At 65.4% G+C, this 57,671-nt stretch carries 46 protein-coding genes (2 of these 46 running past the window's edge); 25 read left to right on the top strand and 21 right to left on the bottom strand.

Features of this window, described 5'->3' with window-relative positions:
* The 5 genes from RPPS3_RS19270 to hpaH all read right to left on the bottom strand — a co-directional run.
* Positions 1-84, bottom strand: the start of a protein-coding gene (locus RPPS3_RS19270; protein WP_107346683.1) for a fumarylacetoacetate hydrolase family protein. 789 nt of this gene lie to the left of the window's left edge; only the first 84 of its 873 coding nucleotides appear in the window; the start codon lies at positions 82-84; the stop codon falls past the left edge of the window.
* 154 nt (positions 85-238) lie between these two features.
* Positions 239-1,216, bottom strand: a complete 978-nt coding sequence (gene hpaD / locus RPPS3_RS19265; protein WP_107345502.1) for a 3,4-dihydroxyphenylacetate 2,3-dioxygenase — start codon at positions 1,214-1,216, stop codon at positions 239-241.
* A 169-nt stretch (positions 1,217-1,385) separates the two neighbouring features.
* Positions 1,386-2,927, bottom strand: a complete 1,542-nt coding sequence (hpaE, locus tag RPPS3_RS19260; protein WP_107345501.1) for a 5-carboxymethyl-2-hydroxymuconate semialdehyde dehydrogenase — start codon at positions 2,925-2,927, stop codon at positions 1,386-1,388.
* Positions 2,920-3,318 (bottom strand): 5-carboxymethyl-2-hydroxymuconate Delta-isomerase, encoded by a 399-nt coding sequence (locus tag RPPS3_RS19255; protein ID WP_107345500.1) that lies wholly within the window; start codon positions 3,316-3,318, stop codon positions 2,920-2,922. Before RPPS3_RS19255 ends, hpaE begins: the two co-directional genes overlap by 8 nt.
* Before the next feature lie 21 nt (positions 3,319-3,339).
* Entirely contained in the window at positions 3,340-4,146 is an 807-nt protein-coding gene (gene hpaH, locus RPPS3_RS19250; protein WP_107345499.1) for a 2-oxo-hept-4-ene-1,7-dioate hydratase, read from the bottom strand.
* Between hpaH and hpaR the strand changes: the two genes are divergently transcribed.
* The 12 genes from hpaR to RPPS3_RS19190 all read left to right on the top strand — a co-directional run bounded on the left by hpaR (position 4,124) and on the right by RPPS3_RS19190 (position 22,978).
* Positions 4,124-4,933: a homoprotocatechuate degradation operon regulator HpaR gene (hpaR, locus tag RPPS3_RS19245; RefSeq protein WP_434006762.1), complete on the top strand. Its 810-nt coding sequence runs from the start codon at positions 4,124-4,126 to the stop codon at positions 4,931-4,933. The genes hpaH and hpaR overlap by 23 nt on opposite strands.
* Positions 4,934-4,973: 40 nt before the next feature.
* Positions 4,974-6,059 (top strand): malate/lactate/ureidoglycolate dehydrogenase, encoded by a 1,086-nt coding sequence (locus RPPS3_RS19240; RefSeq protein WP_107345497.1) that lies wholly within the window; start codon positions 4,974-4,976, stop codon positions 6,057-6,059.
* Positions 6,060-6,196: 137 nt separating this feature from the next.
* A complete protein-coding gene (locus RPPS3_RS19235) occupies positions 6,197-6,973 on the top strand; it encodes an HpcH/HpaI aldolase family protein (protein ID WP_107345496.1) in 777 nt (258 codons plus the stop codon).
* 241 nt (positions 6,974-7,214) lie between these two features.
* Complete coding sequence (locus RPPS3_RS19230; protein ID WP_107346681.1) at positions 7,215-10,556, top strand: DUF2126 domain-containing protein; 3,342 nt, start codon at positions 7,215-7,217, stop codon at positions 10,554-10,556.
* A 25-nt stretch (positions 10,557-10,581) separates the two neighbouring features.
* The gene (locus RPPS3_RS19225; protein WP_107345495.1) at positions 10,582-13,083 is read left to right on the top strand and encodes a circularly permuted type 2 ATP-grasp protein; all 2,502 of its coding nucleotides are present in this window, start codon (positions 10,582-10,584) and stop codon (positions 13,081-13,083) included.
* Positions 13,080-13,958 (top strand): transglutaminase family protein, encoded by an 879-nt coding sequence (locus RPPS3_RS19220; RefSeq protein WP_107345494.1) that lies wholly within the window; start codon positions 13,080-13,082, stop codon positions 13,956-13,958. The genes RPPS3_RS19225 and RPPS3_RS19220 overlap by 4 nt, the downstream gene beginning before the upstream one ends.
* A 197-nt stretch (positions 13,959-14,155) precedes the next feature.
* Positions 14,156-14,614 (top strand): cache domain-containing protein, encoded by a 459-nt coding sequence (locus tag RPPS3_RS19215; RefSeq protein WP_107345493.1) that lies wholly within the window; start codon positions 14,156-14,158, stop codon positions 14,612-14,614.
* A 53-nt stretch (positions 14,615-14,667) separates the two neighbouring features.
* On the top strand, positions 14,668-16,371 hold the full coding sequence (locus RPPS3_RS19210; RefSeq protein ID WP_107345492.1) for a methyl-accepting chemotaxis protein: 1,704 nt from the start codon (positions 14,668-14,670) through the stop codon (positions 16,369-16,371).
* Between the two features lie 61 nt (positions 16,372-16,432).
* On the top strand, positions 16,433-17,815 hold the full coding sequence (locus RPPS3_RS19205) for an ethanolamine ammonia-lyase subunit EutB (protein WP_107345491.1): 1,383 nt from the start codon (positions 16,433-16,435) through the stop codon (positions 17,813-17,815).
* A 227-nt stretch (positions 17,816-18,042) separates the two neighbouring features.
* Entirely contained in the window at positions 18,043-19,626 is a 1,584-nt protein-coding gene (gene hpnP / locus RPPS3_RS19200; RefSeq protein WP_107345490.1) for a hopanoid C-2 methylase, read from the top strand.
* 8 nt (positions 19,627-19,634) lie between these two features.
* Positions 19,635-20,402, top strand: a complete 768-nt coding sequence (gene eutC / locus RPPS3_RS19195; RefSeq protein WP_107345489.1) for an ethanolamine ammonia-lyase subunit EutC — start codon at positions 19,635-19,637, stop codon at positions 20,400-20,402.
* A 206-nt stretch (positions 20,403-20,608) separates the two neighbouring features.
* A complete protein-coding gene (locus tag RPPS3_RS19190; RefSeq protein ID WP_107345488.1) occupies positions 20,609-22,978 on the top strand; it encodes an efflux RND transporter permease subunit in 2,370 nt (789 codons plus the stop codon).
* Between the two features lie 94 nt (positions 22,979-23,072).
* Here RPPS3_RS19190 and RPPS3_RS19185 read toward each other — a convergent pair whose 3' ends face one another.
* The gene (locus RPPS3_RS19185; protein WP_107345487.1) at positions 23,073-23,576 is read right to left on the bottom strand and encodes a hypothetical protein; all 504 of its coding nucleotides are present in this window, start codon (positions 23,574-23,576) and stop codon (positions 23,073-23,075) included.
* A gap of 390 nt (positions 23,577-23,966) precedes the next feature.
* On the opposite strand from RPPS3_RS19185, the gene RPPS3_RS19180 reads away from it, so the two are divergent.
* The 6 genes from RPPS3_RS19180 (at position 23,967) to RPPS3_RS19155 (ending at position 30,124) form a co-directional block, all read left to right on the top strand.
* A complete protein-coding gene (locus tag RPPS3_RS19180) occupies positions 23,967-24,206 on the top strand; it encodes a hypothetical protein (RefSeq protein WP_011159282.1) in 240 nt (79 codons plus the stop codon).
* 212 nt (positions 24,207-24,418) lie between these two features.
* Complete coding sequence (gene hpnC, locus RPPS3_RS19175; protein ID WP_107345486.1) at positions 24,419-25,297, top strand: squalene synthase HpnC; 879 nt, start codon at positions 24,419-24,421, stop codon at positions 25,295-25,297.
* Positions 25,294-26,133 carry a presqualene diphosphate synthase HpnD gene (gene hpnD, locus RPPS3_RS19170; RefSeq protein ID WP_107345485.1) on the top strand — a complete coding sequence of 280 codons (840 nt, stop codon included), beginning with the start codon at positions 25,294-25,296 and terminating at the stop codon, positions 26,131-26,133. The genes hpnC and hpnD overlap by 4 nt, the downstream gene beginning before the upstream one ends.
* Positions 26,133-27,389 carry a hydroxysqualene dehydroxylase HpnE gene (gene hpnE / locus RPPS3_RS19165; RefSeq protein WP_107345484.1) on the top strand — a complete coding sequence of 419 codons (1,257 nt, stop codon included), beginning with the start codon at positions 26,133-26,135 and terminating at the stop codon, positions 27,387-27,389. Before hpnD ends, hpnE begins: the two co-directional genes overlap by 1 nt.
* A gap of 33 nt (positions 27,390-27,422) precedes the next feature.
* The gene (shc, locus tag RPPS3_RS19160) at positions 27,423-29,384 is read left to right on the top strand and encodes a squalene--hopene cyclase (protein WP_107345483.1); all 1,962 of its coding nucleotides are present in this window, start codon (positions 27,423-27,425) and stop codon (positions 29,382-29,384) included.
* Positions 29,381-30,124, top strand: coding sequence for a phosphorylase (locus RPPS3_RS19155; protein WP_107345482.1), 744 nt, complete (start codon positions 29,381-29,383; stop codon positions 30,122-30,124). Before shc ends, RPPS3_RS19155 begins: the two co-directional genes overlap by 4 nt.
* 90 nt (positions 30,125-30,214) lie before the next feature.
* Here RPPS3_RS19155 and RPPS3_RS19150 read toward each other — a convergent pair whose 3' ends face one another.
* A complete protein-coding gene (locus tag RPPS3_RS19150; RefSeq protein WP_234819989.1) occupies positions 30,215-31,231 on the bottom strand; it encodes a LysR substrate-binding domain-containing protein in 1,017 nt (338 codons plus the stop codon).
* Positions 31,232-31,263: 32 nt separating this feature from the next.
* Here RPPS3_RS19150 and phnA point away from each other — a divergent pair, with 32 nt between their 5' ends.
* Both phnA and pstS read left to right on the top strand, forming a co-directional pair.
* Positions 31,264-32,508, top strand: a complete 1,245-nt coding sequence (gene phnA / locus RPPS3_RS19145; protein WP_107345480.1) for a phosphonoacetate hydrolase — start codon at positions 31,264-31,266, stop codon at positions 32,506-32,508.
* Between the two features lie 33 nt (positions 32,509-32,541).
* Positions 32,542-33,546, top strand: coding sequence for a phosphate ABC transporter substrate-binding protein PstS (gene pstS / locus RPPS3_RS19140; RefSeq protein ID WP_107345479.1), 1,005 nt, complete (start codon positions 32,542-32,544; stop codon positions 33,544-33,546).
* Positions 33,547-33,621: 75 nt separating this feature from the next.
* Here pstS and hpnH read toward each other — a convergent pair whose 3' ends face one another.
* Both hpnH and ispH read right to left on the bottom strand, forming a co-directional pair.
* Complete coding sequence (gene hpnH, locus RPPS3_RS19135; protein WP_107345478.1) at positions 33,622-34,773, bottom strand: adenosyl-hopene transferase HpnH; 1,152 nt, start codon at positions 34,771-34,773, stop codon at positions 33,622-33,624.
* 40 nt (positions 34,774-34,813) lie between these two features.
* The gene (gene ispH / locus RPPS3_RS19130) at positions 34,814-35,758 is read right to left on the bottom strand and encodes a 4-hydroxy-3-methylbut-2-enyl diphosphate reductase (RefSeq protein ID WP_107345477.1); all 945 of its coding nucleotides are present in this window, start codon (positions 35,756-35,758) and stop codon (positions 34,814-34,816) included.
* Between the two features lie 312 nt (positions 35,759-36,070).
* On the opposite strand from ispH, the gene RPPS3_RS19125 reads away from it, so the two are divergent.
* Together RPPS3_RS19125 and hpnO are read left to right on the top strand one after the other, a co-directional pair.
* A complete protein-coding gene (locus tag RPPS3_RS19125; RefSeq protein ID WP_107346680.1) occupies positions 36,071-38,677 on the top strand; it encodes an MMPL family transporter in 2,607 nt (868 codons plus the stop codon).
* A gap of 333 nt (positions 38,678-39,010) precedes the next feature.
* Entirely contained in the window at positions 39,011-40,402 is a 1,392-nt protein-coding gene (hpnO, locus tag RPPS3_RS19120) for an aminobacteriohopanetriol synthase HpnO (RefSeq protein ID WP_107345476.1), read from the top strand.
* 24 nt (positions 40,403-40,426) lie between these two features.
* On the opposite strand, the gene RPPS3_RS19115 is transcribed toward hpnO, so the two are convergent.
* Positions 40,427-41,332, bottom strand: coding sequence for an alpha/beta fold hydrolase (locus tag RPPS3_RS19115; protein WP_107345475.1), 906 nt, complete (start codon positions 41,330-41,332; stop codon positions 40,427-40,429).
* Entirely contained in the window at positions 41,332-42,951 is a 1,620-nt protein-coding gene (locus RPPS3_RS19110; protein ID WP_107345474.1) for a GMC family oxidoreductase, read from the bottom strand. Before RPPS3_RS19110 ends, RPPS3_RS19115 begins: the two co-directional genes overlap by 1 nt.
* A gap of 124 nt (positions 42,952-43,075) precedes the next feature.
* On the opposite strand from RPPS3_RS19110, the gene RPPS3_RS19105 reads away from it, so the two are divergent.
* The gene (locus RPPS3_RS19105) at positions 43,076-44,248 is read left to right on the top strand and encodes a M20 aminoacylase family protein (protein WP_107345473.1); all 1,173 of its coding nucleotides are present in this window, start codon (positions 43,076-43,078) and stop codon (positions 44,246-44,248) included.
* 216 nt (positions 44,249-44,464) lie between these two features.
* Here the strand turns inward: RPPS3_RS19105 and RPPS3_RS19100 are convergent, their stop codons facing one another.
* Together RPPS3_RS19100 and RPPS3_RS19095 are read right to left on the bottom strand one after the other, a co-directional pair.
* Positions 44,465-46,477 (bottom strand): carbohydrate porin, encoded by a 2,013-nt coding sequence (locus RPPS3_RS19100; protein WP_107345472.1) that lies wholly within the window; start codon positions 46,475-46,477, stop codon positions 44,465-44,467.
* A gap of 188 nt (positions 46,478-46,665) precedes the next feature.
* Positions 46,666-47,712, bottom strand: a complete 1,047-nt coding sequence (locus RPPS3_RS19095) for a transporter (protein ID WP_107345471.1) — start codon at positions 47,710-47,712, stop codon at positions 46,666-46,668.
* 277 nt (positions 47,713-47,989) lie between these two features.
* Here RPPS3_RS19095 and RPPS3_RS19090 point away from each other — a divergent pair, with 277 nt between their 5' ends.
* Positions 47,990-48,490 carry a ferritin-like domain-containing protein gene (locus RPPS3_RS19090; RefSeq protein ID WP_107345470.1) on the top strand — a complete coding sequence of 167 codons (501 nt, stop codon included), beginning with the start codon at positions 47,990-47,992 and terminating at the stop codon, positions 48,488-48,490.
* 93 nt (positions 48,491-48,583) lie between these two features.
* Here the strand turns inward: RPPS3_RS19090 and RPPS3_RS19085 are convergent, their stop codons facing one another.
* The 8 genes from RPPS3_RS19085 to RPPS3_RS19050 all read right to left on the bottom strand — a co-directional run bounded on the left by RPPS3_RS19085 (position 48,584) and on the right by RPPS3_RS19050 (position 57,329).
* Positions 48,584-49,813 (bottom strand): ABC transporter substrate-binding protein, encoded by a 1,230-nt coding sequence (locus tag RPPS3_RS19085; RefSeq protein ID WP_107345469.1) that lies wholly within the window; start codon positions 49,811-49,813, stop codon positions 48,584-48,586.
* A 345-nt stretch (positions 49,814-50,158) separates the two neighbouring features.
* Positions 50,159-51,394, bottom strand: a complete 1,236-nt coding sequence (locus tag RPPS3_RS19080) for an ABC transporter substrate-binding protein (RefSeq protein ID WP_107345468.1) — start codon at positions 51,392-51,394, stop codon at positions 50,159-50,161.
* A gap of 180 nt (positions 51,395-51,574) precedes the next feature.
* Complete coding sequence (locus tag RPPS3_RS19075) at positions 51,575-52,807, bottom strand: ABC transporter substrate-binding protein (RefSeq protein ID WP_107345467.1); 1,233 nt, start codon at positions 52,805-52,807, stop codon at positions 51,575-51,577.
* 203 nt (positions 52,808-53,010) lie between these two features.
* Positions 53,011-54,030: a branched-chain amino acid ABC transporter permease gene (locus RPPS3_RS19070; RefSeq protein ID WP_107345466.1), complete on the bottom strand. Its 1,020-nt coding sequence runs from the start codon at positions 54,028-54,030 to the stop codon at positions 53,011-53,013.
* A gap of 2 nt (positions 54,031-54,032) precedes the next feature.
* Complete coding sequence (locus RPPS3_RS19065) at positions 54,033-54,911, bottom strand: branched-chain amino acid ABC transporter permease (RefSeq protein ID WP_107345465.1); 879 nt, start codon at positions 54,909-54,911, stop codon at positions 54,033-54,035.
* Between the two features lie 10 nt (positions 54,912-54,921).
* Positions 54,922-55,635 carry an ABC transporter ATP-binding protein gene (locus RPPS3_RS19060; RefSeq protein ID WP_012497117.1) on the bottom strand — a complete coding sequence of 238 codons (714 nt, stop codon included), beginning with the start codon at positions 55,633-55,635 and terminating at the stop codon, positions 54,922-54,924.
* On the bottom strand, positions 55,632-56,432 hold the full coding sequence (locus tag RPPS3_RS19055) for an ABC transporter ATP-binding protein (protein WP_011159257.1): 801 nt from the start codon (positions 56,430-56,432) through the stop codon (positions 55,632-55,634). Before RPPS3_RS19055 ends, RPPS3_RS19060 begins: the two co-directional genes overlap by 4 nt.
* 30 nt (positions 56,433-56,462) lie before the next feature.
* Positions 56,463-57,329, bottom strand: coding sequence for an IclR family transcriptional regulator (locus RPPS3_RS19050; protein ID WP_011159256.1), 867 nt, complete (start codon positions 57,327-57,329; stop codon positions 56,463-56,465).
* Positions 57,330-57,461: 132 nt separating this feature from the next.
* On the opposite strand from RPPS3_RS19050, the gene RPPS3_RS19045 reads away from it, so the two are divergent.
* Positions 57,462-57,671, top strand: partial view of a 3-hydroxyacyl-CoA dehydrogenase NAD-binding domain-containing protein gene (locus tag RPPS3_RS19045; protein ID WP_107345464.1) — the start only. The gene runs 1,890 nt beyond the window's last position; 210 of the gene's 2,100 nt are visible here — the first part of the coding sequence; it begins with the start codon at positions 57,462-57,464; the stop codon falls past the right edge of the window.

Below are 57,671 nucleotides of genomic sequence, written 5' to 3'. Positions count from 1 at the left end.
CAGATCGACCACCCCATGATCACACACCGCGCCGTAGCGGGTGAGGCCGTTGACGGTGAAGGTGGCAAGGCGAGGGGTGGGCATGGTGATCAACCTTTGATGCCGTCATTCCGGGGCGCGCCGTCAGGCGCGAACCCGGAATCCCGAGGTGCTCTGAACTTCTGGATTCCGGGTTCGCTCGCTTTCGCGAGCGCCCCGGAATGACGAGTTTCATGGTTCGAGTGTGCGCATCCGAGGTTCAATCCGCAATCACCACATCGGCTACGAAGGCCGGCTCGCGGACCTCCTGGCCGAGGAACGGCGAGCCCTGTTCGAACCAGGAGCGCGGCGCAGGCGCTCCCCACAGCGTCTGGCGGCGCGGGTCGCGGAGCGACCAGCGGAGCGGCTCGTGGTCCTGGTCCATGGTCTGGTAGTCGCTGCAATACAGCTCGATGCGGTGGCCGTCCGGATCGCGGACGTAGAGGAAGAACGCATTCGAGATGCCGTGGCGGCCGGGGCCGCGTTCGAGAGCAAACCCGCTCGACGCCATCACGTCGCAGAGGTGGATGATGTTGAGCGGCCCGGGCACCCAATAGGCGAAATGGTGCAGCCGCGGGCCGCGGCCGTTGGTCAGCGCGAAATCATGGACGTTGCCCTTGCGGTGCATCCATGCTGCGGCAATGCGGTCGCCGTCGCCGTCTTCTTCGGCGTATTCGGTAAGGCGAAAGCCGAGCCTTGCGTAGAATTCAATGGTGTCCTGAGTCTCGGCGGCAAACACATTGAAATGGTCGAGTCGCTGCGGATGGCAGCCCTTATAGCGCTCGTAGCGCCGCAGCAGATGCGGCCGCTTGTCCATCGTCGCATAGAGTTCGAGCCGATAACCGAACGGATCGGTCACATGCAGGGTGCGGCCCTGGAATGGCCGGTCGACGAAGCTGTAGATCAGCCCGTTCTCGGCGAAGAAGCTGCCCGCCTTGTCGAGATCGTCTTCGTTGCCGACCTTGAAGCCGAGCCGTGCCGCAGCGGGCGCGTCCGCCTTGCGCAGCACCAGCGAATGATGCTGATGCTCCTCACAGCCGCGCAGATAAGCGGTGGCGTCGTCGCGGTCTTCGACATGCAGACCGATGATCTTGTCGTAAAACTCGACGCTCTTGTTCAGATCGACGACGTCGAGCACCACATGGCTGGCGCGGACGATGTTGAACGGCGGATCAAACACGTGTTGCGGCACCGGCATTGGCGAGGTCCCCAGTACTGGATGTTAGTTTTGCAACGTCATTCCGGGGCGCGCCGTCAGGCGCGAACCCGGAATCCCGAGATCGTGGAAATGAACTGTGCTCGCGGCGAGATTCCGGGTTCGCTCGCTGGTGCGAGCGCCCCGGAATGACTCGGGGAGAGGCTTCGCACTACACCGCCCCCAGCTTCTGAATCTTGTGTGTGCCGCGGGCCAGCGAGACGTGCTTGGTCTCCATGTAGAACTCGAACGAGTAGTCGCCGCCGTCGCGGCCGATGCCGGACTGCTTCATGCCGCCGAACGGGGTCGGCAGATGGCGGACGTTTTCCGAGTTCAGCCAGATCATGCCGGCTTCGAGCGCATCGGCGACGCGCAAGGCGCGGCCCATGTCGCTGGTCCAGACATAGCCGGTGAGTCCGTAGCGGACGTCGTTGGCGATTTGGATCGCCTCCGGTTCATCCTTGAAAGGGATCACGGTCAGGAACGGGCCGAACACCTCGTCCTGTGCCACCTGCATGTCGCTGCGCGCATTCGTCACCAGCGTCGGCTGCACGTAGTGGCCGCCGCCCGGGCCGTCGTGCGGCGCACCGCCGACCGCGATGGTGGCGCCGTCTTTCCGGGCGACGTCGACATAGGAGCAGACCTTGTCGAGATGGCGCTGATGGATCAGCGGGCCGACCTCGGTGGCCGGATCGAGCGGGTGGCCGACCTTGAGCGCGCGAACCCGGGCGGCCAGCTTGTCGATAAATTTGTCAGCCATCGAAGCCTGTACCAGCAGCCGGCTCGACGACGTGCAGCGCTCGCCGTTGAGCGAGTAGATCATGAATACCACGGCATCGAGCGCACGATCGAGATCGGCGTCGTCGAACACGATCACCGGATTCTTGCCGCCGAGTTCGAAGTGCACGCGCTTCAGCGTCGGTGCGCCCTGCGCCATGATCGCCGCGCCGGTCGCGGTTTCGCCGACGAAGGCGATTGCCTTGATCGCCGGATGTTCTGTCAGCGCCTTGCCGGCTTCTTCGCCGAAGCCGTGCACGGTGTTGAGCACGCCGTCGGGCAGGCCCGCGTCCTTGCAGATCCGCGCCAGCATGTCGGCCGTCACCGGCGACCATTCGGCGGGCTTATGCACCACGGTGCAGCCGGCCGCGAGCGCAGGGGCGATCTTCCAGGTCGACAGCATGAACGGCGTATTCCACGGCGTGATTACGCCCACCGGTCCGATCGGCACCCGGGTCGAGACGTTCCAATGCTCCTCGCTCGGCGTGTTGAGCCCGTCGCGCGCCTCTGTGCATTTATCGGCGAAGAACCGGAAGTTCTCGGCGGCGCGGATCGCGGCCTTGGCCATGAAGCGATGCGCCTGACCGGTGTCGATGCATTCCAGCACGGCAATATCGTCGGCGCGCGCCTCGATCGCATCGGCGATCGCGTGCAACAGTTTGCGCCGCTTGACCGGCGCCATGTCGCGCCACGCCGGAAACGCCGCCTTGGCGGCTTTGGCGGCGCGGTCGATGTCCGCCGCCGTGCCGCGCGCCACTTGCGCCAGCACCGTATTGTCGATCGGGGAGGCCGTCTCGAACACTTCGCCGGATGAAGCCGCGACGATCTCGCCGCCGATCAGATGGCCGATGCCATCGGCCTTGAGCTGCTTCAGCAGCGGCGCCGCGCGGTCGAGATTGGCCTGAAATCCGGAAGAGTTCGTGGCGGCATCAGCCATGGCGGGCCTCGGCGATCAAGAGGTCGTGGATCGAGTTGCGCTTCCAGCTCGTCTCCTTGTCGTTGACCACCATGTCGAACGACAGTGCGAAGCCCTCGTCGCCGAACAGCGGATCGAGATAGTGCGAGAGCTGGGCGAAGATGTGGTCGCCGGCGCGTTTGCGCGCCGCAAGGTCGCGGCCTTCGCCGAGCCGCAGCAGCATCGCCATGAAGCCAAAGCCGGGCCGGCCGTCGGCAATCGCGTAGTGCTCGCATCGGATCGCGCGGACCCGCACCCCGCCGACAGGGAAGATCCCGGTCTCGATCGCGGTGCTGCGAACCAGTTCGACGACTTCGGCGATGTCGAGCTTGTCGTCGAGATTGGCGGAATATTCGATGGTGAAATGTGGCATGGATCCCTCGCTTCGGTCGCTTCAGCCGAAGTAACAACTCACGGTGCCGTAAGGACCGTAGTCGGCCTGGATCGTATCACCCTTCGCGGTCTCGATGGCACGGATGAACGAGCCGGCCAGCACGATCTGGCCCGGCTCCAGTGCCAGGCCCTGCGGTGCGATCTTGTTGGCGAGCCACGCCACCGCCGTCGCCGGATGGTTGAGCACGCCGGCGGCGAGCCCGGTCTCTTCGAGCTGGCCGTTCTTATAGGTCAGCGCGCCGATCCAGCGCAGGTCGGTGTCCAGCGGACGGATCGGCCGGCCGCCGAGCACGATGCCGGCATTCGCCGCATTGTCGGCGATGGTGTCGTAGATCTTGCGCGTCGCCTTGGTCTCGGGATCGACGCGTTGCACCCGGGTATCGAGGATCTCCAGCGCCGGCACCACGAAATCGGTGGCGTTCAGCACGTCGAAGATCGTGCAATGCGGCCCGGCGAGGCGGTGCTTGATGACGAAGGCCAGCTCGGACTCGACCCGCGTTGCGATGAAGCGGTCGGTGGGGACAATGCCGCCATCGTCGAAAAACATGTCGTCGAGCAGGATGCCGCTGTCAGGCTCGCCGATGCCGAGCTGGCTCTGCATCGCCTTCGAGGTCAGCCCGATCTTGTGGCCGCGCACGCGGCGGCCCGCAGCTTGCTTGATCTCGATCCAAGCAGCCTGGATTGCGTAGGCGTCGGGAATCGTGATCGCCGGATGATCCAGCGATAGCTGGCGGATCTGCACCTTGGTTTTCTCGGCCTGGTCCAGCCGCTCGACTGCGGCGCGGATGTCGTCGTTCGAAAGCGCCATCGTCGCTCCAGCGAAAATCGTTTCATCCCCGCGCGGTCCATTCAACAAAACCGTCGCGCGGCAGATGATTAACATGTTAAACGATCGCACTCAAACCGAAACCGCTTCTGTTGCGATGCAAAAATCTCCGCCACCGTCATTGCGAGCGAAGCGAAGCAATCCAGCCGCGCGCCCCAAAGCTGGATTGCTTCGGCGCGAAGCGCCTCGCAATGACGGGGATGGGAAAGCTCAGACCAAAGAGCCGCCGATGCGCGAATTCTCGCGCTCGCTGCCGATGCTGCTGCTGCGCAGCCGCGAGGCGGTGATGCGGCACTTCCGGCCGCTGCTGCGCGCTCACGGGCTCAGCGAGCAGCAATGGCGTATCCTGCGTGCGCTCACGGCGGTCGATGCGATCGAAGTCACCGAGCTGGCGCACAACGCCTTCCTGCTTGGTCCGAGCCTGTCACGGATGCTGCGTGATCTCGAAACGCGCAAGCTGGTGGCGCGCAAGCTCGCGAAGGATGATCAGCGCCGCAACATGGTGTCGATCACCGCCAAGGGGCTGAAGCTGATCGAGACGGTGGCGCCGTTTTCGGAAGCCATCTACGCCGAGATCACGCGGCGGACCGGCGGCACCAGGCTCGCCGAGCTGCAGGAATTGCTGCGCGAGCTGGAGGCGAGCCTGATGGCGATGCCGGTGCGCCATGCCGGGAGCGCGGTGGACAGCGATCCGGAATTTCGCTCAACTCGCGGCGGCAAAGTTCGACCGCAGGCGAAGGCCGCGGCGCCGGGAGGAGACGAGGAATGACGCAGCAGCCCATGACCGCTGGCCGCAGGAGTGCGCCGACATGGTGACGGTGCAGGTCGATCGCTTGATCGATTTCGTCGCCCAGGTGTTCGAACGCGCCGGCTCGTCGAAGGAAGAGGCGCGGCGGATCGGCTGTTATCTCACCACCGCCAATCTCACCGGCCACGACAGTCATGGCGTCATCCGCGTGCCGGTGTATATCCGCTGGCGCAACGCCGGTGCGGTGCATCCTGACCAGACCGTCGACGTCCCGGTCGATCTGCCGTCGCTGGCGGTGGTCGACGGCAAGTTCGGCTATGGCCAGACGGTCGGCCCGCAGGCGGTGCGGATCGGCATCGACAAGTGCAAGACGCAAGGGCTGTCGGCGGTCGCGCTGAAGAACGCCGGCCATATCGGCCGGATCGGCGATTGGGCAGAGATGGCGGCGGCCGAAGGCTTGGTGTCGATCCACTTCGTCACGGCGGCGGGCTCGATCCTGGTTGCGCCGTTCGGCGGCGTCGAACGCCGGTTGTCCACGGCGCCGTATTGCGTCGGCATCCCGCGCCCCGACGCGCCGCCGGTGGTGCTCGATCTCGCTACCTCGATCGTTGCCGAGGGCAAGGTGCTGGTCGCGGCGCGCGGCGGCAAGAAGCTGCCGCAAGGTGCGCTGATCAATGCCGACGGTTCTTTGAGTGAAGATCCGGCGACGTTGTATGGCCCGCACGAGAAGGACGGCCCGATCAACCACGCCAATGGCTCAGGGGCGATCCGCGCCTTCGGCGAGCACAAGGGCTCGGGGCTGGCGCTGATCTGCGAGCTGCTGGGCGGCGCGCTCACCGGCAACGGTGCGACCGGTCCGAACCGGCCATTCGCCAACGGCATGTTCTCGATCTACGTCGATCCCAAGCGGATCGATCCGGCGCATGTCTTCGATGCCGAAGTCACCCGCTACATCGACTTCTTCAAGAGTTCAAAAACCGTTGCCGGCGTCGATCAGGTGCTGATCCCCGGAGATCCCGAAACCGCCACCCGCGCCGAGCGCACCAAGAACGGTGTCCCGCTTCCGGATGATACCTGGGCCGCGATCGTCGCGACCGCTCGCGAAGTCGGCGTCGACGAAACCGCGATCCAGGCGGCGACGGCGTGAGATTTCCGTCATTGCGAGCGAAGCGAAGCAATCCAGAGGCCATGAACGCAGCGCTGGATTGCTTCGTCGCTTCGCTCCTCGCAATGACGGGGCGACGATTTCAGTAAGTAACAACCGCTGGGGCAGGAAAGAACGACATGGCAAACAAAGTCAAACAACTCTGGGCCGACGGCAAAGTCGTGGTCAATGGCTGGCTGGCGATTCCGTCGGGGTTCTCGGCCGAGGTGATGGCGCAGTGCGGGTTCGACAGCGTCACGGTCGATATCCAGCACGGCGTGCAAGATTATCAGTCGATGGTCACCTGCTTCCAGGGCATGCAGGCGCACCCGGTGACGCCGATGGTGCGGGTGCCGTGGAACGAGCCGGGCATCATCGGCAAGGTGCTGGACGGCGGCGCCTACGGGGTGATCTGCCCGATGGTCAACACCAAGGAAGAAGCCGAAAACTTCGTCCAGTATTGCAAGTACCCGCCGCGCGGCACCCGCAGCAACGGTCCGATCCGCGCCGGACTGTACGGCTCGTCGGGCAACTATCAGGCGACTGCGAACGACGAGACGCTGTGCATCCCGATGATCGAGACCCGCACCGCTGTCGAAAACATGGAAGCGATCCTCGATGTCGAGGGCATTGCCGGCGTCTATATCGGCCCGTCCGATCTTGGCTTCTCTTATGGTCTGGTGCCGAAGCTCGACCGTGACGAGCCGGAGATCCTGAAGATCTACGACAAGCTGCTGAAGGAATGCGACAAGCGTGGCATCTATCCAGGCATCCACTGCTCCGGCCCCGAAGGTGCCGCGCGCAACATCGCGCTCGGCTTCAAGCTGGTGACGCTGCTCAACGACAGCGGCATCATGGCGATCGGCGCGCGGAGCTGGGTCGCCGAGACGCGGAAGAATTCGGGCGGGAAGGCGTAAGGGCCGCCGCCTTCAATCCCCACTCACCGTCATCCTCCGCGAAAGCGGAGGATCCCGTATTCCAGCGCATTGGTGTTCGGTCGCAAACGCTCTGGGATACTGGGTCGCCCGCCTTCGCGGGCGATGACAGCAGTGTGTGAGGGGCCAGACGCCTTCCGCTTGTGCACCCCTTGCCCTTTGTTAGCGCTTGATCGCCCCGAGTTCCGGTGTTCTGCTCAAATTCAATGCCGGAGCTGCCCTCGTGTCGATCTATGTCGCCCTTCATCACGTCACGCATTACAAATACGACCGACCGGTCGACATCGGCCCCCAGACCATCCGGCTGCGTCCGGCGCCGCATACGCGGACGCCGATTCTGTCGTATTCGCTGAAGGTCACGCCGGCGAACCACTTCATCAACTGGCAGCAGGACCCGCAGGGCAATTGGCTGGCGCGGTTCGTGTTTCCGGAGAAGGCCGACGAACTCAAGATCGAGGTCGATTTCACCGCGGCGATGACGGTGATCAACCCGTTCGACTTCTTCGTCGAAAGTTATGCCGAGAGCTTCCCGTTCTCATATACCGCCGACTTGCAGCACGAGCTGGCGCCGTATCTGGCGACGATCGAGCCGGGGCCGTTGTTCAAAGCCTATCTCGATTCGATTCCGCGCGAGGCCGAAAGCACGGTCAACTTCCTGGTCGATCTCAACGCCAAACTGCGCGAGCGCATCAACTACATCATCCGGATGGAGCCGGGGGTGCAGACCCCGGAAGAGACGCTCGCCAAGGGCGCCGGCTCGTGCCGCGATTCGGCGTGGCTGCTGATCCAGACGCTGCGGCATCTCGGACTCGCGGCGCGGTTCGTGTCCGGTTACTTGATCCAGCTTCGCCCCGATATCGAGTCGCTCGACGGGCCGAAGGGCGCTGCGCACGACTTCACCGATCTGCACGCCTGGGCCGAAGTGTATCTGCCCGGCGCCGGCTGGGTCGGCTTCGACGTCACGTCGGGATTGCTTGCCGGCGAGGGTCATATCCCGGTCGCCGCCACGCCGCATTATCGCACGGCCGCGCCGATCTCTGGCGTGGTCGGCTTCGCCAATGTCGATTTCAAGTTCGACATGCGGGTCGAGCGCATCCGCGAAGCGCCGCGCATCACCAAGCCGTTCTCCGACGAATCCTGGGCGCGGCTCGATGCGCTCGGCGAAAAGGTCGATGCTGATCTGACCGCGCACGACGTGCGGCTGACGATGGGCGGCGAGCCGACCTTTGTGTCGATCGACGATATGGAATCGCCGGAGTGGAACGTCGCTGCGGTCGGCGGTGCCAAGCGGATGCTGGCCGACGATCTGATCCGGCGCCTGCGCAGCCGGTTTGCGCCGGGCGGCCTTCTCCATTTCGGCCAGGGCAAATGGTACCCGGGCGAAAGCCTGCCGCGCTGGGCGTTCGGTCTATATTGGCGCAAGGACGGCGTGCCGATCTGGAAGAATGCCGATCTGATCGCGCCGGTGGTCGGCCAGCGGCCGGCCAAGGTCGAGGAGGCCGAGCAGTTCGCGATCGGCACGGCCAAACGTCTCGGCATCGACACCGACTACGTGTTGCCAGCCTATGAGGATCCGACCCATTGGCTGCAGAAGGAAGCGACGCTGCCGCCGAACGTCGATCCGCACGACAACAAGCTCGCCGATCCGGAAGAGCGTGCCCGCATGGCGCGGGTGTTCGACACCGGGCTGAACACGCCGCGCGGCTTCGTGCTGCCGATCCAGGCGTGGAATGCGGACGCCGCGTCGGCACAGAAGAAGCGCTGGCGCAGCGAGCGCTGGAAGCTGCGGCGCGGCAATCTGTTTCTTTTGCCGGGCGACTCACCGCTCGGCTTCCGGCTGCCGATCTCGTCGCTGCCGCATATCCCGGAAGACGACTATCCGTACATCGTGCCACGCGATCCGCTCGAGCCGCGTGGTGCACTGCCGCTATTCGCGCCGCCGCCGGCGAACGAAGCCGAGCCCGAGCGCGAGCAGATGGCGGTGTTTGAACAGTCGGCCGGCGAAGCGACCACAAGCCAGCCTGTCGAGGAGCAGAAGCTGCGCAAAGGCGGCGTCCGCACTGCGATGTCGATCGAGTTGCGCGAGGGCGTGCTGTGCGCCTTCATGCCGCCGACCGAGACCATCGAAGATTATCTCGAACTGATCGCCGCGGTCGAAGCCACCGCCGAAGAGATGCAGATCCGCGTCCACATCGAGGGCTATCCGCCGCCTTACGATCCGCGCATCGACGTCATCAAGGTGACGCCAGATCCGGGCGTGATCGAAGTCAACATCCAGCCGGCGCAGAACTGGCGCGAGGCGGTGCGCACCACCTTCGGCCTGTATGATGACGCCGCGCAAGTGCGGCTCGGCGCCAACCGCTTCCTGATCGACGGCCGCCACACCGGCACCGGCGGCGGCAATCATGTCGTGGTCGGTGGCGCCAGCCCTGCGGATTCGCCGTTCCTGCGCCGGCCGGATTTGCTGAAGAGCCTGGTGCTGTTTTGGCAGCGACATCCGTCGCTGTCGTATCTGTTCTCGGGTATGTTCATCGGCCCGACCAGCCAGGCGCCGCGGATCGACGAGGCGCGGCACGATTCGCTGTACGAACTCGAGATCGCGCTGGCTCAGGTGCCGCAGCCGGGGGTGAAGGGCCCGTTGTGGCTCGCCGACCGGCTGTTCCGCAACATCCTGGTCGATATCACCGGCAACACCCATCGCGCCGAGATTTGCATCGACAAGATGTACTCGCCGGATAGTCCGACCGGCCGGCTGGGCCTGGTCGAATTCCGCGCGTTGGAGATGCCGCCCGATCCGCGGATGAGCCTCGCGCAGCAGCTTCTGATCCGGGCACTGATTGCGATGCTGTGGCGCGAGCCGCTGGACGGCAAGTTCGTGCGTTGGGGCACGGCGCTGCACGACCGCTTCATGCTGCCGCACTATTTGTGGGAGGATTTCCGCGACGTGCTCGGCGAGCTGGCGCGCGCCGGTTATGCGTTCGAGCCGGAGTGGTTCACCGCCCAGCTCGAATTTCGCTTTCCGGTGTTCGGCAGCGTGTATCACGGCGGTGTCACATTGGAGCTGCGGCAGGCGCTGGAGCCGTGGCACGTGCTCGGCGAGGAGGGCACCGCCGGCGGCACGGTGCGGTTCGTGGACTCGTCGGTGGAGCGATTGCAGGTCAAGGCAGAAGGCTTCGTCGAAGGCCGCCACGTCATCACCTGCAACGGCCGCCGGCTGCCGATGACGCCGACCGCGCGGGCCGGCGAGGCGGTGGCGGCGGTGCGGTTCAAGGCGTGGCAGCCGGCCTCCGGGCTGCATCCGACCATTCCGGTGCACGCGCCGCTGGTGTTCGACATCGTCGACACCTGGAATGGCCGCTCGCTCGGCGGCTGCGTCTATCACGTCGCCCATCCGGGCGGACGGGCCTATGAGACCAAGCCGGTGAACTCGTACGAAGCCGAGGCGCGGCGGCTGGCGCGGTTCCAGGATCACGGCCACACCCCGGGGCGGATCGATCCGCCGCAGGAAGAACGCACACTTGAATTCCCGCTGACCCTCGACTTGCGCACGCCGCTGCTGCATTGAATCATTCCGTATGGGGGATGAGACAATGGCGCAGCAAGGCGGCCCGGCCCGGAAGGCTCGACCGCGCGACCGCAAGGTTGCGCAGTGGAGCCGCGACTACGTGCGCCTGCCCGGCATCCCCGACGAATTCATCGGTGCGGACGGCCAGCCGCGCGCGGTGTGGAGTCGTTATTTCGACGCGTTCGCAGCTCTCTCCGCCGACGAGATCGAGCGCCGCTTCGCCGCCGCCGACCGGCACTTGCGCGATGCCGGTGTCACTTATCGGGCGCCGGGCGACGCCGCCGATCGGGCCTGGCCGCTCAGCCATGTGCCGCTGCTGATCGGTGAAAGCGAGTGGCAGCAGATCGCCGCCGGCATCGCCCAGCGCGCGACGCTGCTCGAAGGCGTGCTGCAGGACATCTACGGCCAAGGCTCGCTGATCGCCGATGGCGCGCTGCCGGCCGCCGCGATTGCCGGCAGCGCCGATTACTTGCGGCCGATGGTCGGCGTCAAACCGCCGGGTGGCCGCTATCTGCATTTCTACGCCGCCGACATCGGCCGCGGCCCGGATGGGCAATGGTGGGTGCTGGGCGATCGCACCCAGGCGCCGTCGGGCGCCGGCTATGCGCTGGAAAACCGGCTGGTGCTGTCGCGCGCCTTCAACGATCTCTACAAATCGATGAATGTCGAGCGCGTCGCCTCGTTCTTCGAGGCGTTCCGCGACAGCCTGCGCGCCACCGCCGATCGCGACGAGCCGCGCATCGGGCTGCTGACGCCGGGCCGGTTCAGCGAGACTTACTTCGAGCACGCCACGCTGGCGCGCTATCTCGGCTTCCTGCTGGTTGAAGGCGATGACCTCGCGGTCGCCGACGATCGTCTGCACATCCGCACCGTCGCCGGCCTGAAGCGGATCGACGTGCTGCTGCGCCGTGTGGATGCCAATTCGCTCGATCCGCTGGAGCTCGACGCTTCATCGCAGCTCGGCGTTGCCGGCCTGATTGATGTTATCCGCAAGAGCGGCGTCGTGGTCGCCAACATGCCGGGCTCCGGCGTGCTCGAAGCGCGCTCGCTGCTCGGCTTCCTGCCGCCGCTGGCGCGCCGGCTGCTCGGCGAAGACCTCAAGATGCCGCACATCGCCACCTGGTGGTGCGGCCAGACGGCCGCGCGCGAAGAAGTGCTCGACCGGCTCGACGAGTTCGTGATCGAAGGCGCGTACGGTCAGAGCGTGCCGGGCTTCTCGCATCATGGCCCGGTGCTGCCCGGCGAATTGCCGCCGGTGGTGCGCGATCATCTGCGCGACGCGATTGCGGCGCGCGGCCTCGACTACGTGGCGCAGGAGCAGGTCCGGCTGTCGACCACGCCAGTGTGGGACGACGGCAAGCTGGCGCCGCGGCCGTTCGTGCTGCGCGTGTTCGCCGCCGCCACTGAAAACGGCTGGGCGGTGATGCCCGGCGGGTTCTGCCGGATCGCCGACCGGCTCGACTCGCGCGCCGTGTCGATGGGCGAGGGCGCCCGCGCCGCCGACGTCTGGGTGGTGGCCGATCATGCGGTGGCGCCGTCGTCGCTGCTCCCCGCCGTCGACAGCGTCCGCATCCGCCGCATCACCGGCGTGCTGCCGAGCCGCGCTGCCGACAATCTGTTCTGGCTCGGCCGCTATCTCGAACGCGCCGAGGCGACGCTGCGGCTGCTGCGCGCGCTCAGCGCGCCGCAGCGCGATCCCGGCAAGGGTCCGCTGCACCATGCGATCGAGAAGATCCAGCGATTACTGATCGCCTGGGGGGCGACCTCGCTCGGCCCGCGGGCGCAGACCGCCAAGATCGCCGCGGACGCGCTGCAGAGCCCGGATGACTTCGGCTCGGCGCTGTCGCTGATCCGCGCCGCCCAGCGCAACGCTTCGTCGCTGCGCGAGCGGCTGTCGCCGGATGCCTGGCACGTCATCACCCAGATGGAAGCGCGCCTCGCCGTGCCGGTCGAGGGCGAAGAGGCGGTGGTCCAGGCGGCGGAGGTCGCGCTGCAGGAGCTGGCGAGTTTCTCCGGCCTGTCGAACGAAAACATGAACCGCGCCGCTGGCTGGCGCTTCCTGCGGATCGGCCGCCGCGTCGAGCGCGCCGTCAACACCGCGCGGTTCGCCCGGCAGTTCTCCTGCGACGGTGCCACCGCCGAAGATCTCGATGTGCTGCTGACGCTGGTGGATTCGCAGATCACCTATCGGTCGCGCTACCTGCTGGCGCCGCTGCTCGCCCCGGTGCGCGATCTTGCCGTGCTCGACCCGTACAATCCGCGCTCGGTGGCGTTCCAGGTCGAAGAGCTCAACGACCACATCGCCAGCCTGCCGGCGCTGCATGAAGGCGGACTGATCGAGCGACCGCAGCGGCTGGCGGTCTCCACTTTGGCCAAGCTGACCGCGGCCGAAGCCGAGACCATCGACGCGTCGTGGCTGTTCGCGCTGGAGCAGGATCTGCTCAGCCTCGCCGAGGCGGTCGGGGCGCACTACTTCCCGCACGGCGCCAGCGCGATGCGGCCGGAAAAGCTGACGGGGCTGGCGTGATCTACGACATTCGCCACGTCACGACTTATTCCTACGGCAGCCAGGTGAGTTTCGCCCGCTGCTCGCTGCGGCTGAAGCCGATCTCCGAGCCCGGCCAGTCGCTGCTGTCGCATGCGATCGAGATCAAGCCGCGGCCGGCGGCCCGCACTGCCCGTACCGACTTCTTCGGCACGGTGACCGAGAGCATCGTGATCGAGGCGCCGCATAAGGTTCTGCGGATCGACAGCCGGTCGCGGGTCGAGGTGACGCGGCAGCCGCCGCCGCGCGACTCCGGCAGCCAGCCCTGGGAGCCGGTCCGCGATGCCGCGCTCACCAGCCCGAGCCTGGGTGCGTCCTCGCCGGTCGGCTACGTGTTTGCCAGCCCGCTGGTGCCGATCCTGCCGGCGGTGACCCGCTACGCGGCGCAGAGCTTTCCGCACGGCCGCGGTGTGCTCGCCGGCACCGCCGAGCTGATGCGGCGGATCCGCACCGAATTCCGCTACGACCCCAAGGCGACGGTGATTTCGACTCCTCTGGCGGAAGTGTTCGAGAAGCGCCATGGCGTCTGCCAGGATTTCGCCCATGTGATGATCGCCGGCTTGCGCGGCCTCGGCCTGCCGGCCGCCTATGTCAGCGGTTATTTGCGGACCTATCCGCCCGAGGGGCAGGAGCGGCTGCAGGGCGCCGACGCGACCCATGCCTGGGTGTCGGTGTGGTGCGGCAACGAACTCGGCTGGATCGGCTTCGACCCGACCAACGACCTGTTGGTTGCAACGGATCACATCGTCCTGGCGGTCGGCCGGGACTTCTCGGATGTATCCCCGGTCGACGGCGTCATCGTCGGTTCCCGCCGGCAGAAACTCTCGGTGGCGGTCGACGTTATTCCGGTCGAGTAGCGCACCGGACAGCCGCAGAGCGCCCGCTAGCTGCTCGCGGACCTGCGCAAGCCGAGAATTAGTTCCCGCCAGTTAGTTATCAGTTCACCAGTCCGATGCCTGGTAGCAACCCCAGGGTGGTGCTTAACTCAACGTTCGCGTTTGCTCGTCAACGTGGCCGCGCCTGAGCTTTCGCATTTTCCCAGGAGGAGTTTTCCATGAGCCATAAGATGATCGCCGTGGCGGCGGCCGCCGCCGCGCTGGCGTTCGCTGCTGCTCCGGCGCTGGCCGGCGCCAGCAAGGACGATGCCGTTGCGATGGTCAAAAAGGCCGTCGAGGCGATCAAGGCCGACGGCGCCGAGAAGGCCTATGTGGTGATCAGCGACAAGGCCGGCCCGTTCGTGAAGGACGACCTCTACGTCGTGGTCTATCAGCTCGACGGCAAGGTCCTGGCGCACGGCGCCAACGCAAAGTTTATCGGCAAGGATATGATCGACGCGCAGGACGTCGACGGCAAGCTCTACGTCAAGGAGCGCGTCGAGATGGCCGCCAAGCAGCCGTCGTTCTGGCAGGACTACAAATTCGTCAATCCGGTCAGCAAGAAAGTCGAGCCCAAGGAAATGTACTGCGAACGGCTTGACAACACCGCGGTCTGCGCCGGCGTCTACAAACTGTGACGGCTGCGCGTATCGCCCCCGCTCGCTGCTGAACTGAAATCAGGACGTTGCTGATGGGAAGCTGGATCAAACACCTCGGACTGTCGTGGAAGGTCCAGCTCGCTCCCGCATTCCTCGTTCTGGTGATGATCTGCGTCGGCGCGTTCGCGCTGGTGTCGCTACGCGATAATCAGCAAAACGTCGACAAGCTGGTGTCGGGTCCGGTGCGGCTCTCCGAGCTTGCCTCCGACCTCAACAACGCCGCCTGGACCGCACACGCCAAGCTGTACCGGATGGCGGCGACCGCCGCCAATGAGAGCGATGCGGCCAAGCTCACCAAGGTGATGAAGGAAACCACCGCGGCGTTGGCGCAGATCCCGACCTCGCTCGGCGAAGTCGAGAAGGCGCTCGGCGCTGACGCGGCCAAGCCGCCGTTCCAGAAGCTCAAGGCCGCTGTGGCCGGCTATCAGAAGCAGGCCAGGAACGCGGTCGAGATGGCCGACGGCGACGCCGGCTCGGCTTTGCTGTTCATCAAGAGCGCCGAGAAGAGCTTTACCGATATCGACTCATTGGTCAGCGACCTGATCCTGTCGACCAACGACAGCCGGGATCGCGAGATCGCCCACACCGGCATCGCGCTCGAACGCGAGCAATGGATGCTGGGCGGCATCGTCGCGGCCGCCGCGCTGGTCGGCGTCGCGTTCTCGTTCCTGATCGGCCGCGGTATCGCCCGCCCGGTGGTGGCGATGTCCGGCGCGATGCACGATCTCGCGGCCGGCAATTTCGAGGTGCAGTTGCCGGGGCTGGACCGCGGCGACGAGGTCGGCCAGATGGCCCGCGCCGTCGAGGATTTCAAAGTGCAGGCGGTGGCCAAGGCGGAGCGCGAGCAGGCCGAGCGCCAGCGCCAGGAGCAGATCGCCGCCGAAGCCCGCCGCGCCGAACTGCATCAGCTCGCCGACGGTTTCGAAGCCGCGGTCGGACAGATCGTCGAACAGGTCGGCGTCGCCTCGCAGGCACTGGAGGTCTCCGCCGGCGCGCTCGCCAAGGGCAGCGCCGAGACCCAGCAGCTCGCCACCATGGTGGCGGCAGCCTCATCGCAGACCTCCACCAACGTACAGTCGGTGGCCTCGGCCACCGAGCAGATGTCAGCCTCGGTCGAAGAGATCGGCCGCCAGGTCAGCGAATCGCGCAAGATCGCGGACGAAGCGGTGCAGCAGGCCGAACAGACCGACGCGCGGATCGCCAAGCTGGCGCAGGCCGCCAACCGCATCGGCGACGTCACCCAACTGATCACCACCATCGCCGGCCAGACCAATCTGCTCGCGCTCAACGCCACCATCGAGTCGGCCCGTGCGGGCGAGGCGGGGCGTGGCTTTGCAGTGGTGGCGCAGGAGGTCAAGGCGCTGGCGGAGCAGACCGCGAAAGCCACCGACGAAATCAGCGCGCAGATTGCCGAGATGCAGGCCGCGACCCGGGAGTCGGTGGATGCCATCAAGGAGATTGGCGGCACCATCGGCAAGATCGCGCATATTTCTTCGACCATCGCCGCGTCGGTGGGCGAGCAGGGCAGCGCCACCCAGGAGATCGCCCGCAGCGTGCAGCAGGCCGCGATCGGCACCAATCAGGTTGCGGCCAGCATCGGCAACGTCAATCGCGGCGCCGCCGACACCGGCGCGGCCTCCGACGAGGTGCTGACCTCGGCTCAGTTGCTGTCCCACGAAAACAACCGGCTGCGCGCCGAGGTGGCTAAATTTCTCGCAACCGTGCGGGTCGCCTGACGCGGACGCCTTTGCTACCCTCCGGCCCGAGCTGCACTCGCAGCACCGTGCCGGGGACGCCATGATCTATCGCCACAGCATCGGCAACGTCTCGTTCGTGTTCGAAGACCTGCGCGACCTGCTCGCCAAGGCGAGCCCGCCGCGCTCGGGCGATCGCCTCGCCGGCATCGCCGCCGATAGCGCCGAGCAGATGGTGGCGGCGCGGATGGCGCTGGCGGACCTGCCGTTGCGGCAATTCCTGTCCGAAATGGTGATCCCATACGAGGCCGACGAGGTGACACGGCTGATCGCCGACCGTCACGACGCGGCGGCGTTCGCACCTGTGGCCTCACTCACCGTCGGCGGCTTTCGTGACTGGCTGCTATCGGATGCTGCGACCCCGGCGGCACTCGCCGCGCTGGCGCCGGGCCTGACACCCGAAATGGTCGCCGCGGTATCGAAGCTGATGCGCAATCAGGACCTGATCCTGGTGGCGAAGAAGTGCAGCGTGGTCACCCGTTTCCGCAACACCATCGGATTGCCCGGGCGGATGAGCGTGCGGCTGCAGCCCAACCATCCGTTCGACGATGCCCGCGGCATCACTGCGTCCATTCTGGACGGCCTGCTGCTCGGCGCCGGCGACGCCTGCATCGGCATCAATCCGGCGAGCGACGATCCGGCGGTGCTCGGCCAGCTGGTGCGGCTGCTCGACGACATCATTACGCACCTGGCGATTCCGACCCAGGGCTGCGTGCTCACCCATGTCACCACGACGCTGCGCCTGATCGAGCAGGGGGCGCCGGTCGACCTGACGTTCCAGTCGATCGCCGGCACCGAAGCCGCCAATCGCAGCTTCGGGATCGATCTGGCATTGCTCGCGGAAGCTCATCAGGCGACGCTGGCGCAGAAGCGGGGTACGGTCGGCGACAACGTGATGTATTTCGAGACCGGACAGGGTTCGGCGCTGTCGGCGAACGCGCATCATGGCGTCGATCAGCAAACCTGCGAAGCACGCGCCTATGCGGTGGCGCGGGCATTCTCGCCGCTGCTGGTCAACAGCGTGGTCGGCTTCATCGGCCCGGAATATCTGTACGACGGCAAGCAGATCGTGCGCGCGGGCCTGGAGGATCATTTCTGCGGCAAGCTGCTGGGCCTGCCGCTCGGGGTCGACATCTGCTACACCAACCATGCCGAAGCCGATCAGGACGACATGGACACACTGCTTACGCTGCTCGCAGCGGCCGGCGTCAATTTCATCATGGGTGTGCCCGGCGCGGATGACGTGATGCTGAACTACCAGTCAACCTCGTTTCACGATGCGCTGTACGTCCGCGATTTGTTCGGCCTGAAGCGCGCGCCGGAGTTCGACGACTGGCTGGTCCGCGCCGGTTTTGCCGGCCCTGATCACCGCCCGCTGACGGATGGTGCCCTGCTGCCGGAGATCGCAGCGCGGCTGATCGCCTGATCGCGCGCCGTCGTCCAGAACCCGCCAAAGAAACGCTGGCCGCTCCGCGGCGGTCGTGATTAGATCATGCATCACGGCCGCGATCGGGCGGGATTTTTGCAGCCGTGGGGAACCGGTCGCGAGTCGCGCAGTTGTATTGAACTTGCCGTTTTTGGGGCCGGTGGTCGAACCGTGCGTGCGGTCACCGCAACCAACTCGGACAGCGTGACGTTCGCGGGGAAAGTTCGATGAAGGCCGAATCCGGGCAGACCAGTCGTCGTATTCTGTGTGTCTTCCCGCGTTACACCAAGTCCTTCGGTACGTTTCAGCACTCCTATCCATTGATGGACAATGTCGCGGCCTTCATGCCGCCGCAGGGGCTGCTGGTGATCGCCGCCTATCTGCCGGACGAATGGTCGGTCCGCTTCATCGACGAGAATATCCGCCCCGCGACTGCAGACGATTTCGCCTGGGCCGACGCGGTGTTCGTCAGCGGCATGCATATCCAGCGGCAGCAGATGAACGACATCTGCCGGCGCGCGCATGATTTCGACCTGCCGGTCGCGCTCGGCGGTCCCTCAGTCAGCGCCTGCCCCGACTACTATCCGAATTTCGACTATCTGCACGTCGGCGAACTCGGCGACGCGACCGATCAATTGATCGCCAGACTCGCCCACGACGTGACACGGCCGAAGCGGCAGGTCGTGTTCACCACTGAAGACCGCCTCGACATGACGCTGTTTCCGATTCCGGCCTACGAACTGGCGGAATGCAGCAAATATCTGCTCGGCAGCATCCAGTATTCCTCCGGCTGTCCGTACCAGTGCGAATTCTGCGACATCCCCGGTCTGTATGGCCGCAACCCGCGGCTGAAGACGCCGGAGCAGATCATTACCGAGCTCGACCGCATGATCGAATGCGGCATCCGCGGCTCGGTGTATTTCGTCGACGACAATTTCATCGGCAACCGCAAGGCGGCGCTCGATCTGCTGCCGCATCTGGTCGAGTGGCAGAAGCGCACCGGCTTTCAGCTGCAGCTCGCCTGTGAGGCGACGCTGAACATCGCCAAACGACCCGAGATTCTCGAGCTGATGCGGGAGGCATATTTCTGCACGATCTTCTGCGGCATCGAGACGCCGGATCCTACCGCGCTGAAGGCGATGCACAAGGACCACAACATGATGGTCCCGATCCTCGAAGGCGTGCGCACGATCTCGAGCTACGGCATCGAGGTGGTGTCGGGCATCATCCTCGGCCTCGACACCGACACGCCGGAGACCGGCGAGTTTCTCATGCAGTTCATCGAGCAGTCGCAGATCCCGCTGCTCACCATCAACCTGCTGCAGGCGTTGCCGAAGACGCCGTTGTGGGATCGCTTGGAGCGCGAGGGCCGGCTGGTCCACGACGACAACCGCGAATCCAACGTCGACTTCCTGCTGCCGCACGATCAGGTGGTGGCGATGTGGAAGGACTGCATGGCGCGGGCCTATGAGCCCGAGGCGCTGCTGAAACGCTACGAGTACCAGATCGACCACGCCTACGCGACGCGGCTGCATCCGTCGACGCCGCAGCGGGCGTCGAAGGCCAATATCAAGCGCGGCATGGTCATGCTGCGCAACATCATCTGGCAGATCGGCATTCGCGGCGATTACAAGCTGGCGTTCTGGAAGTTCGCGCTGCGGCGTCTGGTTCGCGGCGACATCGAAAACCTGCTGCTGGTGATGGTGGTGGCGCATCATCTGATCATCTACGCGCGCGAAGCCTCGCGCGGCCATGCCAACGCTTCGAACTACTCGCTGCGCCTGCGCGAAGCGGCTGTGCCGGCGGAATAAGGACAACGATGAACTCACCTGCCACCCCGCCGCGCTCGCTGGCCGAGCTGCGCCGTTTGACCCCAGCCCGCGTCGCGCTCGGTCGCGCCGGCGCCAGCCTGCCGACCGAGGCGCTGCTGGATTTCACCCTGGCCCATGCCCGCGCCCGCGACGCGGTCCATGCCGGCTTCGATGCCGCGTCGATCGCCGCCGAGCTACAGGCGCTGGGCTTACCGACCCTGCAGGTGTCGAGCCGCGCCGCCGACCGGCGGGACTATCTGGCCCGCCCGGATCTCGGCCGGCAGCTCGACCCGGCGGCGCGTGATCTCCTGGCGGGAGCCCCGCCCGCGGGCGACGTTGCCTTGGTAATCGGCGACGGCTTGTCTCCGGTCGCGGTGGCGGCCCAGGCGACCGCGGTGGTGCGGCATCTGTTACCGCGGCTCGCCGCGGCCCGGATCGGGGTCGGGGCCGCGGTGGTGGCGATCGGCGCCCGGGTCGCGCTCGGGGACGAGATCGGCGCGGCGCTCGGTGCCCGGATGGTGGTGGTGCTGATCGGCGAACGGCCGGGCTTGTCGGCACCAGCCAGCCTCGGCGCTTATCTGACGTTCGGACCGCGCTCCGGCCTCACTGATGCCGACCGTAATTGCGTCTCGAATATCCACGCTTCCGGGATTTCGGCGGACGAGGCGGCTCACAAGATCGCCTGGTTGATCCGCGAAGGCTTGGTGCGCCAGGTGACCGGGGTGGCGCTCAAGGACGAGAGCGGCAGCCTGATGCCGGAACTGCCTCCACCGTGATCCCAAGCTGCCGGAAAACTCGCAACCGGGCCGCGAATCTGGTGGATTCCGGTTCCCAGTCTCGATTCCGAAGGGCGGTCGGTCCGAGCCTGCGCACGTGGTGAATTGCTGCATGTCCCAACACCAGGATCCCGGGCGATGCGACGCTGTCGCATTCGTGCCGGGAAGTTTGGTTAGGACGAGCGATCGACAGGACGGAACAGCGCATGCTGGATAGAAACGTGAGCGACACCGAAGTCGCGGAATTGAAGCGACGGCGGGTTAGCATCGCTTTTGGTCTGGAGCGGCTGGGTCTGATCCCGCTGCGCGCGCCGGTGGTGTCATGCATCATCCTGCTGGCACTCATCGTCGGCGCCGTGTTCGGCATCGAACGGATCAAGATCGACGACTCCCTGAGCCAACTGTTTCGCTCCGACACCAAGGAGTTCAAGCAGTACGAGGAGGTCACCAAGCGGTTTCCGTCGACCGAGTTCGACGTACTGATGGTGGTCGAGGGCAAGGAGCTGCTGGCGCGCGAGAATCTGGAGAAGCTGCGCGACACCGTCACCGATCTGCAACTGATCGATGGCGTCCGCGGCCTGATCTCGCTGTTCTCGGCGCGGCAGGCGCCCGAGCCGGGCAAGCTGCCGGCGGCGCTTTTCCCGTCCGACTTGCCGGAAGGCGAGGCCTACGATCAGTTCGTCCAGACGGTGAAGTCCAACGAGATCATTCGCGGCAAGTTACTGTCGGAGGACGGCACGCTGGCCTTGGTCGTGCTGTCGCTTGATCCGAAGGTGGTGGCCGACAACACGCGGCTGCGCGCCACGATCGGTGAAATGCGCAAGGTGATGGCCGACGATCTCGAGGGCTCGGGGCTCAGCCGGCAACTGTCAGGCGTGCCGGTGATGCAGCTCGAAATCCGCAACGCGGTCGAGCGCGACGGGCTGATCTACAACCTCGCCGGCATCCTGGCCGGCTGCGTCATCGCCATCCTGTTCTTCCGCAAGATCTCGTTCATGGTGGTGGCGGCGTTCCCGCCGCTTCTGGCGATCCTGCTGGCGCTCGGTGTGCTCGGCTGGGCCGGCTTCAGCCTCAACATGTTCCTCAACGTGATGACGCCGCTGATCATGGTGATCAGCTTCTCGGACTCGATGCAGCTGACCTTCGCGGCACGAGACCGGTTGATCGCTGGCGAGGACAAATACACTGCTTTCAAGAACGCCGTGCTGGTGGTCGGGCCGGCCTGCGTGCTGACCCATGCCACCGCCGGCATTTCGTTCATCGCGCTGCAGTTCTCCAATTCCGACCTGATCCGCGCGTTCGGCGAGGCGGGCCTGCTCGCCACCGTGCTGGCGCTGGTCGCGGTGCTGACGCTGGTGCCGGTGTTCGGCGTGCTGCTGGTGCGTCACGAGGAAGCCTTCGCAGCGAAATTCCAGAGCGCCGATCTCGGCGTCAACGCGCTGCGCCGGTTCTGCGCCTTCATCGCGGTGCGGATGGTCGGCCGTCCCGGCCTGTTCAGCCTGCTGGCGGTGCTGGTGGTCGGCGGCCTGGCGGTGATCTACGCCAACCTTGAGCCGCGCTATCGCCTGGCCGATCAGGTGCCCGACAAGGAGCAGGCGGTGCAGGCGAGCGACCGGCTCGACGCCAAGCTCACCGGTGCCAATCCGATCGACGTGCTGATCGAATTCCCTAAGGGACAGTCGCTGTATTCGCCCGAAAGCCTGCAGATCATCGCCGAGGTTCATTCCACGGTCGAGAAGCAGGCCGGCGTCGGTAACGTCTGGTCGGTGGAAACGCTGCGCCGCTGGCTCGCCGAGAAGGCGCATACCACCAGCGTCGATACGTTGAAGGAATATGTCGACCTGCTGCCCGCCAATCTGGTGCGGCGCTTCATCGCCGAGGATCAGACCGCAGTGGTGGTGTCGGGACGCGTGCCCGATCTCGACTCCAGCGAAATCCTGCCGGTGGTGCAGAAGCTCGATCACGCGCTCGACAGCGTGCGGCAGAAGCATCCGGGCTACGAGGTCGCGGTCACCGGTCTGTCGGCAATCGCGGCGCGGAACAGCGCCGACATGATCTCCAAGCTCAACCACGGCCTCACCATCGAGTTTGCGCTGGTGGCGATCTTCATCGGCCTGGCGTTCCGCTCGGTGGTGGTGATGCTGGCCTGCATCCTGCCGGGCATCTTCCCGGTGGTGTTGTCCGGCACGCTGTTGTGGCTGATGGGGGAGGGGCTGCAATTCGCCAGCGTGGTCGCGCTGACGGTGTCGTTCGGCCTCGGCCTGTCCGCCACCATCCACTTCCTCAACCGGCTGCGGCTGGAGAGCCCGCCCGGCGTCAGCGCCGGGCTCGCCGTCGAACGCGCCACCGTGCTGGTCGGCCCGGCCCTGATCCTCACCACCGTGGTGCTGGCCTGCGGCCTCGGCGTCACGGTGTTCTCGGACCTGCCGTCGCTGCGACTGTTCGGTTGGCTCAGCGCCTTCGCGATGGTGGCGGCACTGATCGCCGACCTGTTCATCCTGCGCCCGACCGCGATGTGGCTGATCAGCGTCGCGCACCGCCTGCGCGGCAAAGGTAACGCCGGCTCGGTGGTGTAGCGCACGACAAACGGTCGGCTTGTCGAAAAGTAAAAGCCCTCCGGATCGGCTGATCCGGAGGGCTTTTTGTTGATGGAGCCGAAGAAGGCGGTGATCAGCCGCGGGTCATCGAAATGTTGACGCCGCGGATCTCGCCCTTCGAGCTGATCGCCACCGACTGCTTGTTGCCGTGGGTCGTCAGCGACAGGCTGGCGGCGAACCCGGCGGCTTCCACGAACACTTCGATCCGGCCGCCGCCGGCCTTGCCCTGCAGGCTGCCGTTGACGTTGCGGCTGGTCTCGCTCCAGTTGCCGGAGATGCGGTCGCCGTTGGTGGCGGCGTCGGCGGAAAGGTCGAACTTGTAGCTGTCGCTGGCGCAGCGCAACGTCAGAGCCAGCTGATTGCCGCCGCCGCTGCCGCGATAATTGGCCTTGCAGCGGATGCGCTCCTTCGAGCCGTCGGATAGCGACACCGTCCCAGTCCCCGACCATGCTCCTTCGAACCCGGCGAACGGTCCGGAATCTGCCAGCGCTGCCGATGCCGAGAACAGCATCGCGGCGCCGATCCCGGCCGCCTTCAACGCATGGATGGAGGAAGTGGTGGAACGAAGCAGGCTCATTCTGGCCATCCTTGGGAGATCGCTGGGGTGACGACGGTGGCGTCACGTCGCTGGTTAGTGTGTTCGCCTCGCGGCAGGTTCAAATCACATAGTAACGCTGCGCATGCACGCCAGGGCGCACGGCGCGTATTGTTCCGTCCGCGCTGCTCGCGGAACTATAATATTTGCATCAAATCGGCAACGTTTCGTGAAAAAGCGACAGGTATTCCGCGGCTTTCCGCCACCCGTCCGCGAAGGCGCGTGCGTCGGCACTAATTTGGCCGTATTTGTCACCTTGATCGACGCATCATACCGTTGTGCCGATCGTGTGCACCGCGACCCCTTCCAAGCGGCGCCGTAGATGTGATCGAGAACGGGTTTCGACCCCCAGCCACATATCGAAGGAAGACAATGCAAAAGACCTTGGTTGCGCTCGCGTTGCTGCTCGTTTCGATGTCCTCCGGCGCCAATGCCCAGCAACAGCAGCGCAGCGGCACCGAAGCCGAGCAGAAGGCCTGCTCGCGGGACGTGTCGCGTTTCTGCCGCTCCGTGATGGAGCAGAGCGATCTGGTGATCCTGTCCTGCCTGCAGCAGAATCGCGAGAAGATCAGCAAAGCCTGCAACCAGGTGTTGGTCAGCCACGGCCAGTGAGGCGGTGAGTCGGCATCCGCCGGGCCTGTTTCGGTCCGGTTTGGCGGCCGCGGCGGCGATCCGGGCGAAACTGCGGCCCGGACATCGTCCGTCAAGATCGTTGGTTTAGCCGGCGATTTCCCTTATATGGCGTCGCGAACGGTGCGCCCGGCCCGGCCGGGTGCGGCCGTTCGCTTTTTTTCGTGTTCAAACCAAGTGTTTAGCCAGTGCCGATGACGTCTGCGAGCGAGCTTCGATCGGGCAAGACCCACCGGGACGAGAATTTCCCGGTCGCGTCGTGGATCATCCATCCGCGGCACCGCGACCTGATTCTGGCGTTCTATAATTTCGTCCGGACCGCGGACGACATCGCCGATCACGAGATGCTCGATGCCGAGACCAAGCTCGAATATCTCGATCTGCTCGAAGCCGAGCTGCTCGGCCGCGGGGAGACCCAGCCCGAGGCGGTGCATCTGCGCCGGGCGCTGGCTGAACGCGGCATGCCGCCGCGCCACGCCCTCGATCTGCTGACCGCATTCCGGATGGACGTCACCAAGCTGCGCTACGAGGATTGGGACGAGGTCATCCATTACTGCCGCTACTCGGCGATGCCGGTCGGCCGCTTCATGCTCGACGTCCACGGTGAAAGCACCACGACGTGGCAGGCGTCCGATGCGCTGTGCGCGGGGCTTCAGATCAACAATCACCTGCAGGACTGCGGCAAGGACTATCGCACCCTCAATCGCGTGTATCTCCCGCGCGACGTGCTCGATGCCGCCGGCGCCAAGGTCGAAGACCTCGGCCTGCAGAAGTCGTCGCCCGCGCTGCTGAAGTGCCTGCAGGGTCTCGCGGTGCGCACCGCATCGCTGCTCGGAGATGGCCGGCCGCTCGCCGCCGAGATCAAGGATTATCGGCTCGGTCTCGAAGTCTCGGTGATCCAGGCCTATGCCGATCGTATCGTGCGCATGCTGCAGACCCGCGATCCGCTCAGCGAGCGTGTGCATCTGAAGCCGATCGAATTCGTCATCGCCAGCTTCGGCGCGATGAGCTCGGAGATCGTCCGTCGCAGCTTCGGAAAGGGGCCGGTGTCGCATCCGGCGCCGCGCGCATGACCGTTCACGCCACGCCAGAGCCGGCCGCGCATCAAGGCGTCGCGCTCGGCAGTTCGTTCTACGCCGCGATGCGCATCCTGCCGCGCCCGCAGCGCGAGGCGATGTTCCAGGTCTACAGCTTCTGCCGCTTCGTCGACGACATCGCTGATTCCGATCGGCCGCGCGAGCAGCGGGTCGCCGAGCTGCAGCAATGGCGCGACGACATCGCGGCGCTGTATCGCGGCGCACCGCCGCCGCGGCTTGCCGACTATCAGGAGTCGCTGCGCACCTTCGGGCTGAAGCGCGAGGATTTCGAAGCGATTATCGACGGCATGGAAATGGATGTCGACGCCGACATCCGCGCGCCCGATGAAGCCACGCTCGATCTGTACTGCGATCGCGTCGCCAGCGCGGTGGGACGGCTGTCGGTGCGCATTTTCGGTCTGCCGGAGAGCGACGGCATCGAGCTGTCGCATCATCTCGGCCGCGCGCTGCAGCTCACCAACATCCTGCGCGACATCGACGAGGATGCCGGCATCGGCCGGCTGTATCTGCCGAGCGAGCTGCTGCACAAGGCTGGTATCACCGCCACCGATCCGCGCGTGGTCGCGGCGCATCCGGCGCTGCCGAGCGTCTGCGCGCCGCTGGTCGAGCGTGCGCTCGCGCATTTCGCCGCCGCCGACAAGGTGATGAACCGCAATCCGCGCCGGGTGGTGAAGGCTCCCCGCATCATGGGCAAGTACTACTACTCGATCTTGCAGCTTTTGATCGCGCGCGGTTTCGCAGCGCCGCGCGCCCCGGTGAAGCTCGGCAAGGCTTCGAAGATCGCCATCCTGCTGCAATACGCGATCGTGTGATGTCGAAAACAGTTCACGTCATTGGTGCGGGAATTTCCGGCCTTGCGGCCGCGATCCGGCTCGCCCGCGCCGGTCTCACCGTCCAGGTTCACGAAGCGATGCAGCAGGCCGGCGGCCGCTGCCGCTCGTATTTCGATGCCCAGACCGGGCTCGTCATCGACAACGGCAATCACCTGCTGCTGTCCGGCAATCAGGCCGCCTGCGACTACGCGCGCACGATCGGCACCGAGGCCGGCCTTGTTGGTCCCGCGAGTGCCGAGTTCGACTTCATCGATCTGCCGGCCAATGCGCGCTGGCGGCTGAAGCTCGGCAGCGGCAAGCTGCCGCTGTGGCTGTTCGATGCCAAGAGTCGCGTGCCGGACACCTCGATCGGCGATTACCTCGGCCTGATGCCGCTATTGTGGGCGCCGACCACCAAGCTGATCGGCGATACCATCAACTGCTCGGGCCCGCTGTACGATCGCCTGGTGGCGCCGCTGCTGCTCGCCGCGCTCAACGTCGATCCGCCGGAAGGCTCGGCGGGTCTCGCCGGCGCGGTGGTGCGCGAGACGCTGCTGGCCGGCGGCAAGGCCTGCCGGCCGTTGATCGCCCGCGACGGCCTGTCGGCGGTGCTGGTCGAGCCGGCGGTTGCGCAACTCGCCGCCACCGGCCCCGGGGTGCGGTTCGGCCATGAGCTGCGGGCGCTGACGATGTCGGGCGACCGGGTCGGCGCGCTGCAGTTCGGCGGCGAGGATGTCGTCACCCTCGGCCCGGACGATGTGGTGGTGCTGGCGGTGCCGCCGCGTCCGGCCGCCTCGTTGCTGCCCGGCCTGAAGACGCCGCAGGAATACCGCGCCATCGTGAATGCGCATTTCAACTATGCGCCGCCGCCCGGCATGCCGGCCCTGACCGGGGTGATCGGCGGGGTGGTGGAGTGGCTGTTCGCGTTCCCGAACCGGCTGTCGGTCACCATCAGCAACGGCGACCGGCTGGTCGATGCGCCGCGCGAGCAGCTGGCGGCCGAAGTTTGGGGCGAAATCTGCAAGATCGCCGGGATCTCGGCCAATCTGCCGCCGTGGCAAATTGTCCGCGAGCGCCGCGCGACGTTCGCGGCTACACCGGCGCAGAACGCCCTGCGCCCCGGGCCGGTCACCCAGTGGAGAAACCTATATCTCGCAGGCGATTGGACTGATACGGGGTTACCGGCGACCATCGAAGGATCGGTCCGGTCCGGCAACCGTGCCGCGGACCTGGTATTGGCCGCCGGGCGCACCTGATCCGGCCCTCAACACGGAGACTCAGCAGATAAAATGGATTCCGGCAGCTACACGACTGGTGTCGGGCGCAACGCGCTCGAAGCTTCGATCGATGCGGCGCGTAGCGCGCTGCTGAACTATCGTCGCGATGACGGCCATTGGGTGTTCGAACTCGAGGCCGATTGCACCATTCCTGCCGAATACGTGCTGCTGCGGCACTACCTCGGCGAGCCGGTCGATGCCGCGCTCGAAGCCAAGATCGCGGTGTATCTGCGCCGCATCCAGGGCGCCCATGGCGGCTGGCCGCTGGTCCACGATGGCGACTTCGACATGAGCGCCAGCGTGAAGGGGTACTTCGCGCTGAAGATGATCGGCGACAGCATCGATGCCCCGCACATGGTGCGGGCGCGCGAGGCGATCCGCTCGCGGGGCGGCGCGATCCATTCCAACGTCTTCACCCGGTTCCTGCTGTCGCTGTACGGCGTGACCACCTGGCGCGCGGTTCCCGTGCTGCCGGTCGAGATCATGCTGCTGCCGAGCTGGTCGCCGTTCACGCTGACCAAGGTCTCGTATTGGGCGCGCACCACGATGGTGCCGCTGCTCGTGCTGTGCGCGCTGAAGCCGCGCGCCAAGAACCCCAAGGGCGTCGGCATCGACGAGCTGTTCCTGCAGGACCCGAAGACGATCGGCATGCCGGCCAAGGCACCGCATCAGAACTGGGCGCTGTTCAAGCTGTTCGGATCGATCGACGCCGTGCTGCGCGCGATCGAGCCGGTGATGCCGAAGGGCATCCGCAAGCGGGCGATCGACAAGGCGCTGGCCTTCATCGAGGAGCGGCTCAACGGCGAGGACGGCATCGGCGCGATCTTCCCGCCGATGGCCAACGCCGTGATGATGTACGAGGCGCTCGGCTATCCCGAGGACTATCCGCCGCGCGCCAGCCAGCGCCGCGGCATCGATCTGCTGCTGGTCGATCGCGGCGACGAAGCCTATTGCCAGCCCTGCGTGTCGCCGGTGTGGGATACGGCGCTCGCCAGCCACGCGGTGCTCGAGGCCGACGGCCACGAGGGCGCCAAATCGGTGCGGCCGGCGCTCGACTGGCTGCTCCCGCGCCAGGTGCTCGACGTCAAGGGCGACTGGGCCGTGAAGGCCCCGAACGTCCGCCCCGGCGGCTGGGCGTTCCAGTACAACAACGCCCACTATCCGGACCTCGACGACACCGCCGTGGTGGTGATGGCGCTCGACCGCGCCCGCAAGGACCAGCCCAATCCTGCCTATGACGCCGCGATCGCCCGCGCCCGCGAGTGGATCGAGGGGATGCAGAGCGATGACGGCGGCTGGGGTGCCTTCGACATCAACAACACTGAGTACTATTTGAACAATATCCCGTTCTCGGACCACGGCGCGATGCTCGATCCGCCGACCGAGGACGTCACCGCGCGCTGCGTCTCGATGCTGGCCCAGCTCGGCGAGACGATCGACAGCAGCCCGGCGCTGGCACGTGCGGTCGGCTATCTGCGCGACACCCAGCTTGCCGAGGGCTCCTGGTACGGCCGCTGGGGCATGAATTACATCTACGGCACTTGGTCGGTGCTGTGCGCCCTCAACGCCGCCGGCGTCCCGCATGCCGATCCAATGATCCGCAAGGCGGTCGCGTGGCTGGAGTCGGTGCAGAATCGCGACGGCGGATGGGGCGAGGACGCTGTCAGCTACCGACTGGATTACCGCGGCTACGAAAGTGCCCCCTCGACCGCCTCACAGACGGCATGGGCCTTGCTTGCCCTGATGGCTGCGGGTGAGGTCGATCATCCCGCCGTGGCACGGGGCATCGAGTACCTGAAAAGCACACAGACCGAAAAAGGACTGTGGGACGAGCAGCGTTACACGGCGACAGGCTTCCCGCGGGTGTTTTATCTGCGGTATCATGGCTATTCGAAGTTCTTCCCGCTCTGGGCGCTGGCGCGGTACCGGAACTTGCAGGCCACGAACAGCAAGTTGGTAGGGGTCGGAATGTGATTCTGGGGGCAGTGGACGACCAGGCCGCGGCGCATCGCCAAGATCCGCGGCCGGTACTGATTGTGACGGGCCTGATTCAGGAAGCACGTATCGCGGCGGGGCCGGGCCTCACCGTTATCTGCAGCAGCAGCGATCCGAAGCAATTACGCGCGATCATGGCCGATTTCGACGCATCGTCGATCCGCGGCGTGATCAGCTTCGGCGTCGCCGGGGGACTGGATCCCGCTCTCGAGGCAGGTGACATCGTCATCGCCACCGAAGTTGTGGCGGGTGAACGCCGCTGGGCCTCGGAAGTTGCACTGACCGACGAATTATTGCGGAGCGCCGGGCTCGGCCGTCAGCGCGTCGTGCGCGGCGGTTTGGTCGGAGCCGAGCAGGTGATCGCAGCGCGCACCGCCAAGGCGGCGCTGCGCTCGGAGACCGGTGCGGCGGCGGTCGATATGGAAAGCCACATCGCCGCCGATTTCGCCGCTGCGGCCAACCTGCCGTTCGCGGCGCTGCGGGTGATCAGTGACCCGGCGGGCCGCAGCCTGCCGCAGGTCGTCTCCACCGCGATCAAGCCGAACGGCGAGATCGATCTGCGCAAGGTGCTGCGCGGCATCGCCCGTCACCCGACCTCGATCCGCTCGCTGGTGTCGACCGGCATCGACTTCAACCGCGCGCTGCGGTCCTTGCGCGGCTGTCGGAACTTCGTGCAGGACGCCGTGCTCGGTCGCGGCGGTCTCGTCGCCGAGATCTGAGCGGACTGCGCGCCGCCGGTGAGGGCGGCGCGGACGTGGCTTGCGCCGATGACGCGCTGATCCAGGGCGTGTCGTGAGGCTCGTCGAACCTCACGTCCTGATTTCGTCTTTCAGCCAATCCAGGAACCGGCCGAGATAGCGCGGGTCCGCGCGCGAGGTCGGCTGCGCGAAATACTTCTCACCCTTCACGACCACGTCAGGAAACGGGCAGGCGAGCCGCCACTCCGACTTACCCGGGAAGAACTCCTTCGGCGCGACGATCGAGCCGAAACCCTCGCGCACCGCATGCATCGCGACGAACATGTGGTCGAAGCGGTGGCCGCCTTCGAACAGATGGTCGCGCATTCCCGCTTTCCGCAGCCAAGCTTCCCAGTGCCCCGGCCGGGTGGCTGAGGTGATCAACGGAAATGCGAGAAGATCCTCCGGCTTGTCGATGGTCCTCTCCTGAACCAGATCCAGGCTGCAGACCGGCGTCAGGTGCTCCTCGAACAACGGCGTCGATGCCTTCGAAGGTCCGCCGATCTTGTCGCTGCTGCCCCGGGTGATCAGGAGATCGTGGGACGACACGTCCGGCGTTTGCCCCGTCATCCGGGTCGAAATCCACACCGCCAGATCAGGATTGGCTTTCTCGAACCTCTTGAGCCGCGGCATCAGGAAATACATCGCGAATGTCGACGGCGCCTCGACGGCCAGCACCGCTTTGCTGCGCCGACGACGGACGTACTGGCAGGCGGCTTCGATATTGCGGAACGACTCGCTCAGCTGCTCCGCCAGCACGCTGCCATAGGGTGTCAGCGCCACGCTGCGGCCTTCGCGGGTGAAGACCTGTTGCCCGAGCCAGTCCTCGAGCAGGCGCACCTGCTTGCTGACGGCGCCATGGGTGACGCCCAGCTCCTCGGCGGCCGCACTCAGGCTGTCGCTGCGCGCCGCCACTGCAAACGCCCGCAGGGCGCTCAGCGGCAGTTCTCGTTCTTTCACCATGACCTCCGTGTGACGATGGCGGCCGAAAGGGCTATCGGATTTACGACCTATACTCACGTGTTTGTCGATTTTATTCGATCGATTCTCACATGTGAACGGCCTACCACCCGGGACGTCAGCCGCCACCCCAGGCGGCATTCAGAAACCCGGATGCCCCCATGACGACCCAGCCTTTGATCGAAGCCAACGGCCGCAGCTACGCCAGGCCGCTACGACCCGTTGTCGTGATCTGCCTCGACGGTTTCGACCCCGAATATTTGGAGCGCGGCATTGCCGACGGCGTCCTGCCGACGATCGGCGCACTCAGGGCGGGGGGCTATGTCGGCACGGCGCTGGCGACGGTGCCGACCACCACCAACACCAACAACACCTCGATCGTCACCGGCGTCTCTCCCGCCATCCACGGCATCAACGGCAATTACTATCTCGATGCCGACACCGGCGAAGAGATCATGGTGACGGATGCACGGCGCCTGCGCTGCGGCACCATTCTCGGTGCGATGAGCAAAGCGGGCGTGCGGATCGCGGTGGTCACCGCCAAGGACAAGCTCCTGAAGGTGCTCGCCTATGAGATGGACGGGATCGCCTTCTCATCCGAACACCCGAGCGTTGCCGACCTGACCGCGCTCGGCTTCAAGAGCGGCGAGGAACTGGTCGGCCGCGGCCGGCCGGATCAATACTCCGCCGACCTGTCGCTGTTCGCGCTGGACGCCGGCGTCAGGCTGATGGAGACCGCCAAGCCCGAGCTGATGTATCTGTCGACCTCGGACTATGTGCAGCACAAATACCAGCCGGGCGAGGCGGAATCGAACGACTTCCACGCAGCGGTGGACCGCCGCATCGCGCGGCTGATCGAACTCGGTGCGACCGTCGCTCTGACTGCCGATCATGGCATGGCCGACAAGTCCGATGCGGATGGCCGGCCCAACGTCGTCTATCTCGAGGACGCGCTGAACCAGAAGTTCGGTGCCGGCGTCGCGCGGGTGATCTGTCCGATCGCCGATCCGTTCGTCCGCCATCATGGCGCGCTCGGCGGCTTCGTGCGGGTCCACCTGCTCAAGCCTTGCGATATCGCGGCGATGATGACCTTTGCGCGGTCGCTGCCCGGCGTCGAGCTGGTGCTCGATCGCGCCACAGTGTGCGAACGCTACCAGTTGCCGCCGGATCGGGAGGGCGACTTCGCGGTGTTCACCGATCGCGGCACGGTGGTGGGCGCGCGGCGGCAAGATCATGATTTGTCTGCGCTGGGCGACCATCGCTTGCGCTCGCATGGCGGGCTCGGCGAGCAGCGCGTGCCGTTTGTATTGTCGCGCCCGCTCAAGCGGGACTACCGCGAGCACGCGACTACAGGCGTGTTGCGTAACTACGACATCTTCGACTTCGCCCTGAACGGCGTCGACTAATCCCGCACGATTGCAGCCAAAGAGGAAATCGAGATGCGTGCACTTCGCACCGCTGTGATGGCGCTCGCCATCGGCACGGCCGGCGTGACGGCTGGTCATGCCGAGACGCCGGTGATGGGGACCGGTTCGGCCTTCGCCGCGCCGATCTACATCAAATGGGCAGAACAATTGAAAGCGGCAAAAGGTGTCGCGATCAACTACCAACCTTCTGGATCGTCGGTCGGTCAACTCCAGGTGCTGAAGGGCCTGACGGATTTCGGTGCGTCGGATGTGCCGATGGAGGACAGCAAACTGAAGGAAGGGGACATTATGCAGTTCCCCACCGTCGTCGGCGGCTACGCCGTCGTGGTGAACATTCCCGGTGTCCTGCCCGGCAAGCTACGGCTCACCGCGCCTGTGCTGGCCGACATCTTCATGGGCGGCATCAAATCGTGGGATGACCCGCAGATCGTGCAGCTCAATCCCAGTCTCGCGCTGCCCAACCTGCCGATTTCGCTGCTGTATCATGCGGGCGGCTCGGGCGGCACCTACGCGATCTCGCGCTATCTGTCGAAGAACAGCGCAGCATGGCGCGACAAGATGGGAATCGGCATGACGCTGAGCTGGCCGGTCGGCGCCGGCGTCAAAGGCAGCTACGGCGCGGCTTCGACAGTGCCGATGACACCCGGCGGCATCGGCTATGCCGAGCTGTCCTACGTCACCGCCAACAATCTTGCGACCGTGCAATTGCAGAACAAGGCCGGCCGGTTCGTGCTGCCGAACGGAAGCAGTTTTGCGGCCGCTGCCGAGAATGGCGATTGGTCGGTGCCGAACTATGCGGTCGATCTCACCGACATGCCCGGCGAACAAGCCTGGCCGATCGTCACCGCGACCTTTGCGCTGGTGCCGCGAAGTCCTGCCAAGCGCGCCACGTCGGCCGCCGTGCTGGACTTCTTCCGATGGGCCTATGCGCATGGCGATGGCATCGCGCGGTCGCTGCAGTTCGTCCCTCTGCCGGGCAAGGTCAAAGCCGACATCGTCAAGCATCTGATGATTTGAGCGGACCGAGATGAGCAACAAAAAAGCGCGGCCCGCAGGCCGCGCTTTTGATGATTGAGGCCGTTGTCGGAGCGATCAGGCCGCCGTCGACTGGCGCTTGTCCTTAGTCTCGGTGGCTTCGTCGCGGCGGATCTCGGACAGCTTCTTCTCGACCTGCTCGGAGAACACGTACTGCGCCGGGCGCTGCTTCGACATGTCGATCTCCGGCGCCATCGGGCCCGAGGTCTTGATGCCGCGGAGCGCCACCCAGGCGGCCTTCAGCGGATTGTTGAGCGAGGCCATCGCCGCGGTCGGCTCGTAGCCGCAATGCGCCATGCAGTCCGCGCACTTCTCGTACTTGCCGGTGCCGTAGGAATCCCAATCGGTGGTTTCCATCAGCTCCTTGAAGGTCTTGGCATAGCCCTCGCCGAGCAGGTAGCACGGCTTCTGCCAACCGAAGATGTTGCGCGCCGGCATGCCCCACGGGGTGCACTCGAACTCCTGGTTGCCGGCCAGGAAGTCGAGGAACATGCTGGAGTGCATGAAGCTCCACTTCTTGCCCTTGCCGCGCGCGAACACCTCGCGGAACAGGTTCTTGGTCTTGGTGCGGTTGAGGAAGTGCTCCTGGTCCGGCGCACGCTCATAGGCGTAGCCCGGCGAGATCGAGACGCCGACGCCGAGCTCTTCGGTGAAGTCCATGAACTTGGCGATGTCCTCGGCGGCGTAGCCGTCGAACACCGTGCAGTTGACGTTGACGGTGAAGCCCTTGGCCTTGGCCGCCTTGATCGCCGCGACGGCGCGGTCGAACACGCCCTCCTGCGACACCGCCTTGTCGTGGTGCTCCTTCAGGCCGTCGAGATGCACCGAGAAGAACAGATAGGGCGACGGCTCGAACAAATGCAGCTTCTTCTCGAGCAGCAGCGCGTTGGTGCACAGCGACACGAACTTCTTACGCGCCACCAGGCCGCGCACGATCTCGCCGATCTCCTTGTGGATCAGCGGCTCGCCGCCCGGGATCGCGACCATCGGCGCACCGCATTCCTCGGCGGCGTCCCAGCACTCCTGCGCGGTCATCCGGCGGTTCAGGATCGCGTCGGGATAGTCGATCTTGCCGCAGCCGGCGCAGGCGAGATTGCAGCGGAACAGCGGCTCCAGCATCAGTACCAGCGGATAACGCTTCCGCCCGAGCAGCTTCTGCTTCAGCAGATAACCGCCGATCACCAGTTCCTTGTGAAACGGAATAGCCATTACGAAATCTTCTCTTTCACGGCATGTCGGTTGGGGCGGATCAGGCGGTCGCCAGCTCCGCAGGCAGAACGAATTCGATGTTTTCTTCGCGGCCCGGCAGCACCGAGACGGTGACCGGGACGATCCGGCGCAGCGCTTCGATCACGTCGTCGACCAACACTTCCGGCGCGGACGCGCCGGCGGTGATGCCGACCGCTTTCTTGCCGTCGAGCCAGGCCGGGTCGAGTTCGCTGCCGTCGGCGATCAGGTAGCTCGGGATGCCGGCTTCGGTGCCGATTTCCCGCAGCCGGTTGGAGTTCGAACTGTTGTTGGCTCCGACCACCAGGATCAGGTCGACCAGCTTGCTCATCTGCCGCACCGCCGATTGCCGATTTTGCGTGGCATAGCAGATGTCGCGGGTGTCCGGGCCTTCGATATCGTGGAATTTCTTTGAGAGCGCCACGATGATGTCTTTGGTGTCGTCGACGCTCAGCGTGGTCTGGGTGATGTACGCCACCGGGGTTTCCGGCGGCAGAGTCAGCGCCGCGACGTCCTCGAGGTTCTGCACCAGCAGCACCGGGCCGGGAACCTGACCCATCGTGCCTTCGACTTCCGGATGGCCGGCATGGCCGATCAGGATCAGGGTGCGGCCCTTCGACGTATAGCGCTTGCCCTGGTTATGCACTTTGGTCACCAGCGGGCAGGTGGCGTTGAGCACCGGCAGGTCGCGCGCCGCGGCCTCTTCCTCGATGCTGCGGGCGACGCCGTGGGCGCTGAAGACGGTCACGGCCTTCGGCGGAACTTCCGACAGCTCCTCCACGAAGATCGCGCCTTTGGCCTTCAGGCTCTCGACCACGTATTTGTTATGCACGATCTCATGCCGCACGTAGACCGGCGGACCGTACTTCTCCAGCGCGCGCTCGACGATCTCGATCGCACGCACCACGCCAGCGCAGAAACCACGGGGTTGGGCAAGGAACACTTCGAGGGGGCGGACTTCAGACAAGGGGCACCACGCTCATGATTGTTCGGTCTCCTGGCAGCACGTCGCATTCCCGTAGCATGATCTAGCTGGTATGGGGACACCCGCAACCGCAAGGGACGCAGGGGACTTATTGGCGCAGTGCAGCACGCAATGCAAAACGCCCTTGGCAATCTGGCCTGGTGAGATTACTTCCGCGCACACACCTCCGCCGGCTTGTTTTCGGCCATTTTGTCCAGTCCTTGGTCGCAGAACCATCAAAACTAGTTCGATCGACTCGGAACCCGGCGGGGTGGCCGTATTTTAGGCCAGCCGGTAGCAATAGAAAGAGTGAATGTGCTGAAAAGTGCCATCGTCTACATTGTCAGAGCCAGCACCCGTTTTGCGGCTTTTACTGTGCTGATCGGCGTATTTCTCGCAGTTGCAGCAGGTTTCTATACTTACCAACATTTCGGGATCAACACAGACATCAATCATTTGATCTCGTCTGATCTCGACTGGCGCAAACGTGATATCGCGTTCGAGAAGGCCTTCGACCAGGAACGGCTGATCCTGGCGGTCGTCGAGGCTCCGACGCCGGAATTCGCGAACGCCGCGGCGGCCAAGCTCACGGCCGAATTGTCCAAGAATAACATCAACTTCGACTCGGTGGAGCGGCTCGGCGGCGGGCCGTTCTTCGACCGCAGCGGGCTGTTGTTCCTGCCCAAGGACGAAGTTGCCAAGGCGACCGGCCAGTTCCAGCAGGCGGTTCCGCTGATCGAGATCATGGCCGGTGATCCGTCGATCCGCGGCCTGACGGCGGCGCTCGAGACCGGTCTGGTCGGCCTGAAGCGCGGGGAACTGACGCTCGATTCGACTGCGAAACCTTTCAACGCCGTCGCCGCGACGGTCGAGGACGTGCTCGGCAAGCAGCAGGCGTTCTTCTCCTGGCGCGGCCTGGTCAATCCGGAGCCGCTGACCGACGGCGACAAGCGCGCCTTCATCGAGGTCAAGCCGATCCTCGACTTCAAGGCGCTGGAACCCGGCAAGGCGGCCACCGACGCGATCCGTCAGGCCGCCGTGGACCTCAAGATCGAGCAGGATTTCGGTGCCCGGGTGCGGCTGACCGGTCCGGTGCCGATCGCCAACGAGGAATTCGCCACCGTCAAGGACGGCGCCGTGGTCAACGGCATCGGCACCGTCGTGGTGGTGCTGCTGATCCTCTGGATGGCGCTGCATTCCTCCAAGATCATCTTCGCGGTGGCCGCCAATCTGGTGATCGGCCTGTCGATCACCACCGCGGTCGGCCTGATGCTGGTGGACTCGCTCAACCTGCTGTCGATCGCGTTTGCGGTGCTGTTCGTCGGCCTCGGCGTCGATTTCGGCATCCAGTTCAGCGTCCGCTATCGGTCGGAACGCCACAAGACCGGCGACCTCGATAAGGCGCTGGTCCAGGCCGCCGAATACTCGGCGGTGCCGCTGTCACTGGCGGCGATGTCGACCACGGCGGGCTTCCTGTCGTTCCTGCCGACCTCCTACAAGGGCATCTCCGAACTCGGCGAGATCGCCGGCGCCGGCATGGCGATCGCGTTCTTCACCAGCATCACCGTGCTGCCGGGGCTGCTGAAGCTGCTGAACCCGGCGGGTGAGAAGGAGCCGCTCGGCTACGCCTTCCTGGCGCCGGTCGATCACTTCCTGGAGAAGCACCGCATCGGCATCATCGTCGGCACGATCGGCGTCGCGCTGGCCGGCCTGCCGCTGCTGTACTTCATGCATTTCGACTTCAACCCGATCAATCTGCGCAGCCCGAAGGTCGAGTCGATCGCGACGTTCCTCGACCTGCGCAAGGATCCGAATACCGGTGCCAACGCCGTCAACGTGATGGCACCGTCCGAGCAGGCGGCCCGCGAGATCGAAGCCAAGCTCTCGAAGCTGCCGGAGGTGTCGCGCACCATCTCGCTCGACACTTTCGTTCCGCCGGACCAGCCGGAGAAGCTGAAGCTGATCCAGGCCGGCGCCAAGGTGCTGGAGCCCGCGCTCAATCCCGAACAGGTCGATCCGGCTCCGTCCGATCAGGACAACATCGCGTCGCTGAAGAGCTCGGCCGAAGCGCTGCGCCGCGCCGCCGGCGAGACCACCGGACCCGGCGCCGACGCCTCGCGCCGGCTCGCCGCCGCCCTGACCAAGCTTGCGGGCGCCGATCAGGCGCTGCGCGAGAAGGCGCAGGACGTGTTCGTGCGGCCGCTGCTGCTCGACTTCGAGCTGCTGCGCAACATGCTGAAGGCGCAGCCGGTGACGCTCGACAACCTGCCGGCCGACATTGTGTCGTCGTGGAAGACCAAGGACGGTCAGATCCGCGTCGAGGTGCTGCCGAGCGGCGATCCCAACGACAACGACACGCTGCGCAAGTTCGCCGCCGCCGTGCTGCAGGCCGAGCCGCTGGCGACCGGCGGTCCGGTGTCGATCCTGAAGTCGGGCGATACCATCGTCGCCTCGTTCATCCAGGCCGGTCTGTGGGCGCTGCTGTCGATCTCGATCCTGCTGTGGATCACGCTGCGCCGGATTACCGACGTCGCGCTCACCTTGGTACCGTTGCTGGTGGCGGGTGCGGTGACGCTGGAGATCTGCGTGCTGATCGATCTGCCGCTGAACTTCGCCAACATCGTTGCCTTGCCGCTGCTGCTCGGCGTCGGCGTCGCGTTCAAGATCTACTACGTGACCGCCTGGCGCTCCGGCCGCACCAACCTGCTGCAGTCGGCGCTGACCCGGGCGATCTTCTTCAGCGCCCTGACCACCGCCACCGCGTTCGGCAGCCTGTGGCTGTCGAGCCATCCGGGAACGGCCAGCATGGGCAAGCTGCTGGCGCTGTCGCTGCTGACCACGCTGGGCGCCGTGCTGCTGTTCCAGCCGGCCCTGATGGGCAAGCCGCGGCACATCGACGAGTCCGGCGACACCGATCTGTGAGTCGCTCCGGCCGGGGCGTCGGCGCGCGCCGATGCCCCCGCCGCGGGTCGCGGCCGGGGGCGGGTTTTCTCCCTCCAGCCGTGTTCCAGAGCATGAACTGCCGCTGAGACCGGGAAGCAAGGCGCGATTGCCGCAGGTGACGTCACAGGGCTGGCGTCACCCCCCGCGATCGGACTATACCCACGTCCGGGGGTAGGGGTCGTACGCCATGCGGGAGTCGCCGTGAAATCGGCATGTCACCCGCGCATCACAACTCTGAAAAGAAAGCTCGAGTGCGACGCACCGCCAGCCTTTTGTGTTGACGGCGGGTCCAACAAGCGACGTAAGTATCCCATGCACCAGCCGAATTTAGATCTCGCCGAGATGTTCGCGGCGCGCGAAGCGCAGCGCAGTTCGATGCACGCCCGGCATCTCAACGAGCAGCTCGTCCGCGTCCTCAAAACCATCGGCTACGACGTCGGCTTCCAGAAGGGCACCGGTCAGTACCTCTACGACCGCGATGGCTCGCGCTATCTCGACCTGCTCAGCGGCTTTGGCGTATTCGCGCTCGGCCGCAACCATCCGGTGGTGCGCAAGGCACTGCAGAGCGTGCTCGACGCCGACCTGCCCAACCTGGTGCAGCTCGATGTCTCGACGCTGGCCGGTATTCTGGCGGAGCGGCTGCTCGAGCATGTGCCGTATCTCGACAAGGTGTTCTTCGCCAATTCCGGCGCCGAGAGCGTCGAGGCCGCGATCAAGTTCGCGCGCGGCGCGACGGGGCGTAACGGCATCGTCAATTGCGACCACAGCTACCACGGCCTGACCTACGGGGCGCTGTCGCTGACCGACGACCAGAATTTCCAGGGTGGCTTCGGGCCGCTGCTGCCGGGCGTCACCACCATCCCGTTCAACGATCTCGAAGCGCTGGAGAAGGTGCTGTCGACCCGCGAGGTCGCCGCTTTCATCGTCGAGCCGATCCAGGGCAAGGGCGTCAACATGCCCACCGACGAGTTCCTGCCGGGCGCAGCGGCGCTTTGCAAACGCTACGGCACGCTGTTCGTCGCCGACGAGATCCAGACCGGCATGGGCCGCACCGGCCGCTTCCTCGCCGTCGAGCACTGGAACGTCGAACCCGACATGGTGCTGCTGTCGAAGGCGCTGTCGGGCGGCCACGTGCCGGTCGGCGCGGTGCTGACGCGCAAGTCGATCTTCGACAAGATCTTCAACCGCATGGACCGCGCCGTGGTGCACGGCTCGACCTTCGCCAAGAACGATCTGGCGATGGCGGCCGGCATTGCGACGCTCGAAGTTCTCAAGGCCGAGAAGCTGGTCGAAGCCGCCGCCAAGCGTGGCGCCGAACTGCGGCTGGCACTCACGCGCATGGTCCCTGGCTACGAGCTGCTCAAGGAAGTGCGCGGCAAGGGCCTGATGATCGGCGTCGAATTCGGCCCGCCGCAATCGCTGCGGCTGAAGGCGTCGTGGACGATGCTGGAAACCGCCAACAAGGGCCTGTTCGTCCAGCTGATCACCGTGCCGCTGTTCAAGGATCACAAGATCCTGACCCAGGTCGCCGGCCACGGCCTGCACACCATCAAGCTGCTGCCGCCGCTGACGATCACCGAAGACGACTGCGCCTGGATCGAACGCGCCTTCGACGACACCATCGCCGCCAGCCACAAGGTGCCGGGCGCGATCTGGTCGCTCGGCAAGACCCTGGTCGACAACGCGGTACGCAAGTCGGCGTAGTTTCTCGGAAACGCGCCTACGCAATCAGGCGGCTGCAAACTCCTGCAGCGCGGAAAGTAGTCGCGCCGGCGCTTCCTGCGCGACGCAGTGGCCGACGCCATCGAACGCGATCCGGCTTGCGCCAGGTATCAACGCGCTCGCCCGCGCCGCCATCTCCTTGTAGATCGGCCAGGAGTGTTCGGCGGTGGCAATGCGCACCGGGCAGTTATTCAGCTCGCGCAGCCATCTGAACGGATTGCCGCGCGCGTCGCCGCGATAGACTTGTTCCATCGCCTCGAAGATCGGCCGCAGGATCTCGGTTTCAACATCCGGACTGCATAGCAGCCGCACTCGGCCATCGGGCAGGTGCGCGAAGCCGTGGGTGATATAGGCGCGCAGCGCGTATTCCGACCATGGGGCGAACGCCGGCGCGTTGCGGTAGCGTTCGAAAGCCGCGGCGGCGCTGGCGAATTCGGCCTGCCGGCGCCCCGCGCCGCTGACCGCGGCCTCGCCCTGATCGCTGAGCCGCGCATCACTGCCGGGAACGACGCTCGGATCCATCACAGTCGGCTCCATCGCGAACAGATGGGCAAAGCGGTCGGGCAGCAGCTTGGCGGCGAGCAGCAGATCGGTCGCCCCGGCGCTGTGGCCGATGCCGTAGATTTTGGACAGTCCCAGCGTGTCGATCGCGGCGGCGAGGTCGGATGCGAAATCCGCGAAGTGATAACGGCCCGGCTTGTCGCTGGCGCCGTGACCGCGGCGGTCGAGGGCATAGACCGTGTAGCGGGCGGCGAGGCCGTTCGCGATCTCGTCCCAGATCTCACCGACGAAGCCGGTGCCATGCAGCAGCAGCGCGACGGGCTTGCCCGGATCGGCGTCGCCCCAACGCACCAGTGCGATCCGCACGCCGGCGTTATCGATCCAGAGGCGATGCCGATGGATCAGATGCATTACTTCCCATCCTCCAGGATCATCGTCGCGCCCTTCTCTGCGATCATCGCGGTGGGGGTGTTGGTGTTGCCGGAGGTGATCGTCGGCATGATCGAGGCGTCGACGACGCGCAGGCCATCGAGGCCGTGGAAGCGCAGGCGTTCGTCGACCACCGCGAGCGGATCGTCGGCGCGGCCCATCTTGGCGGTGCCGACGGGATGGAAGATCGTGGTGCCGATATCGCCGGCGGCTTTGGCGAGCGAGGCGTCGTCGTCGCCGACCGACGGGCCGGGCAGATACTCCTCGGGGTGATACGTCGCCAGCGCCTGCTGCTTCATCAACCGCCGCGTCACGCGGATCGCATCGGCGGCGACGCGACAGTCTTCGGCGGTCGACAGATAGTGCGGCGCGATCGACGGCGCGGCGTCGAGCGCGGTCGATTTCAGCTTGATCTCGCCGCGCGAGGTCGGGCGCAGGTTGCAGGCGCTGACGGTGATCGCCGGGAAGCGATGCAGCGGATCGCCGAATTTGTCGAGCGACAGCGGCTGCACGTGGAACTGGATGTTGGCGCGCTCCTGATGTGGATCGGAGCGGGTGAAGATGCCGAGCTGAGATGGCGCCATGGTCAGCGGGCCGCGCCGGCGCAGCGCGTAGTCCAGCCCCATCCAGGCGCGCCGCGGCAGCGAGTGATAGATCTCGTTCAGCGTGCGGCCGCCGCTGACCTTGTAGATCGCGCGCTGCTGCAGATGGTCCTGCAGATTACGCCCGACGCCCGGACGATCGAGCACCGGCTCGATGCCGAGCGGCTTCAGCCATTCGGCCGGGCCGATGCCGGAGCGATGTAGCACCTGGATCGAGCCGATCGCGCCGGCGCACAGCACCACCTCGCGGCGGGCGCGGGCTTCGATCGGCACGCCGTTCTGCAGGAAGCGGACGCCGACCGCGCGGCCGTTCTCGACCAGCACGCGGTCGACCACCACATTGGTTTCGAGCCGCAGGTTGGAGCGGTGCAGGGCAGGCTTGAGAAAGCCACGCGCCGACGACCAGCGCCGTCCGCGCTTCTGATTGACGTGGAAGTAGCCGACGCCCTCGTTGTCGCCGGTGTTGAAGTCGGCGCTGCGCGGGATTCCCATCTCGCAGGCCGCGTTCGCGACCGCATCAAGGATCGGCCATGACAGCCGCGCCGCCTCGATCCGCCAGCCGCCGCCGGCACCGTGATGCTCGCTGTCGCCGAGGAAGTGGTCCTCGAGGCGGCGGAACACCTTGCGGACATCGTCCCAGCCCCAGCCGGTGAGGCCGAGCTGGCGCCAATGGTCGTAATCGGCAGCCTGGCCGCGCATCGAGATCATTGCGTTGATCGCCGACGAGCCGCCGATCACCTTGCCGCGCGGATAGGCCAATGACCGACCATTCAGGCCCGGCTCGGGCTCGGTCTTGAACATCCAGTCGGAGCGCGGATTGCCGATCGCGAACAGATAGCCGACCGGGATGTGAAACCAGATCCAGTTGTCGCGGCCGCCGGCTTCGAGCAGCAGCACCTTCCGGCTCGGATCGGCGGATAGGCGGTTGGCGACGATGCAACCTGCGGTGCCCGCACCCACCACGATGGTGTCGAATTCGCCTTCGATCCGTGCCGTCATCGAGTCCGCCCGTGCATTTTGTCGTTGCGCAGAGGCTTAGCGCCGCGGGCCGGCGCTGTACAGTTGCCGGAGCGGGACGGGGCGGTTAGCCTGCAGGCTTCGACAACTGGAGCCGCATCGTCTCATGCCCGTGATCAACCGCGTCGCCGATCTGCAGCCCGACATCGCGGCCTGGCGCCGCACGCTGCATCAGCAGCCGGAGCTGATGTACGACGTCGAAGGCACCGCGGCGTTCGTCGCCGAGCGGTTGCGCGAATTCGGCTGCGACCAGGTCGTCACCGGGCTCGGCCGTACCGGCGTGGTCGGCGTGATCCGCGGCGCTCGCCCGGCCGGCACCGGCGATCTCAAGGCGATCGGGCTGCGCGCCGACATGGATGCGCTGCCGATCGTCGAGGCGACCGGATTGCCCTATGCCTCCAAGGTACCCGGCAAGATGCACGCCTGCGGCCACGACGGTCACACCGCGATGCTGCTCGGCGCCGCACGTTATCTTGCCGAGACTCGCAATTTCGCCGGCGATGCGGTGATGATCTTCCAGCCGGCCGAGGAGGGCGGTGCCGGCGCCGCGGCGATGATCGACGACGGCCTGATGGAGCGGTTCGGCATCGATCAGGTCTATGGCATGCACAACGGTCCCGGCATTCCGGTCGGTGCGTTTGCGATCAGCCCCGGGCCGGTGATGGCGGCGACCGACGCGATCGACATCCGTATCGAAGGCCATGGCGGCCACGCCGCGCGGCCGCATCTGTGCGTCGATCCGGTGCTGGCGGGCGCGCAACTGATCACCGCGCTGCAGGGCATCGTCTCGCGCAACGTCGATCCGTTCGAAGCCGCGGTGTTGTCGATGTGCGAGTTTCACGCCGGCAACGCTCGTAACGTGATCCCGCAATACGCCGAGCTGAAGGGCACGGTGCGGACGATGACGGCGGAGGTGCGCGACATGGTCGAGCAGCGGGTGCGCGACGTCGTCGCCGGTGTCGCCCAGGTGACCGGCACCAGGATCGAGCTCACCTACGAGCGCGGCTATCCGGTGCTGGTCAACCACATGGCGGAGACCGACGTGGCGATCCAGGTCGCGCGCGACATTGCCGGCGAGTCCAATGTGGTGCCGCTGCCGCCGCTGATGGGCGCCGAGGACTTCGCCTACATGCTGGAGAAGCGGCCGGGCGCGTTCGTGTTCATCGGCAACGGCGACAGCGCCGGGCTGCATCACCCGGCCTACGACTTCAACGACGAGGCGATCGTGTACGGCACCTCGTACTGGGTGCGTCTGGTGGAGACTCAACTGGCGGCGTGAGTGCGGCATCGACTAATTGAGCCGATAAGGTCTTTGACGAGCGCACGGACCTCATCCCGAGGAGCCCGGCGAAGCCGGGCGTCTCGAAGGATGAGGCAGCGGGTGACTCGCGGCGCATGGTTCGAGACGGCGCTTCGCGCCTCCTCACCATGAGGTTTTGTCTGCTGTGAGGGCTGCAGAGCGCTACCCCCGGAACCGATCGGAAACAGAACGGTCCTAGAACTGCGTACGCAGTCGTGTGGCGATGAGGTGGACCGGGCCGCGGTCGCGGTTGAAGGCCGGGTTGGCGACGAACTGATAGTCCGCGGTCAGCCGCCACGAATACACCGGCAGGCTGTAATAGGCTTCGAACACCTTCTCGTCGCCCGGGTTGGGCAGGCGGCCGTCGCCGATGATCGCGGTCAGGCCGCCGGCATCGAGATACGCGATCCGCGACGCCGAGATGTGGTTGAGCAGGCCGCCGATGCCGATGGTGTCGTCGGCGCGGCCCCACATCCGTCCCGACAGCGACAGGCCGGCCGACACCGTGCGGTCGGAATCGGTGAACGCGTTGGTCTCGAGGTTTGGGCTGCTGAAGCCGGCGCGCGCGAACATGCCGATGTCGGCGGTGAGCTGCTGCTCCAGGCTGGCGGACAGGCCGGTCTTGGAGGTGTAGCGGCGCACGTCGGCGATGCTCGGCGTCGTGCCGGTCGCCTGCGCGGCGCGGACCGCATCGGTGAAGTTGCCGAGCCGGGCGCGGTTGAGGAAGCCGGTGACCAGCACCTTGCCGGCAAGGCCCCACAGCTCGTGGCGATGTTCGAGTTCGCCGATCAGCTGAAACTGGCCGAAGCTGGAATCGAGGTCGGTGCTGTTCGGCGTCTGCGGCAGATCGAACACGCCGCCGCGCACCGTCCAGGCGCCGGTGTACCACTCGACCGCGGTGCCGTAGGTGAACGCCCAGGCATCGGCCGCGTAGTCGAAGGTCAGCGCGTCGGCGAGGCCCCAGTTGAGGAAGTCGACCCGCGGGTCGTGGGCATATTTGTTGACGTCGAAGATGTCGCCGACCGAGAATTTGCCGGCGGTGATCACGATCCGCTCGGCGGATTGCTTGCCGGCGAACTGGTTCGGCCCGCCCTGCACGGTCTCGACCGCGCCGCCGAGATCGAGCGTCTGGCGGACGAAATAGCGCGGCACCCGCGCATACGGATAGTTGGCGCCGACCTTGTAGGACTCCGCGCTTGGGAACGACGCGATGCCGAAGGTGCCGCTGAGGCCGAACCCCTGATTGATCTCCGGGTTGACCCAGAACTCGGCGCCGTCCCACAGCTTGGCGCCGATATAGAGCGTGGCGTCGAAGGTCTCGCGTGCCTGGTTTGGGGCGAGGCTGTTGGCGCCGCTATACGGCGAGCGGAAGCCGGGCGCGTATTGCCAGGTGAAGGTGCTCTGGCCATGCACCGCGAATCGCTCCAGCTCCAGCGCATCGATGCCCTTGGTGAACACGTCGGACTTGGTCAGGTCCTCGCCGAGCCGGTAGTTCAGGGCAAGCCGGACCGCATGGGTCAGCACGTCGGACGACACGCTCTGGCCGGCGATCGGGAAGCTGACGGTGCCGGAGCCGAACCCTGTCGCCAGATATTCGGCGCGCGCGCTCCAGGCCGGCGACAGCGGCACATCGACGCCGGCGCCGGCGGCCCAGCCGAGCCGCCACAGCAGCGCGGTCTCCTGCTGCGCGAGCGCGGGATCCGGCGGCCAGCGCAGCCGGTCGTAGCTCCAGGCAAAGCCGGCGGTGACGTAAGGCAGCCAGCCGCCAAACGCGTAGCCGACCCGGCCGCGCACGGTGCCGCCGAGCAACGCCTGATGATCGTGGCCGCCGACCGTGCCCGACGGCAGGGTGTTGCCGGTATTGCCGCCGAGGGTGTTCGGCGAATTGAGGTCGGCCTCGATGCCGATCAGCCAGCGCGATGGCAGCATCCAGTTGTAGCCGGCCTGTAGCCCGATCACGTAGCTGCCGGTGCCCTTGAACAGCTGAAAGGCGTCGAACAGGTCGATCGAGCCGCTGCCGCCGGCGGGGGTGGAGCTCCAGTTGGAGTGACCGGCCACGGCGCTGAAATGCGAGCCGATATAGAACCCGCTCCAGTCGAACACCGCGCGCGGGGCTTCCGGCGCCTTGCGCGCGAGATCGGCCGCGCCGGCGGGCGCGGCGCAGACCGTGGCGGCAGCGAGGATCGGAAAGAGCAGAGTGTTTCGCACGCGCTGGATCGTCCTGGTATTCGATGCTGCGTCCCGTATCACAGCGATCGGCGGGGCGCGGCCACCGATCGGCCACGCCCACAGATTTCACAATGGCGTAGCCGCCGGGCCACAACGGGGACTGGGGCAGGCCGGTGGGGTGCCGCGACGGGCGGCTGGGGTCGGAACGGCGGGCACACGGGATTGGGTTACCTGATGAGGCCGAAACGCTTCATCACCACATAGGCGACAATCGACGACAGCAGCATGATCACCAGCGCCCAGCCGAAGCCGCCGCCGTCCTCGGCAAACGGCAGGCCGTGCAGGTTCATGCCGAACATGCCGGTGACCAGGGTCGGCGGCAGCAGCAGCGCGGTCAGCACCGACAGCACCCGCAGGCTGTTGTTGCCCTGCTCCTCGATCTGCAGGTGCAGCTCTTCCTGCAGCAACCGGCTGCGCTCGCGCATCTCCACCACCGAATGGTCGAGCCCGTCGAGCCGCTGCGCCAGCTTGCCGGCGCAGGGCCGCAGCCGCGGCGCCAGTTCGGCGCCGTCGCGGTCGAACCGGTGCAGCAACACCCGCAGGCCGGACAGATGCCGGTGCAGCCGGACGCAGCTCCGGCGCAGCCGGCCCAGGCCCTGACGCAGCTCGTCGGTGTCGTCGGTGAGCAGCTTTTCCTCGAGCTGGTCGAGCGCCTGCACCATGTCGTCGGCGATCGCTTCGATCGCCTCGGCGACGTTGTGGACGATCAGGTCGAACAGGCCGGCGCAGCTCTCGACCCGGTGGCCGCTTTCCAGCGCCCGCCGGGCGGCGTCGACCGCGCCGAGCGGCTGGTGGCGACCGGTGATCACCAGATGCTCGGTCATCACGAAGCGCAGCAGCCCGATGTCCTCGGTGATTTCGTCGAGGTCGCGTCCGAGGTCGGCGATTGCGCCGTACACGCAGCCGTCGAGGCTGTGGATCTGCTGATAGACGTCGGCGGCCTGCAGCAGCGTCTTGGCCGGCGGCGGCAACGCGGTGCCGCCGATCCACTGCAGCGCGCGGCTGTCGGTGAGATCGAGGTGCAGCCAAGTCCAGCCGTCATGCAGTTCAGGCGTAAAGGTGCCGTCCGGTCCGCTATGCGCCGCGCCGTCGGGGCCGATCCGGAACGCCCAGATCAAGCCCGGCACCGGCGGACGCGCAGCGTCGCCGCCGGCGGCTTCCACCCCGGGGATGCTGAAGCGGATGTCACCCGCGAGCGGCATCACGGTGGGCATCGGAATGCGATCAGACCGAACGCAGCACGACGCTGCGCCGGACCAGAACAGTGGCCACGCGAGATCTGGCGACGCAAGCTGTGGCGACCGAAGAGGTGGGGCGGCTGTCGCGGATCATTCTTGTCACTCTGCACGAACGAATGACGATTTTGCCTCGGCGATTTGACGATGGGATGACAGTGCCGCGCCGGCAGCGATTACCAGGAACAATCCTCGGAAGGTCGCGTTGGGCGGGTGGACTGACAGCGCCACACCCATTCACGACGGAGTTCACAGTATGGCCGCCACCAAAGACAAGGACCTCAACGACCTGTTCCTCGACACCTTGAAGGACATCTATTTCGCCGAGAAGCAGATCCTGAAGGCGCTGCCGAAGATGGCCAAGGCCGCCACCTCGGACAAGCTGCGCGCCGCGTTCGAGAAGCATCTCGCTGAGACCGAAGGCCAGATCGAGCGGCTGGAGCAGGTGTTCGAACTGCTCGAGAAGCCGGCCCGCGGCAAGACCTGCGACGCCATCCTCGGCATCCTCGACGAGGGCAAGGAGATCATGGACGAATACAAGGGCACCGAGGCGCTCGATGCCGGCCTGCTCGCGGCCGCCCAGGCGGTCGAGCACTACGAGATCTCCCGCTACGGCACGCTGAAGACCTGGGCCGGGCTGCTCGGCATGAAGGATGCGGTCAAGCTGATCGACCAGACGCTGCAGCAGGAGAAGACCACCGACATGACCCTCTCCAAGCTGGCCGAGAGCGAAGTCAATTACGAGGCCGCGGCTTAACCAGCCGCGTCTCGCAGGCTATCGGCGGATCGGAATGATGAAGCCCCGGGCACTGCTGCCCGGGGCTTCTGCGTGATGGTCCGTTTGTGAGGCTCAGCCGCCGACGTCGGCGCTGATGACGTCGCCGAACAGCTCCCACTTCTCGCCCTTGAAGCGCATCAGTTGGAGCTGGCTGACGGGTGCGAAGTCGGTCGCCGAGGTGTTGATCTTGATCCCCGGCAGCAGCACTTCGGTGCGGTAGTCCTTCAGGCTGGCGGCCTGCTTCATGACGTTCTCGCGGGTGAGATTGTCGCCGCACTTCTTCAGCACTTCGACCAGGGTCTGCGCCACGCCGTAGCCGACCACAGTGCCGCCATCGAGCTTGTTGCCCTCCGGGAACTCCTTGTCCATGAAGGCGAGGAACTCCTTCATGCCGGCGTCATCCTTCCACTGGTCGTCGGAGACGTCCTTCAGATAGGCCGCAGAGATCACACCCTGGGCGTTCTCATAGCCGGCCGGCTTGATCACGCTGCCGACCGAGGCCGAGACGTTGTTGAGGAAGTGCGTCGGCTTCCAGCCGACTTCGGCCAGCTTCTTGATCGCCTGGGCGGCGAATTTCGGCGTGGTGATGTTGATGAAGACGTCGGCGCCGGTGGATTTCAGCTTGACGATGTGGTTGTCGATCGTCGGCTCGGAGACCTCATAGCTCTCCTTCATTACGATCATCGACTGGCCCTTGGCGCCGAGACCGTCTTCGAAGCCCTTCAGGTAGTCCTTGCCGTAGTCGTCGTTCTGATACAGCACGGCGATCTTGGCGTTCGGCATCTCCTTCAGAATGTACTTGGCATAGATCTGGGTCTCGCTCTGGTAGTTCGGCTGCCAGCCCATCGTCCACGGATAATTCTTCGGGTCGTTCCACTTGCTGGCGCCGGTGGCGACGAACAGCTGTGGTACCTTCTTGCTGTTCATGTATTTGTGGATCGCCGAATTCGGCGGCGTGCCGAGCGAGTTGAAAATCAGCAGAACCTCGTCACTCTCGACCAGCTTGCGTGCCTGTTCCACGGTCTTCGGTGGCGAATAGGCATCGTCATAGCTGACGAAGTTGATCTTGCGCCCGTTGATGCCGCCCTTGTCGTTGATCATCTTGAAATAGGCGGCCTCGGTGCGGCCGATCACGCCATAGGCGGAAGCGGGGCCGCTGTAGGGCATGATGTTGCCGATCTTGATTTCGGTATCGCTTGCGCCCGGATCGTACTTCTTTTGCGCGAACGCGCCGTTCGAGGCTGCGAAACTGAGGAGAACTGCCGCGGAAAGCGCAGCCGCGTGCGAACGGAGTGAAGGCATTTCTGACTCCCTTTTCTTGGATGTGTGATTGTTGTGTCGGGTGCGGGCTCTTGGTGGCCCTTTCCACAAACATTCAACACCTTCCCGAATGGGCCAGCAAGCATCGTCGATAGCTATGACGTCGCACTACGTATTGTTGCGATGCGAAGTAACCGAAAGCGCACTAATAGGTCAGTATAACTACCAGATTATCGATCCGGTTTGGTATTGATGCGCTGCACCCGCTCGCGCGGGTTGTGCGGAGCGGTCCAGTCGTTGTGTGCCGCGTGGCTTCGGCGCAAAGAAAATCCCCCGGCAATCGCTTGCCGGGGGACAATTGAGAATCAGGTCGTGATCGGGAGGCGATCAGTTCGTCGGCGCGTCCGCCGAGATGATGTCGCCGAACAGCTCCCACTTGTCGCCCTTGAATCGCATCATCTGCAGCTGGCTGATCGGAGCGAAGTCGGTCGGCGAGGTGTTGATCTTGACGCCCGGCAGCAGCGTGTCCGGCTCGAAGTTCTTCAGGCTGGCGGCCTGCTTCATCAGGTTTTCGCGGGTCAGGTTGTCGCCGCACATCTCGATCACCTTGTGCAGTGTCTGGGCGGCGCCGTAGCCGTACACCAGATTGCCGTCGGCCTTGTTGGCGCCCGGCATGTATTTGTCGACGAAGGCGTGCCACTTCTTGAAGCTCGGATCGTTGTCCCACTGCGGGTCGGTCGGATCCTTGGCGTAGTTGGCCGACAACACGCCCTGGGCATTGTCGAAGCCGGCGGGCTGCATCACGCTGCCGACCGAGGCCGACACGTTGGTGAGGATCTGCATCGGCTTCCAGCCGAGCTCGGCGGTCTTGCGGATGGTCTGCGCGCCGAACTTCGGCGTGGTGTAGATCAGCAGCACGTCGGGATTGAGCGACTTCAGCTTGACGATGTGGCTGTCGATGGTCGGCTCGGAGATTTCATAGGCTTCCTCGGCGATGATCATCGAGGCGCCTTTCTCGCCGAAGCCGTCCTTGGTGCCCTTCAGGTAGTCTTTGCCGAAGTCGTCGTTCTGATAAAGGATCGCCACCTTGGCGTTCGGCTTCTCCTTCATGATGTACTTGACGTAGATCTGCGCCTCGCTCTGGTACGACGGCTGCCAGCCGATCGTCCACGGGAACGTCTTCGGATCGTTCCACTTGCTGGCGCCGGTAGCGACGAACAGCTGCGGCACCTTCTTGGCGTTGAGATACTTCTGGATCGCCGTATTGGAGGGCGTGCCGAGCGGATTGAACACCGCCAGCACTTCATCGCCCTCGACCAGCTTGCGCACCTGCTCCACCGCCTTCGGGGGCGAGTAGGCGTCATCGTAGCTGATGAAGTTGATCTTGCGGCCGTTGATGCCGCCCTGTTCGTTGATCATCCGGAAGTAGGCTTCCTCGGTCTTGCCGATGGTGCCGTAAGCCGACGCCGGGCCCGAATAGGGCATGATGTTGCCGATCTTGATCTCGGTATCGGACGCGCCGGTGTCGTATTTCTTCTGGGCGAAAGCGGTGCCGGTGAATGCGGCAAAACTGACGGCGACGGCTGCCGAGGCGGCAAGCGCGCGCGAACGGAAGGTGGGCATCAATACAGGCTCCTTGGGATTTTCGATTCTTCTTGTGTGGACGTCGAGGTCCGGAGCCGATTGAACACGCTTCTCGCGTATGCAGCAACCAAAAGCGGAATTACAACCGCACTGCGGCAGGCTGCCAAATGCCGCAGGGCGATAAATATAGAGGCTGCGTGGGAGGGGCGGCGGCGCAGCTTAGTTGCGCAGCTCGCCGCCGATCACCGGGCCGAACAGTTCCCAATGGTCGCCGGAGAACCGCATCATCCGAAGCTGCTCGATCGGATGGAAGTCGTCTGCGGCAGTGTTCACCGTGATGCCTGGCAGCAGGGTGTCGGGCGCATAGTCCTGCAGGCTGGCGGCCTGCTTCATGATGTTGGCGCGGCTGAGATCGTCGCCGGCGCGGCGCAGCACTTCGACGAGGCACTGCGCGGCGCCATAGCCGTAGGCCACCGAATTGTCGCCGCGGTCGACGTCCGGTGCATAGGCGTCGAGGAAGGCGTGGAACCGCTTCATGCCCGCATCGTCACGCCACTGCGGATCGGCCGCGTCCCTGTTGTAGGCGGCCGACACCAGCCCCTGGGCGGCGTCGAGGCCGGCGGGCCGGATCACCGCGGCGATCGAGGCCGACACCAGCGCCTGCACATACAGCGGATGCCACTCCAGCGTGGCGGCGGCGCGGATGCTCTGGGCGGCGAACTTCGGCGTGGTGATCGACACGAACACGTCGGCGCCCGAGGCCTTCATCCGCGCCACGTGGTTGTCGACCGACGGCTCGGTGACCTCGTAGCTCTCTTCTGCGGCGATCATCGACGTGGCCCGATCGCCGAGCCCGTCCTTGAGTCCTTTGAGCAGATCGCGGCCGAGATCGTCGTTCTGGTACAGCACCGCGATCCGTGCGGTCGGCTTGGTGGCCAGGATGTACTTGGCATAGACCCGGCCTTCGGTCTGGTACGGCGGCTGCCAACCCATCGTCCAGGGAAACGCCTTGGGATCGCCGAACCGGGTGGCGCCGCTGGCGGCGAACAATTGCGGCACCTGCTTGAGGTTCAGATATTTCTGGATTGCGGCGTTGGTCGGCGTGCCCATCGCGCTGAACACCATCAACACCTCGTCGCGTTCGACCAGCTTGCGCACCTGCTCGACCGCCTTGGCGGGATTGTAGCCGTCGTCATACGAGATGAACTCGATCTGCCGGCCGTTGATGCCGCCGTGATCGTTGATCATCTTGAAATACGCCTGCTCGATCCGGCCGACGATCGAGTAGGCAGATGCCGGTCCCGAGTACGGCATCAGATTGCCGATGCGGATCGTGGCGGTGCCTGTCGCCGCAGGGCTCTCGGCGCGGGCCGGAGAGGCGAGGGCGAGAACGGCGGCGGACAGCGCCAGCAGCGCGCCTCGGCGCGCACGGCAAAAGCTCAAGGATGGCATGGCTCGATCGGATCATGGGCGCGTGCGGACCGCGGCGCGCTTCGCTGCCATCCTGCATACGCCCGCCGTTCCTCCAGGGACACCCTCCGATCGGGCAACAGCCCCGCCGATGGTGCAGAGGGCGGCAGGGATCATAGTGCGGGTAAAGAAAAAGCCCCTCGCGAACGGGTCGCGAGGGGCTGGCAGTGGTCGGTGCGGGCGGGTTATGCCCGCCGGCCGAGTTTGTGCACCCAGTTCTGCACCGTGTAGGCGATCTGCCGCGAGCCGTGCGGCAGCAGGAAGATGATCAGGACGAGGATCACACCGAACACCGCGCCGGACAGACCCTTGGAGAAGCCTTCCGCGATGTTCGGCACGAACACGATGAACGCCGCACCGACGATCGAGCCCGGCAGCCAGCCGACGCCGCCGACCACCATGCCGAGGAACAGCGCGATCGCGAGCTGGATGGTGTAGCTGTCCGGTGCGACGAACTGCACCGCGATGGCGCCGAGGCCGCCGGCGACGCCGGTGATGCCGGCGCTGATGCCGAACGCCAGCGTCTTGTAGCGCGCCACGTCCACGCCCATCGCCGAAGCCGCGATTTCGTTGTCGCGGATCGCCATCATGGCCCGGCCGGAGCGAGACTTCAGCAGGTTGACCGAGGCGACGTAGATCGCCATCGAGACCACCAGCACGAAGTAGTACAGCCACATGTCCTGGGACATCGGCAGGCCGAACGGCGCGTCGGGCTTGGTGATGACCAGACCCTGGACGCCGCCGGTCCAGTGCTCGAAGTAGTGCAGCTTGAGGAGCTGCGGCATCGCGGTGGCGAGCGCGAAGGTCGCGAGAGCCAGATAGATGCCGCTCAATCGCAGCGCCGGCAGGCCGAACAGATAGCCGCAGATGAAGCAGATCGCGCCGGAGATCGGCAGCGTCAACGCGTAGTTGACGCCGAAGTTCTCCATCAGGATCGCCGAGGTGTAGGCGCCGACCGCGTAGAACGCGCTCTGGCCGAGCGAGAACTGGCCGGAGCCGCCGGTCAAGATGTTCAGCGCCAACACGGCGATGGCGTAGATCAGAACCATCGTCATCTGGAAGATGATGAAGTTCTTGGCGACCAGCGGGGCGAGACACAACAGCAACACCACCACGACCGAGGCGGTGTTGCCGAGCGCCATGTACTTCTTCGGCGTGGTCTCGACCGGTTGGGTATCGTTGACGATTTCCTGGAGTGCGCTCATGTTCAGACTCGCTTGACGATGGTGCGGCCGAACAGGCCAGTGGGTTTCACGACGAGCACGGTGACGATCAGCGCCAGGGCGATCGGCAGTTTGAGTTCGTTGCCGACACCCGGGATGTAGGTGCCCGCGAGGTTCTCGAACACGCCGACCAGGAAACCGCCGACCACTGCGCCGAACGGACTGGACAGACCGCCGAGCACCGCTGCGGCAAACCCGTAGATCAGCACGCCGCCCATCATGTTGGGCTCGAGGAACACCACCGGAGCGATCAGCATGCCGGCGATCGAACCGATCGCGGCCGCCATGCCCCAACCGAGGGCGATCATCCACGATGTGTTGATGCCGACCAGCCGCGCCGATTCAGGCTGCGACGCCGCCGCCCGCATCGCCAGACCGATCCTGGTGTACTGGAAGAACAGGAACAGCAGGATCAGCAGCACGATGGTGACGCCGATCATCCCGGCCTGGTGGGTCGAGATCAGCTGGCTGCCGAGGAACGGCGAGGAGCCGAACGGCGACGGGAACTGCTTGATGGTGAAGTCCCAGGTCAGGCCCGCGACCGAGTTGATGATCGCGAACAGGGCGATGAAGCCCGCGACGTGGGTCAGCACCGGCGCGTTGCCGAGCGGCTTGAACAGCGCCCGCTCGATGATCACGCCGCCCGCGAACGAGAATGCCAGCGTCAGCACGAACGCGCCCCAATACGGCACGCCCCACTGCATCAGCTGCCAGGCGATGAAGGTCGAGAACATCGCCATTTCGCCCTGGGCGAAGTTGAGGTGGTCGATCGCCTGGTAGATCATCACCACGGCGAGCGCCATACAGGCATAGATCGCACCGGTGGCGATGCCAGCCAGGATTTGGTTCAGAAACAGATCCATGGCCGTCTCCTCAGTAGCCCAGATAAGATTTGCGGACGTCTTCGTTGCTGGCGATTTCCGCCGCATTGCCAGACATCACGATCCGCCCGGTCTCGATCACATACGCCTTGTCGGCGAGTTCGAGCGCGAGCTGGGCGTTCTGTTCGACCACCAGGATGGTGACCTTGTCCTCGCGGTTGATCTTGCCGAGGATCTTGAACAGATCCCGCACGATCAGCGGCGCGAGGCCGAACGAGGGCTCGTCCAGCAGCATCAGCCGCGGCCGCAGCATCAGCGCGCGGGCGACCGCGAGCATCTGCTGTTCACCGCCGGACAACGTGCCGGCCTGCTGGGTGTGGCGCTGCTTGAGCACCGGGAAATGCGCGTACATCCGCTCGATGTCCGAGGCGATCGCCTTGGTATCCTTGCGGGTCATCGCGCCGAGCTGCAGATTCTCCTCCACGGTCATCGTGGTGAAGGTGCCGCGGCCCTGAGGCACGTGGGCGATGCCGAGCTTGACGATGGATTCCGTCGAGCTTCGGTTGATGGCCTTGCCTTCGAATTCGATCGTGCCGGTCGAACGCACCATGTTGCAGATCGCCCGCAGCGTGGTGGTCTTGCCCGCGCCGTTGGCGCCGAGCAGGGTGGTGAGGCTGCCTTCGTGCAGGTCGAATTCGAGCCCGTGCAGCGCTTGGACCTGGCCGTAATAGGCGCGCAGGTCGCGAACGTTGAGCATCGCGGTCATTGTTCGTCTTTGCTCCCCAGATAGGCCTTGATCACATCCGGGTCGTTCTGCACCTGGGTCGGCGTCCCCTCTGCGAGCTTGCGTCCGAAATTGAGCGCGACCACGTAGTCGGCTGTGGACATCACCATGCCCATGTGGTGTTCGACCAGCAGCACGGTGATGCCGCGGTCGTCGCGAATGCGGCGGATCAGGTCGCCGAGGATATAGACTTCCTCGTGATTGAGACCGCCGGCCGGCTCGTCGAGCAGCAGGATCTTCGGCTCGGCGGCGAGCGCGCGCGCCAGCTCGACCCGCTTCTGGGTGCCGAACGGCAGGCCCGACACCGTGGTGTGGCCGACGCTGCGCAGATCGAGATAGCCGAGGATATCGTCGACCTTCTTGTTCAGCGCCTTTTCGGTGCTGCGGATCCACGGCATGCGCAGCGAATCCGAAACGATATCGCTGTTGGTGCGGCAATGCGCGCCGACGCGCACGTTGTCGATCACCGACATGTTCGGGAACAGCGCGACGTTCTGGAACGTGCGGCCGATGCCGATCTCCGCGATGCGGTGCGGCGGCCGCGTCAGAATGCTCTCGCCTTCGAGCAGGATGTCGCCTTTGCTCGGCTGATACAGCCGCGACAGGCAGTTGAACAACGTGGTCTTGCCGGCGCCGTTCGGGCCGATCAGTCCGAGGATCTGACCCTTTTGCATGTTGAAAGAAATGCCGTTCAGGGCGACGATGCCACCGAACACGACGCTGACGTCGCGCACCGCGAGAAGCGGCGACGCGGAAGAAGAAGACTGAGCCTGCATCATTTGCAGTGGCCCGGTCGAGGCAGCGTTTTGCTACCTGATCCCCTCGACGACACGCGCAACTTTCCCTCCTTTTGTTCTTTTGTTATCGGATTTTCTTGGTTGCGGCGCAGCTACTCCCCCGAGCGCCGCTTCGATTTTCCTTACCATCGCGACAAGGCGAGGTCCAATGTCGTTGATCAGCCGCTCTTCCGTGAAACGGAAAGCCGGCGCGCCACAGTTGAACGCGTAGGGGCCGGTACCATCGTTGAGTGTGAGTGCAACGCCCGCGGCGTGCACGTCGTCCTGCCACTCGCCGACCGAGATTGCAAAGCCGTGCTTGGCGACCATTTCCTCGGAGCGTTCGATGCCCTCTTTGATGCGCGGCCAGCGGCTGCCGTAGTATTCGCGCATTTCCTTCATTAAAACCGCGCGTTCTTCGCTTTGCAGCGCACACAAGTAAGCGCGGCCCATCGCGGTGGTGGCGATCGGGATTCGCGAGCCGACGTCGAGTTGCACGCCGACGGTGAGGCTCGATCGTGCCTGGCCGACATAGATCATGCTGATCCGGTCGCGCGCGCCGACCGCGACTGCGCCTCCGGTCTGCTGCATCAATTCGTCGCGGTAAGGCTGTGACAAATGCCGGACGCCGAGATTGGCGAGCGCCGCATAGCCTAGCGACATCGCGGCCGGCGCGAGTTGATACTTTTCGAAGCGCGGAACCTGCGTGAGATAGCCGAGCTTGGTGAGGGTGTAGGTCAGCCGCGAGATCGTCGGCTTGGGCAATTTGGTGCGCGCCGCCAATTCCTGGTTGCCGAGCAGCCCGTCATTGGGGCCGAATGCGCGAAGCACTTCCAGGCCGCGGGACAGAGCCACCACGAAACTGCGGTCGGTTGCGGGTTTCTTCGGTGGACGCTTCATCCCTGCACGGCTTTTGGTTTTATGGACGTCGTTGACAATCGACGCTCTTCAAAATAACCCTCGCTGTCAAGATGTGGAATTAATTTTCGCAGTGCGAAACAAACTAAGAAACGCAAACCCAAGGAGAACGGCATGAGCGAAGTAGTCACACGCGCAACGCAGGATCAGGTCGCGATCGTCACGGTCGACAGTCCGCCGGTCAATGCGCTCAGTGCGGCTGTTCGCCGCGGCATTCTGGAAAACGTCAACGCCGCCGTTGCCGATCCCGCCGTGCAGGCGATCGTGCTGGTGTGCGCGGGCCGCACCTTCATCGCCGGCGCCGACATCACCGAATTCGGCAAG

This window comes from Rhodopseudomonas palustris (assembly GCF_003031265.1).
GTDB lineage: Bacteria > Pseudomonadota > Alphaproteobacteria > Rhizobiales > Xanthobacteraceae > Rhodopseudomonas > Rhodopseudomonas palustris_H.
The sequence above is the reverse complement of the archived record's forward strand: the minus strand, read 5'-3'. Positions and strand labels throughout refer to the sequence as shown.

Excerpts from the sequence above, each read along its gene's own strand:
- RPPS3_RS19180 (WP_011159282.1), top strand. The coding sequence starts at position 23,967 with ATGCAAAAGACCTTGGTTGCGCTCGCGTTGCTGCTCGTTTCGATGTCC.
- RPPS3_RS19210 (WP_107345492.1), top strand. The coding sequence starts at position 14,668 with ATGGGAAGCTGGATCAAACACCTCGGACTGTCGTGGAAGGTCCAGCTC.
- RPPS3_RS19080 (WP_107345468.1), bottom strand. The coding sequence starts at position 51,394 with ATGCCCACCTTCCGTTCGCGCGCGCTTGCCGCCTCGGCAGCCGTCGCC.
- RPPS3_RS19060 (WP_012497117.1), bottom strand. The coding sequence starts at position 55,635 with ATGACCGCGATGCTCAACGTTCGCGACCTGCGCGCCTATTACGGCCAG.
- hpnE (WP_107345484.1), top strand. The coding sequence starts at position 26,133 with ATGTCGAAAACAGTTCACGTCATTGGTGCGGGAATTTCCGGCCTTGCG.
- RPPS3_RS19235 (WP_107345496.1), top strand. The coding sequence starts at position 6,197 with ATGGCAAACAAAGTCAAACAACTCTGGGCCGACGGCAAAGTCGTGGTC.
- RPPS3_RS19110 (WP_107345474.1), bottom strand. The coding sequence starts at position 42,951 with ATGACGGCACGGATCGAAGGCGAATTCGACACCATCGTGGTGGGTGCG.
- pstS (WP_107345479.1), top strand. The coding sequence starts at position 32,542 with ATGCGTGCACTTCGCACCGCTGTGATGGCGCTCGCCATCGGCACGGCC.
- RPPS3_RS19050 (WP_011159256.1), bottom strand. The coding sequence starts at position 57,329 with ATGAAGCGTCCACCGAAGAAACCCGCAACCGACCGCAGTTTCGTGGTG.
- RPPS3_RS19055 (WP_011159257.1), bottom strand. The coding sequence starts at position 56,432 with ATGATGCAGGCTCAGTCTTCTTCTTCCGCGTCGCCGCTTCTCGCGGTG.
- phnA (WP_107345480.1), top strand. The coding sequence starts at position 31,264 with ATGACGACCCAGCCTTTGATCGAAGCCAACGGCCGCAGCTACGCCAGG.
- RPPS3_RS19095 (WP_107345471.1), bottom strand. The coding sequence starts at position 47,712 with ATGCCCACCGTGATGCCGCTCGCGGGTGACATCCGCTTCAGCATCCCC.
- RPPS3_RS19065 (WP_107345465.1), bottom strand. The coding sequence starts at position 54,911 with ATGGATCTGTTTCTGAACCAAATCCTGGCTGGCATCGCCACCGGTGCG.
- RPPS3_RS19105 (WP_107345473.1), top strand. The coding sequence starts at position 43,076 with ATGCCCGTGATCAACCGCGTCGCCGATCTGCAGCCCGACATCGCGGCC.
- RPPS3_RS19225 (WP_107345495.1), top strand. The coding sequence starts at position 10,582 with ATGGCGCAGCAAGGCGGCCCGGCCCGGAAGGCTCGACCGCGCGACCGC.
- RPPS3_RS19215 (WP_107345493.1), top strand. The coding sequence starts at position 14,156 with ATGAGCCATAAGATGATCGCCGTGGCGGCGGCCGCCGCCGCGCTGGCG.
- hpaE (WP_107345501.1), bottom strand. The coding sequence starts at position 2,927 with ATGGCTGATGCCGCCACGAACTCTTCCGGATTTCAGGCCAATCTCGAC.
- RPPS3_RS19185 (WP_107345487.1), bottom strand. The coding sequence starts at position 23,576 with ATGAGCCTGCTTCGTTCCACCACTTCCTCCATCCATGCGTTGAAGGCG.
- RPPS3_RS19190 (WP_107345488.1), top strand. The coding sequence starts at position 20,609 with ATGCTGGATAGAAACGTGAGCGACACCGAAGTCGCGGAATTGAAGCGA.
- RPPS3_RS19115 (WP_107345475.1), bottom strand. The coding sequence starts at position 41,332 with ATGCATCTGATCCATCGGCATCGCCTCTGGATCGATAACGCCGGCGTG.
- RPPS3_RS19085 (WP_107345469.1), bottom strand. The coding sequence starts at position 49,813 with ATGCCTTCACTCCGTTCGCACGCGGCTGCGCTTTCCGCGGCAGTTCTC.
- RPPS3_RS19070 (WP_107345466.1), bottom strand. The coding sequence starts at position 54,030 with ATGAGCGCACTCCAGGAAATCGTCAACGATACCCAACCGGTCGAGACC.
- RPPS3_RS19090 (WP_107345470.1), top strand. The coding sequence starts at position 47,990 with ATGGCCGCCACCAAAGACAAGGACCTCAACGACCTGTTCCTCGACACC.
- eutC (WP_107345489.1), top strand. The coding sequence starts at position 19,635 with ATGAACTCACCTGCCACCCCGCCGCGCTCGCTGGCCGAGCTGCGCCGT.
- hpnH (WP_107345478.1), bottom strand. The coding sequence starts at position 34,773 with ATGGCTATTCCGTTTCACAAGGAACTGGTGATCGGCGGTTATCTGCTG.
- hpaR (WP_434006762.1), top strand. The coding sequence starts at position 4,124 with ATGTCGTCGTTCGAAAGCGCCATCGTCGCTCCAGCGAAAATCGTTTCA.
- RPPS3_RS19205 (WP_107345491.1), top strand. The coding sequence starts at position 16,433 with ATGATCTATCGCCACAGCATCGGCAACGTCTCGTTCGTGTTCGAAGAC.
- hpaH (WP_107345499.1), bottom strand. The coding sequence starts at position 4,146 with ATGGCGCTTTCGAACGACGACATCCGCGCCGCAGTCGAGCGGCTGGAC.
- hpaD (WP_107345502.1), bottom strand. The coding sequence starts at position 1,216 with ATGCCGGTGCCGCAACACGTGTTTGATCCGCCGTTCAACATCGTCCGC.
- shc (WP_107345483.1), top strand. The coding sequence starts at position 27,423 with ATGGATTCCGGCAGCTACACGACTGGTGTCGGGCGCAACGCGCTCGAA.
- RPPS3_RS19255 (WP_107345500.1), bottom strand. The coding sequence starts at position 3,318 with ATGCCACATTTCACCATCGAATATTCCGCCAATCTCGACGACAAGCTC.
- hpnO (WP_107345476.1), top strand. The coding sequence starts at position 39,011 with ATGCACCAGCCGAATTTAGATCTCGCCGAGATGTTCGCGGCGCGCGAA.
- RPPS3_RS19075 (WP_107345467.1), bottom strand. The coding sequence starts at position 52,807 with ATGCCATCCTTGAGCTTTTGCCGTGCGCGCCGAGGCGCGCTGCTGGCG.
- RPPS3_RS19240 (WP_107345497.1), top strand. The coding sequence starts at position 4,974 with ATGGTGACGGTGCAGGTCGATCGCTTGATCGATTTCGTCGCCCAGGTG.
- hpnD (WP_107345485.1), top strand. The coding sequence starts at position 25,294 with ATGACCGTTCACGCCACGCCAGAGCCGGCCGCGCATCAAGGCGTCGCG.
- hpnP (WP_107345490.1), top strand. The coding sequence starts at position 18,043 with ATGAAGGCCGAATCCGGGCAGACCAGTCGTCGTATTCTGTGTGTCTTC.
- hpnC (WP_107345486.1), top strand. The coding sequence starts at position 24,419 with ATGACGTCTGCGAGCGAGCTTCGATCGGGCAAGACCCACCGGGACGAG.